At 63.0% G+C, this 56,931-nt stretch carries 51 protein-coding genes and 1 tRNA gene; 26 read left to right on the forward strand and 26 right to left on the reverse strand.

Annotated features, from left to right (window positions below):
* Positions 1-408 precede the first annotated feature (408 nt).
* The 4 genes from PJL15_RS18030 (at position 409) to PJL15_RS18045 (ending at position 5,283) form a co-directional block, all read left to right on the forward strand.
* Positions 409-1,974 (forward strand): NCS1 family nucleobase:cation symporter-1, encoded by a 1,566-nt coding sequence (locus PJL15_RS18030; RefSeq protein ID WP_281452511.1) that lies wholly within the window; start codon positions 409-411, stop codon positions 1,972-1,974.
* 29 nt (positions 1,975-2,003) lie between these two features.
* On the forward strand, positions 2,004-2,747 hold the full coding sequence (locus PJL15_RS18035) for an aspartate/glutamate racemase family protein (protein WP_281452512.1): 744 nt from the start codon (positions 2,004-2,006) through the stop codon (positions 2,745-2,747).
* A gap of 24 nt (positions 2,748-2,771) precedes the next feature.
* Complete coding sequence (locus tag PJL15_RS18040; RefSeq protein ID WP_281452513.1) at positions 2,772-3,539, forward strand: SDR family oxidoreductase; 768 nt, start codon at positions 2,772-2,774, stop codon at positions 3,537-3,539.
* A 256-nt stretch (positions 3,540-3,795) separates the two neighbouring features.
* Positions 3,796-5,283, forward strand: coding sequence for a cation:dicarboxylate symporter family transporter (locus tag PJL15_RS18045; protein WP_281452514.1), 1,488 nt, complete (start codon positions 3,796-3,798; stop codon positions 5,281-5,283).
* A gap of 81 nt (positions 5,284-5,364) precedes the next feature.
* On the opposite strand, the gene PJL15_RS18050 is transcribed toward PJL15_RS18045, so the two are convergent.
* Positions 5,365-5,775: a sterol carrier family protein gene (locus tag PJL15_RS18050; RefSeq protein WP_281452515.1), complete on the reverse strand. Its 411-nt coding sequence runs from the start codon at positions 5,773-5,775 to the stop codon at positions 5,365-5,367.
* Between the two features lie 38 nt (positions 5,776-5,813).
* Positions 5,814-6,830, reverse strand: a complete 1,017-nt coding sequence (locus PJL15_RS18055; RefSeq protein WP_281452516.1) for an asparaginase — start codon at positions 6,828-6,830, stop codon at positions 5,814-5,816.
* A gap of 113 nt (positions 6,831-6,943) precedes the next feature.
* Here PJL15_RS18055 and purD point away from each other — a divergent pair, with 113 nt between their 5' ends.
* Together purD and PJL15_RS18065 are read left to right on the forward strand one after the other, a co-directional pair.
* Positions 6,944-8,254 carry a phosphoribosylamine--glycine ligase gene (gene purD / locus PJL15_RS18060; RefSeq protein ID WP_281452561.1) on the forward strand — a complete coding sequence of 437 codons (1,311 nt, stop codon included), beginning with the start codon at positions 6,944-6,946 and terminating at the stop codon, positions 8,252-8,254.
* A gap of 3 nt (positions 8,255-8,257) precedes the next feature.
* Complete coding sequence (locus PJL15_RS18065) at positions 8,258-9,196, forward strand: phosphoribosylaminoimidazolesuccinocarboxamide synthase (protein WP_281452517.1); 939 nt, start codon at positions 8,258-8,260, stop codon at positions 9,194-9,196.
* Positions 9,197-9,272: 76 nt separating this feature from the next.
* Here PJL15_RS18065 and PJL15_RS18070 read toward each other — a convergent pair whose 3' ends face one another.
* On the reverse strand, positions 9,273-10,538 hold the full coding sequence (locus PJL15_RS18070) for a helix-turn-helix domain-containing protein (protein WP_281452518.1): 1,266 nt from the start codon (positions 10,536-10,538) through the stop codon (positions 9,273-9,275).
* A gap of 124 nt (positions 10,539-10,662) precedes the next feature.
* Between PJL15_RS18070 and PJL15_RS18075 the strand changes: the two genes are divergently transcribed.
* Entirely contained in the window at positions 10,663-10,878 is a 216-nt protein-coding gene (locus PJL15_RS18075; protein WP_281452519.1) for a hypothetical protein, read from the forward strand.
* Positions 10,879-10,971: 93 nt separating this feature from the next.
* Here the strand turns inward: PJL15_RS18075 and PJL15_RS18080 are convergent, their stop codons facing one another.
* The 8 genes from PJL15_RS18080 to PJL15_RS18115 all read right to left on the reverse strand — a co-directional run bounded on the left by PJL15_RS18080 (position 10,972) and on the right by PJL15_RS18115 (position 21,044).
* Entirely contained in the window at positions 10,972-11,325 is a 354-nt protein-coding gene (locus tag PJL15_RS18080) for an SdpI family protein (protein WP_281452520.1), read from the reverse strand.
* Between the two features lie 209 nt (positions 11,326-11,534).
* Positions 11,535-13,100: an MFS transporter gene (locus PJL15_RS18085; RefSeq protein WP_281452521.1), complete on the reverse strand. Its 1,566-nt coding sequence runs from the start codon at positions 13,098-13,100 to the stop codon at positions 11,535-11,537.
* Positions 13,101-13,250: 150 nt separating this feature from the next.
* The gene (locus tag PJL15_RS18090) at positions 13,251-13,703 is read right to left on the reverse strand and encodes a MarR family winged helix-turn-helix transcriptional regulator (RefSeq protein WP_281452522.1); all 453 of its coding nucleotides are present in this window, start codon (positions 13,701-13,703) and stop codon (positions 13,251-13,253) included.
* 153 nt (positions 13,704-13,856) lie between these two features.
* Positions 13,857-13,933: transfer RNA gene (locus PJL15_RS18095), tRNA-Pro, on the reverse strand.
* A 75-nt stretch (positions 13,934-14,008) separates the two neighbouring features.
* Positions 14,009-15,841 carry an ABC transporter ATP-binding protein gene (locus PJL15_RS18100; protein WP_281452523.1) on the reverse strand — a complete coding sequence of 611 codons (1,833 nt, stop codon included), beginning with the start codon at positions 15,839-15,841 and terminating at the stop codon, positions 14,009-14,011.
* Positions 15,838-17,637 (reverse strand): ABC transporter ATP-binding protein, encoded by a 1,800-nt coding sequence (locus PJL15_RS18105; protein WP_281452524.1) that lies wholly within the window; start codon positions 17,635-17,637, stop codon positions 15,838-15,840. The genes PJL15_RS18100 and PJL15_RS18105 overlap by 4 nt, the downstream gene beginning before the upstream one ends.
* 149 nt (positions 17,638-17,786) lie before the next feature.
* Positions 17,787-18,734: a metallophosphoesterase gene (locus PJL15_RS18110; RefSeq protein WP_281452525.1), complete on the reverse strand. Its 948-nt coding sequence runs from the start codon at positions 18,732-18,734 to the stop codon at positions 17,787-17,789.
* Positions 18,735-18,737: 3 nt separating this feature from the next.
* Positions 18,738-21,044, reverse strand: coding sequence for a transglycosylase domain-containing protein (locus PJL15_RS18115; RefSeq protein ID WP_281452526.1), 2,307 nt, complete (start codon positions 21,042-21,044; stop codon positions 18,738-18,740).
* 37 nt (positions 21,045-21,081) lie between these two features.
* Here PJL15_RS18115 and PJL15_RS18120 point away from each other — a divergent pair, with 37 nt between their 5' ends.
* The 3 genes from PJL15_RS18120 to PJL15_RS18130 are packed head-to-tail and all read left to right on the forward strand — an operon-like array spanning position 21,082 to position 22,705.
* A complete protein-coding gene (locus tag PJL15_RS18120) occupies positions 21,082-21,237 on the forward strand; it encodes a DUF4177 domain-containing protein (RefSeq protein WP_011775990.1) in 156 nt (51 codons plus the stop codon).
* A gap of 2 nt (positions 21,238-21,239) precedes the next feature.
* Complete coding sequence (locus PJL15_RS18125) at positions 21,240-21,776, forward strand: RidA family protein (RefSeq protein WP_281452527.1); 537 nt, start codon at positions 21,240-21,242, stop codon at positions 21,774-21,776.
* 17 nt (positions 21,777-21,793) lie between these two features.
* Entirely contained in the window at positions 21,794-22,705 is a 912-nt protein-coding gene (locus PJL15_RS18130; RefSeq protein ID WP_281452528.1) for an NUDIX hydrolase, read from the forward strand.
* 129 nt (positions 22,706-22,834) lie between these two features.
* Here PJL15_RS18130 and PJL15_RS18135 read toward each other — a convergent pair whose 3' ends face one another.
* The gene (locus tag PJL15_RS18135; RefSeq protein WP_011775987.1) at positions 22,835-23,512 is read right to left on the reverse strand and encodes a Crp/Fnr family transcriptional regulator; all 678 of its coding nucleotides are present in this window, start codon (positions 23,510-23,512) and stop codon (positions 22,835-22,837) included.
* Between the two features lie 235 nt (positions 23,513-23,747).
* Between PJL15_RS18135 and PJL15_RS18140 the strand changes: the two genes are divergently transcribed.
* Together PJL15_RS18140 and aroQ are read left to right on the forward strand one after the other, a co-directional pair.
* The gene (locus PJL15_RS18140; RefSeq protein ID WP_281452529.1) at positions 23,748-24,932 is read left to right on the forward strand and encodes a MarP family serine protease; all 1,185 of its coding nucleotides are present in this window, start codon (positions 23,748-23,750) and stop codon (positions 24,930-24,932) included.
* A 129-nt stretch (positions 24,933-25,061) separates the two neighbouring features.
* Positions 25,062-25,517, forward strand: coding sequence for a type II 3-dehydroquinate dehydratase (gene aroQ, locus PJL15_RS18145; RefSeq protein ID WP_281452530.1), 456 nt, complete (start codon positions 25,062-25,064; stop codon positions 25,515-25,517).
* 146 nt (positions 25,518-25,663) lie between these two features.
* On the opposite strand, the gene PJL15_RS18150 is transcribed toward aroQ, so the two are convergent.
* The 4 genes from PJL15_RS18150 to PJL15_RS18165 form a co-directional block, all read right to left on the reverse strand.
* The gene (locus PJL15_RS18150) at positions 25,664-27,835 is read right to left on the reverse strand and encodes an alpha-galactosidase (RefSeq protein WP_281452531.1); all 2,172 of its coding nucleotides are present in this window, start codon (positions 27,833-27,835) and stop codon (positions 25,664-25,666) included.
* Between the two features lie 106 nt (positions 27,836-27,941).
* Positions 27,942-29,282 carry an ABC transporter substrate-binding protein gene (locus tag PJL15_RS18155; RefSeq protein WP_281452532.1) on the reverse strand — a complete coding sequence of 447 codons (1,341 nt, stop codon included), beginning with the start codon at positions 29,280-29,282 and terminating at the stop codon, positions 27,942-27,944.
* A 62-nt stretch (positions 29,283-29,344) separates the two neighbouring features.
* Positions 29,345-30,247, reverse strand: coding sequence for a carbohydrate ABC transporter permease (locus PJL15_RS18160; RefSeq protein ID WP_281452533.1), 903 nt, complete (start codon positions 30,245-30,247; stop codon positions 29,345-29,347).
* 20 nt (positions 30,248-30,267) lie between these two features.
* The gene (locus PJL15_RS18165) at positions 30,268-31,230 is read right to left on the reverse strand and encodes a carbohydrate ABC transporter permease (protein ID WP_432443837.1); all 963 of its coding nucleotides are present in this window, start codon (positions 31,228-31,230) and stop codon (positions 30,268-30,270) included.
* A 204-nt stretch (positions 31,231-31,434) separates the two neighbouring features.
* Between PJL15_RS18165 and PJL15_RS18170 the strand changes: the two genes are divergently transcribed.
* Positions 31,435-32,634: a Gfo/Idh/MocA family protein gene (locus PJL15_RS18170; RefSeq protein ID WP_281452534.1), complete on the forward strand. Its 1,200-nt coding sequence runs from the start codon at positions 31,435-31,437 to the stop codon at positions 32,632-32,634.
* A gap of 14 nt (positions 32,635-32,648) precedes the next feature.
* On the forward strand, positions 32,649-33,668 hold the full coding sequence (locus PJL15_RS18175) for a LacI family DNA-binding transcriptional regulator (RefSeq protein WP_281452535.1): 1,020 nt from the start codon (positions 32,649-32,651) through the stop codon (positions 33,666-33,668).
* 325 nt (positions 33,669-33,993) lie between these two features.
* Here PJL15_RS18175 and PJL15_RS18180 read toward each other — a convergent pair whose 3' ends face one another.
* The 4 genes from PJL15_RS18180 to acs form a co-directional block, all read right to left on the reverse strand.
* Entirely contained in the window at positions 33,994-35,349 is a 1,356-nt protein-coding gene (locus tag PJL15_RS18180) for an FtsX-like permease family protein (RefSeq protein WP_432443840.1), read from the reverse strand.
* A gap of 7 nt (positions 35,350-35,356) precedes the next feature.
* Positions 35,357-36,106 carry an ABC transporter ATP-binding protein gene (locus PJL15_RS18185; protein ID WP_281452537.1) on the reverse strand — a complete coding sequence of 250 codons (750 nt, stop codon included), beginning with the start codon at positions 36,104-36,106 and terminating at the stop codon, positions 35,357-35,359.
* A 142-nt stretch (positions 36,107-36,248) separates the two neighbouring features.
* Positions 36,249-37,046, reverse strand: a complete 798-nt coding sequence (locus PJL15_RS18190) for a DeoR/GlpR family DNA-binding transcription regulator (RefSeq protein WP_281452538.1) — start codon at positions 37,044-37,046, stop codon at positions 36,249-36,251.
* A gap of 147 nt (positions 37,047-37,193) precedes the next feature.
* Positions 37,194-39,197, reverse strand: a complete 2,004-nt coding sequence (gene acs, locus PJL15_RS18195; protein WP_281452539.1) for an acetate--CoA ligase — start codon at positions 39,195-39,197, stop codon at positions 37,194-37,196.
* Positions 39,198-39,624: 427 nt separating this feature from the next.
* On the opposite strand from acs, the gene PJL15_RS18200 reads away from it, so the two are divergent.
* The 3 genes from PJL15_RS18200 to PJL15_RS18210 are packed head-to-tail and all read left to right on the forward strand — an operon-like array spanning position 39,625 to position 42,637.
* A complete protein-coding gene (locus tag PJL15_RS18200; RefSeq protein WP_281452540.1) occupies positions 39,625-41,157 on the forward strand; it encodes a hypothetical protein in 1,533 nt (510 codons plus the stop codon).
* Between the two features lie 11 nt (positions 41,158-41,168).
* A complete protein-coding gene (gene nth, locus PJL15_RS18205) occupies positions 41,169-41,963 on the forward strand; it encodes an endonuclease III (protein WP_281452541.1) in 795 nt (264 codons plus the stop codon).
* Complete coding sequence (locus PJL15_RS18210) at positions 41,960-42,637, forward strand: NUDIX hydrolase (protein ID WP_281452542.1); 678 nt, start codon at positions 41,960-41,962, stop codon at positions 42,635-42,637. Before nth ends, PJL15_RS18210 begins: the two co-directional genes overlap by 4 nt.
* 39 nt (positions 42,638-42,676) lie before the next feature.
* Here PJL15_RS18210 and PJL15_RS18215 read toward each other — a convergent pair whose 3' ends face one another.
* Together PJL15_RS18215 and PJL15_RS18220 are read right to left on the reverse strand one after the other, a co-directional pair.
* Positions 42,677-42,877, reverse strand: a complete 201-nt coding sequence (locus PJL15_RS18215) for a YegP family protein (protein ID WP_281452543.1) — start codon at positions 42,875-42,877, stop codon at positions 42,677-42,679.
* A 165-nt stretch (positions 42,878-43,042) separates the two neighbouring features.
* Positions 43,043-44,731 (reverse strand): bifunctional 3'-5' exonuclease/DNA polymerase, encoded by a 1,689-nt coding sequence (locus PJL15_RS18220; protein WP_281452563.1) that lies wholly within the window; start codon positions 44,729-44,731, stop codon positions 43,043-43,045.
* Positions 44,732-44,920: 189 nt separating this feature from the next.
* Between PJL15_RS18220 and ssd the strand changes: the two genes are divergently transcribed.
* The 7 genes from ssd to PJL15_RS18255 all read left to right on the forward strand — a co-directional run bounded on the left by ssd (position 44,921) and on the right by PJL15_RS18255 (position 49,940).
* Positions 44,921-46,039, forward strand: a complete 1,119-nt coding sequence (gene ssd, locus PJL15_RS18225; RefSeq protein ID WP_281452544.1) for a septum site-determining protein Ssd — start codon at positions 44,921-44,923, stop codon at positions 46,037-46,039.
* Entirely contained in the window at positions 46,036-47,226 is a 1,191-nt protein-coding gene (locus PJL15_RS18230; protein ID WP_281452545.1) for a TadA family conjugal transfer-associated ATPase, read from the forward strand. The genes ssd and PJL15_RS18230 overlap by 4 nt, the downstream gene beginning before the upstream one ends.
* Complete coding sequence (locus PJL15_RS18235) at positions 47,223-48,014, forward strand: type II secretion system F family protein (protein ID WP_281452546.1); 792 nt, start codon at positions 47,223-47,225, stop codon at positions 48,012-48,014. The genes PJL15_RS18230 and PJL15_RS18235 overlap by 4 nt, the downstream gene beginning before the upstream one ends.
* On the forward strand, positions 48,014-48,610 hold the full coding sequence (locus PJL15_RS18240; RefSeq protein WP_281452547.1) for a type II secretion system F family protein: 597 nt from the start codon (positions 48,014-48,016) through the stop codon (positions 48,608-48,610). Before PJL15_RS18235 ends, PJL15_RS18240 begins: the two co-directional genes overlap by 1 nt.
* A gap of 180 nt (positions 48,611-48,790) precedes the next feature.
* Positions 48,791-49,198, forward strand: coding sequence for a DUF4244 domain-containing protein (locus PJL15_RS18245; protein ID WP_432443838.1), 408 nt, complete (start codon positions 48,791-48,793; stop codon positions 49,196-49,198).
* Between the two features lie 56 nt (positions 49,199-49,254).
* Positions 49,255-49,581 (forward strand): TadE family type IV pilus minor pilin, encoded by a 327-nt coding sequence (locus PJL15_RS18250; RefSeq protein ID WP_432443839.1) that lies wholly within the window; start codon positions 49,255-49,257, stop codon positions 49,579-49,581.
* Positions 49,582-49,592: 11 nt separating this feature from the next.
* A complete protein-coding gene (locus PJL15_RS18255; protein ID WP_281452549.1) occupies positions 49,593-49,940 on the forward strand; it encodes an Rv3654c family TadE-like protein in 348 nt (115 codons plus the stop codon).
* A gap of 11 nt (positions 49,941-49,951) precedes the next feature.
* Here the strand turns inward: PJL15_RS18255 and PJL15_RS18260 are convergent, their stop codons facing one another.
* A complete protein-coding gene (locus PJL15_RS18260) occupies positions 49,952-52,294 on the reverse strand; it encodes a DEAD/DEAH box helicase (protein ID WP_281452550.1) in 2,343 nt (780 codons plus the stop codon).
* 84 nt (positions 52,295-52,378) lie between these two features.
* The gene (locus PJL15_RS18265) at positions 52,379-53,074 is read right to left on the reverse strand and encodes a GNAT family N-acetyltransferase (RefSeq protein ID WP_281452551.1); all 696 of its coding nucleotides are present in this window, start codon (positions 53,072-53,074) and stop codon (positions 52,379-52,381) included.
* A 126-nt stretch (positions 53,075-53,200) separates the two neighbouring features.
* Between PJL15_RS18265 and PJL15_RS18270 the strand changes: the two genes are divergently transcribed.
* Positions 53,201-54,097: a rhodanese-related sulfurtransferase gene (locus PJL15_RS18270; protein ID WP_281452552.1), complete on the forward strand. Its 897-nt coding sequence runs from the start codon at positions 53,201-53,203 to the stop codon at positions 54,095-54,097.
* 8 nt (positions 54,098-54,105) lie between these two features.
* Here the strand turns inward: PJL15_RS18270 and PJL15_RS18275 are convergent, their stop codons facing one another.
* A complete protein-coding gene (locus tag PJL15_RS18275; protein WP_281452553.1) occupies positions 54,106-54,633 on the reverse strand; it encodes a hypothetical protein in 528 nt (175 codons plus the stop codon).
* Between the two features lie 73 nt (positions 54,634-54,706).
* Positions 54,707-55,150 carry a hypothetical protein gene (locus PJL15_RS18280; protein WP_281452554.1) on the reverse strand — a complete coding sequence of 148 codons (444 nt, stop codon included), beginning with the start codon at positions 55,148-55,150 and terminating at the stop codon, positions 54,707-54,709.
* Between the two features lie 94 nt (positions 55,151-55,244).
* Here PJL15_RS18280 and PJL15_RS18285 point away from each other — a divergent pair, with 94 nt between their 5' ends.
* A complete protein-coding gene (locus tag PJL15_RS18285) occupies positions 55,245-56,894 on the forward strand; it encodes a DUF7059 domain-containing protein (protein WP_281452555.1) in 1,650 nt (549 codons plus the stop codon).
* The last annotated feature ends 37 nt before the right edge of the window (positions 56,895-56,931 follow it).

Here is a 56,931-nt window from a genome sequence, read left to right on the forward strand (position 1 = left end):
GCTCAGCGATCAACGCATCAAGGGACTCAATCCACTCCGCGGTCTCTTCCGGATCACGATCAGGCAGCTGGGCAGTCAACCCGCTGAGGATGTGTGAGGTCTCTTCTCCTGCAGCCACGTCCAACCTCTCTTCATTGAATGTATGGGCGCTTGCTCTGTGGGGGCGCTCAAGGAATTTCGTATTGTGAGAATAAAATTCTGCAATTCGAGATTACGTCTGCCGATGGGCAGCGTCAACATGGATTGCGTATCCGAAACAGTCAACCGGTAAACCTGGCCGCAAACAACCAAATGTGACCCTGCATACAGTCGCAAGCCTTGACCGGAGGTGACGTGCGTCATAGAGTTCTTTCACTATTCAATAACTCGATTCCGCAATGTGGAATCAGTACGAAGTGGAGATCCACGATGCAGACGACTTCATCAGTCGGCGTCAACGAGACTCCGGAAGACGCGGAGACGGGTGTCCCTAACCACCCGGTCGTGGGAAACACGGATCTTTGCGCGATTGCTTCCGAAGCCGCAGGCCAAACCATCAGTCCCAGTCTTTACAACATCGACCTCGCACCCACCAAGGCCAAGGGCCGCAAGTGGACCAGCTACAGCATCTTTACCCTCTGGGCCAACGACGTCCACAGCTTGGGTAACTATGCCTTTGCCATCGGGCTGTTCTCCCTGGGCTTGGGTGGATGGCAAATCCTGGTAGCCCTGGGTATAGGTGCCGTGCTCCTGTTCGCCCTCCTGAACTTCTCCGGATTCATGGGCCAGAAGACCGGCGTCCCGTTCCCGGTCATGAGCCGTATCAGCTTCGGTATCCGGGGCGCCCAGATTGCCAGCCTCGTCCGTGGCGCCGTCGCAGTCGCCTGGTTCGGCATCCAGACCTACCTCGCGTCAGTGGTTCTCCGCGTCATGCTGGTGGCCATGGCTCCCGGCTTGAAGGATCTGGACAGCAACTCCATCCTGGGCCTTTCAACCCTGGGATGGTTCTCCTTCGTGGCCCTGTGGATTGTGCAGCTGGTGATCGTGAGCTTCGGCATGGAGATGATCCGTAAATACGAAGCTTTCGCCGGCCCCATCATCCTCATCACCATGGCCGCGATCGCCGTCTGGGTCTTCATCGAAGCCGGCGGCGTCATCCAGTGGTCCGGCATCAAGGGCCTTGAGGGCACCGAGATGTGGCTGACGATCTTCGCAGGCGGCGCGCTCTGGGTTTCCATCTACGGAACCTTCGTGCTGAACTTCTGCGACTTCACCCGGTCCTCCACGTCCAGGAAGTCGATCGTCAAGGGCAACTTCTGGGGCATCCCCATCAACATGCTCGTGTTCGGTGCGATCGTCGTCGTCATGGCGGGCGGCCAATACAAGATCAACGGAACGGTCATCCAGAGCCCGTCGGACATTGTCCAGAGCATCCCCAATACGCTCCTGTTGGTCCTGGCCTGCCTTGCCTTGCTGATCCTGACCATCGCAGTGAATCTGATGGCCAACTTCGTGGCTCCCGTCTATGCGTTGACCAACCTGTTCCCGCGGCACCTGAACTTCCGCAAGGCGGCCTGGGTGAGCGGCACCATCGGACTGATCATCCTGCCGTGGAACCTCTACAACAATCCGATCGTCATCGTGTACTTCCTCGGCGGCCTGGGTGCCCTGCTCGGCCCGTTGTTCGGAGTGGTCATGGCCGACTACTGGCTGGTCCGCCGCGGCAAGGTCAACGTCCCGGAGCTTTACACGGACGACCCCAAGGGCGCCTACTTCTACAAGCGCGGCGTCAACCCGAAGGCCATCATCGCCATGGTTCCGGCTGCTGCCCTTGCCATCGCCATCGCCTTCATCCCGGGACTGGCCGCCGCGGCACCGTTCGCGTGGTTCATTGGAGCCGGCGTCGCAGCGCTGACCTACTTCGTGGTGGCGGATAAGAAGCAGGTCCACCAAGACGTCTCCGGCGAGCCGATCGCCGTCGCCAGTACGCACTGAGCGCCGCCCCAAGATACGAAGGAATTCCCATGCGCATCCTTGTCGCAAATGTGAACACCACCCAGTCCATGACGGACTCCATCGCTGCCCAGGCCCGCGCCGCCGCAGCTCCCGGAACCGAGATCATTGGCATCACTCCGCGCTTCGGTGCCGATTCCTGCGAGGGAAACTTCGAAAGCTACCTCGCTGCGATCGCCGTCATGGACGCCGTGGTCAACTATCCGGAACCCTTCGACGCCGTCATCCAGGCAGGTTACGGCGAGCACGGCCGGGAGGGCCTGCAGGAACTCCTGGACGTGCCGGTAGTCGACATCACGGAAGCAGCCGCAAGCACCGCCATGTTCCTGGGCCACAAGTATTCAGTGGTCACCACCCTTGACCGTGCCGTGCCGTTGATTGAGGACCGCCTCAAGCTGGCCGGGCTGGAAGCGCGCTGCGCCTCGGTCCGGGCCAGCGGCATGGCGGTGCTGGAGCTTGAGGAGTACCCGGAGCGGGCCGTCGAGGCGATCGTGGGCCAGGCGGAGCAGGCAGTCCGGAACGACAAGGCCGAAGTCATTGTCCTGGGTTGCGGTGGCATGGCCGGACTTGATGAGCAGATCCGCCAGCGCACAGGGGTTCCGGTGGTGGATGGCGTGGCTGCTGCGGTGACCATTGCCGAGTCGTTGGTCCGCCTGGGCCTGTCCACGTCCAAGGTGCGAACCTACGCGACGCCGCGCCCCAAGACTGTCATAGGCTGGCCGATAACTCCCGCAAACCAGCCCGCCGCACGCTAAGGCCACTCCCCGAAAGGCAACCACATGACTGACTCCAGCCTGCCCCCGGACCCCAGGGTCGCCGTCGTTACCGGGGCCGGCTCGGGTATTGGGCGGGCGGTCGCCCGGCTCATGCTCGCCGACGGTTATCGCGTGGCGCTGGCGGGACGACGGGAGGCGCAGCTGCTGGAGACGGCGGATGGTCACCCGGACGCCCTGGCGGTTCCTTGCGACGTAACAGCGCCCGACGACGTCGCGCGTCTTTTCGCGGAGGTTCGCCAACGCTGGGGCCGGGTGGATGTGTTGTTCAATAACGCCGGCGTCTTTGGACCTGCCGGTGACGTTGGCGAGATCAGCGTTGATGAGTGGGAAGCAACTCTGCGGGTCAACGTGACCGGGTCCATGTTGTGTGCTGCCGAAGCCGTGCGGGCCATGAAAGCCCAAATGCCGCAGGGTGGCCGGATCATCAACAATGGCTCTATTTCGGCGCATTCGCCCAGGCCCAGGTCCGTTGCGTACACCGTCACCAAGCATGCCATGACGGGCCTGACCAAGAGCATCGAGCTTGATGGCCGTGCGTTCGGCATCACCTGTGGTCAGATCGACATCGGCAACACCCGCACGGAGATCATGGACACCATCGGCGTTGGCTCCGGCGCGATGCAGGCCGATGGCAGCCGCAAGGTGGAGCCGATGTTTCCTGTTGACGACGCTGCCCGGGCCGTCCTGCTCATGGCCAACATGCCGGCGTCGGCCAGTGTTGGTTCCCTGGTGGTGACGGCTGCCGGCATGCCGTTCGTGGGTCGCGGCTAGCGAGTCCCAAGCGCGGCCCGTGCCGCCACCACCCACTTTGCTTTCCGAATGCCCGCGACACGCCCTGGATAGGGGCGTGTCGCGGGCATTTCCGTGCCAAAGGAGGTGGTGAAGGCCCGCGCCGAGCAGCTCCGCACCAATTGTGACTTCCGCATCATGGAAAAGGAATTTCCCCTTGCGGAATGGTGTGAGCGGGATTACATTTGAAAAACCCCCTCAAAACGTGGGGCTGTTCCCAACTGATTGGTTCAGATCAATGAAGATCCCAGACCCCGCGGCGCTGAAGGCGAGTTCGGCCCCGCAGAAGAAAAAGCGGCTGTACCAGTCGCTCTTTTTTCAAATCCTGATCGCCGTCGTCGCAGGTGTGCTCATCGGTCATTTCTGGCCGAACATCGGGTCCGCACTCCGGCCACTGGGTGATGGATTCATTCAACTCATCAAAATGATCATCGCCCCGCTGATTTTCCTCGTGATCGTCACGGGCATCTCCGCAGTGGGCGACGTCAAGGCGGTCGGACGGGTCGGGGTCAAAGCACTCCTGTACTTCACCGGCGCCACGCTCTTCGCCCTGGTTTTCGGGCTCATCGTCGCAAATGTCGTCCAGCCTGGTGCTGGCCTTAACATCGACCCCGCTACCCTTTCCCAGGAAGCGCTCGACGCGAAGACCGGCCACGCGGTCCCCAAGGACGCGGCGGCCTTCATCCTGGATGTCATTCCGTCCAGCGTGATCGGCGCTTTCGCCAGCAACAGCCTGCTTCAGGTGCTCTTCTTCTCGGTCTTCTTCGGTGCCGCAATCGTGGTCATCGGCCGGGAACGTTGCCTGCCGGTCATCAGCCTCATGGAAACGGTCCTGGAGCTCATCTTCAAGATCATGTCCTGGATCATGCGGGTGGCTCCCATCGGTGCTTTCGGTGCCATGGCATTCATCATCGGCCAGTACGGTGTGGGCACGCTGGGCACCTACGCCCTGTTGATCGCTTCCTGTTACGGCGCGGCCATCATCTTCATCGGCCTGCTGTTCCTGGTGGCCTGGGGCTTCGCCCGCGTTCCGCTCTGGCAGTTCCTGAAATACACCCGTGAAGAGTTCCTGCTGGCACTGGGCACGGCTTCAACCGAGGCAGTCATGCCGCGCATCATGACCAAGCTGACCAACGCTGGCTGCTCCCGTGCAACAACAGGTCTTGTGGTTCCCACCGGCTACTCCTTCAACCTCGACGGTGCCGCGATCTACCTGTCCATCTCACTGTTGTTCCTGGCGCAGGCGTTCGGCCACAACCTGGACCTCGGCCAGCAACTGGCTGCCCTGGGCGTGCTCCTCCTGACTTCCAAGGGCATGGCCGGAGTCCCCGGTTCGTCCTTCCTGGCACTCTCTGCCACAGCAGCCGCGCTGGGGATCTTCCCGGTGGCCGGTGTTGCACTCCTCCTCGGCGCAGACCGCCTGATGGACTCCATGCGTGTTGTGGTCAATCTGCTCGGCAACTGCGTGGCAACGTTCGTGGTGGCCAAGTGGGAAGGCCAGTTCGACCGCAGCGTCATGGTCCGCGCTTTCAATGGCGAGATCACCAACGAGGACACGGCCATCATGCTCGGCAAGGAAGACGTTTACGCACAGCAGGAACTGGAGCGCATCAGCGGCGGCCAGAATCCCTCACCGAAGTTCCGCGGCGGACCAACCGCAGACGAGATACCGCAGTTCGAGATGAGCAAGCCCGGCCAACCTTCCAACCCGGTTTGCCCTGACTAAGGCCCACTAAGCCATCGGGTTTTTGTACAGCTAATGCCCCCAAGGCCACGTCTTGGGGGCATTAGCTGTACAAAACTTCCTTTAGAGGGGAAGCAGTTCCGAGAGGTCGGCGCGTAACCCGGAGGCCGTCACCTTGTGGGCAGAGACGGCGTCCGCCCAGTTGAGGCGGCCCGTCACCAGCCCAAGCCAGGTGTCGGCGTCGGTCTCTATGACGTTTGGGGGAGTGCCACGCGTGTGCCGCGGCCCCTCCACGCACTGCGTGACCCCGAACGGCGGAACACGGACTTCCACCGAATTGCCGGGGGCGCGGGCGGTGACTTCCTCCAGTGAGTAGCGCACCGCCGTCGCGATTAAAGCGCGCGACGGCGTGGTCCCGGCAGCGGCGGCAGGCTGACCGGCGGCTTCGGCGCTGGAGGGTTCGACGGCGGCTAGCCAGGCCGCCAGCGCGGCCTTGCCTTCGGAGATGTCAACGCGGCGTCGTGCAACGGCCATGGTTTCTTTCCTTCTTAATTACTGGTCGGGCCCAACTACTAGTCGAGCAAGGCGGAGACCGCATGGCCCAGCCGGATCCTGCCAACCTCGTGGCCGCCACCCAGGACAGGCTCCACTACGCGCTCCAGGACGCTGGACACGGCAGGGATATCCACTGCACCGCTCACGGCCAGGAGTGTCAGACCCACCAGGGAGGTGGCGCGGAGGTTGCCGTCGAGCATCTTGACTGCCACGGTGGCGCCGGTGGGCGTGGCCAGGACCAGGACGCCCTCAGCGCCGATCTTGGCCAGGACCTCCAGCTCTTCCATGACTACGGTGTTCGATTCGCCGCGGCCTTGGACCGCCCACGGGTAATCCAGCATGGACGTGGCGATGGTGGCCGCACGTGCGTTGGAGGATTTATCGCCGGGGGATTTGGCCAGGCTTGAGTAGGCCCGGGCAAGGCCAGTCAGCGAGAGCGCGGCGACGGGAGCACCGCAACCGTCGATGCCCAAATGGGAAATGGGTTCGCCGCTATATTCCTCGATCACGGAGCGCACGCGCTGCTGGAGAGGGTGGTTCGGTTCGAGGTAGCTGCGAAGGTCCCAGCCGTTTTCGGTGCAGGCCCACAGGAACGCAGCGTGCTTGCCAGAGCAGTTGAACGCGAGCTTGGATTGTCCGCGCTCCGAACGGACCAGCCAGTTCCGGGCAGTCTCGTCCTGGGGCCAGGCGGTGGGGCACTGGAGGTTTTCTTCCTTTACGCCCGCCGCTTTGAGCATCCCTTCCACCACATCCATGTGATCCAAGGACCCTGTGTGGCTTCCACAAGCCACCGCAACCTGGGCACCGCGCAGCGGAACGCCGGACTGCATGGAAGCCAAGGCCTGGAAGGGCTTGAGGGTGGAGCGGGCGAAGACGGGAGCGTCGATGTCGCCGAGCCGTGTGACTACTGAACCGTCGCCCGCGAGGACCACAGCCGCACCAACGTGGCGGGACTCGATAAAGCCACTGCGTTCGATCACTGCCAGTTCGACGGCGGACTCAACGTTGAACGTTTCATGCGAACTCATGGGCATGAAGCAAGTCTAGGCTCTGGCGGCGTGGTTCCCTGGTCAGGGTTGGTGCGCGCCGGGTCCGGTGAATGACACAGCTTAGGCCGAGCGCGCTGCACAAAGTACCCTTGAAGACTGTGAAGGTACTCGTCATTGGCCCAGGCGGCCGCGAACACGCCATTGTCCGCTCTCTGCTTGAAGACCCCAACGTCTCCGAGGTCCACGCGGCCCCGGGCAACGCGGGCATCAGCAAACTCGTTCCCACGCACGCGATCGACGGGAACAACCCGGAAGCCGTGTCCGCCCTTGCCACCAAGCTGGGCGTTGACCTGGTGGTTGTCGGCCCCGAGGCCCCGCTCGCCGCTGGTGTCTCCGATGCCGTCCGCGACGCCGGAATCCCGGTCTTTGGTCCCAGCAAGGAAGCCGCCCAGTTGGAGGCTTCCAAGGCATTCGCCAAGCAGATCATGGCCGAAGCCGGCGTCCCCACGGCAATGGCCCGCGTTGCTGAGAACGCCGAGGAAGCAGCCGACGCACTTGATGCCTTCGGTGCTCCCTACGTTGTCAAGGACGATGGCCTTGCTGCCGGCAAGGGCGTTGTAGTCACGAAGGACCGTGCTGAAGCCTTGGCTCACGCGCAGACCTGCTTCGACGCCGGCGGAACCGTTGTGATCGAGGAATTCCTTGACGGCCCCGAGGTTTCCCTGTTCGTCCTCTGCGACGGCCGCACCACGGTCCCGTTGTCCCCGGCGCAGGACTTCAAGCGCATCTTCGACAACGATGAAGGCCCCAACACCGGCGGCATGGGTGCCTACACCCCGCTTGAGTGGGCTCCCGAGGGACTGGTCCAGGAAGTCATCGACCGCGTGGCCCAGCCCACCGTGGACGAGATGGCCCGCCGCGGCACTCCTTTCGTCGGCGTGCTGTACTGCGGTTTGGCCCTCACCTCGCGTGGCACGCGCGTCATCGAGTTCAACGTCCGTTTCGGCGATCCCGAGACCCAGGCTGTCCTCGCCCGCCTCAAGACGCCGCTCGGTGCGCTGCTGCTGGCAGCTGCCAAGGGCGAACTGGACACCGCCGAAGAGCTGCGCTGGTCCAAGGACACCGCAGTCGCCGTCGTCGTTGCCGCCGAAAACTACCCCGACGCTCCCCGCACGGGCGACCGCATCCGAGGCCTGAAGAAGGTTGACGAGCTCGACGGCGTCCACGTGGTCCACGCCGGCACCAAGCTGGACGATGAGGGCAAGGTGGTCTCCGCAGGTGGCCGCGTCCTCGCCGTAGTGGCGCTCGGTTCGGATCTGGTTGAGGCCCGCGAAAAGGCGTACGACGGCGTGGAGCTGGTTCAGCTTGAAGGCTCGCAGTTCCGTACGGACATCGGAGGCAAGGCCGCCCGCGGCGAAATCCGGGTGCCGTACGCGGCTACCGGCACCATCCCGAAAGTGCAGGCCTAAGTCATGACTGAATCCCTTCCCTCGGGCGGTTTCGAGACCGAAACCCTGGACCTTCCGGGCTGGACCCACGTCTATTCCGGCAAAGTCCGCGACCTCTACGTTCCGGCTGACGAAGCCATCACGGAGAAGATCGGTCAGGATTGCGTCCTGGTTGTGGCCAGCGACCGCATCAGCGCCTACGATCACGTCCTCAGCAGCGAGATCCCGGACAAGGGTCGCGTCCTCACCCAGCTCAGCCTGTGGTGGTTCGAGCAGCTGGAGGTGGAGCACCACGTCCTGGCCTCCACAGTGGAAGGCGGCGTGCCTGCAGAAGTTGACGGCCGGGCCATGATCTGCAAGAAGCTGGAGATGTTCCCGGTGGAATGCATCGCCCGCGGCTACCTCACTGGCTCAGGCCTGGTGGAGTACAAGGAATCAGGCACCGTCTGCGAGATCCCGCTGCCTGAGGGCCTGGTTGATGGTTCCCGCTTGGACAAGGCGCTTTTCACCCCCTCTGCGAAGGCCGAGGTTGGCGAGCACGACGTCAACATCACCTACGACGACGTTGTAGCGATGGTGGGCGATGACATCGCTGCCCGCCTGAGCGAGCTCACGCTGAAGATCTACACCCGCGCCGAGGAGATCGCCCGCGAACGTGGCATCATCCTGGCGGACACCAAGGTGGAGTTCGGCATCGACGCTGCTACTGGCGTGATCACCCTTGGCGATGAGGTCCTTACCCCGGATTCCTCGCGGTTCTGGGATGCGTCCACCTACGCCCCGGGCCAGTCGCAGCCCTCGTACGACAAGCAGTATGTCCGTGACTGGCTGACCTCGGCAGAGTCGGGCTGGGACAAGTCCTCGGACACCCCGCCGCCGGCGCTTCCTGCCGACGTCGTGGAGCGCACCCGTGCCCGTTACGTCGAGGCGTACGAAAAGCTCACGGGCCGCACCTTCGCGTAGCCCCACCCAACTGGGTGACAGCACATGCACCACTGAGCGCTCAGTGGAACATTTGCTGTCACCCAGTTTGGTTTAATCAGGCTTCTGAATGCTCTTTCGCGGCGCGGCGCTCGGCCAAGCGAATCTCCAGCACGGCATCCATGGCCTGCTGGACACGGTCCGAGGCACCCGCAGCGCTGAAGTCGTGCTGGGCTTCTTCCAGGAACTTCAGTGCTTCTGAAGCTTCTCCTGCAGCCTTCAACGACTTGCCGAGCAGCAGCGACACCTCACCGGCTGTGTGCCGGGCCAGGACCTTGCGATCGGCGTGGATTTCGCGCAGCTTCTCGACGGCGGCGGGAATGTCGCCTGTCAGGTACAGCCAGCGGGCGCGGATGAAAGCGACTTCCAGCTGGTCTGTCTTGTTGCCGCCCACAATCGAGAGTGCGAGTTCGGCACGTTCGATGGCGGACAACGTTTCCGGTTCCACAATTCCCGAGGACAGCCGGACCGCTGCGGATGCCTTGTTGAAGCGGGCCCAAAGTTCGATGTCGTTGGCAGGGGAGAGCAGTTTGGCGGCGCGTTCGTGGTGCTTGATGCCCTCCACGTAGTCGTGGCGCATGAACGCTACGTTCCCAACAACCCAGGCAACCTCGCCGGCCAGCTGCGACATGGAGTGTTCGTCCATGTGCTCAATCATTGCCAGACAGTATTCCCACGCCTCGTCGAGCTTGCCGCTCTCCGCCAGGGCTCCAATGAGTGCGCGGTGCGCGCCGATGATGAGGGTGGATCCCTTGGGCAGTTGCTCGCTCAGCTTCACTGCCTGCTTGGCATGCTCGACGGCGGTGGCCAGCTGACCTTGTCCGTGGCACACAGCGGCAAGCATCTGCCACGCGCGAACTCCGAGGCCGGCTGACTCGGTGGCCATGGGGTGTTCCAACAGGTGTTCGACGATCTGCTGGCACTCCTTGAGCTGGCCTTGTTTCATCACGCATTCGGCCTGCATGTAGGTCATGTTCCACCAGGCGCTGTTGTTCTTGGCCTCAAGGGCAATCTGTGCGGCGGTGGCGGCGTGGCTGGCCGCGAGCTGGTAGTCGCGCAAGTCCCATGCCTGCCGGGCGTACAGACCTGCCAGGACGTACTCGGCGTCGCTCACCGAAACGGGCTGACTCCACGCTTCGAGGGCCTTCGGCGCGAGCTCGAGGCGGCGGGCGAGCTCTTCGATGACCTCTGCCGTGGGCTCACGACGACCGGTCTCCAGCAGCGAAATGTAGCTGGGCGAGTAGAGGTTCTTGCCGAGCTCCGCCTGCGTTAACCCGCGTTCGAGCCGTTCGGCACGTAGTTTCTCGCCGAATCCGTTTCCCACGGGTCCCTCCTACAGGTGTCTTTTGACCAAAACCTTGACAGTCTCTGTGGAAAACATTTTACAATGTATGTCAACAGGGACCGCGCAATTTCCGTAACGAATCCGAATCGCATTGGGGTACAACATGTTCAAGAAAATCGCCGCGTCAGTGGCCTTGGTAGGCGCACTGACCTTGTCGGTTGCGGCTCCCGCAGTCGTCTCTGCCGCTTCGGCAGCAGACTCCTCCACCGTAAGCGCCATTGGCAACTGGCCGGATCCGATGCGCGTTGCGGCTCCGACCAAGTCCACGGACACCACCTACACGCCGATGTCCATTGGCAACTGGCCGGATCCAATGTAAATCAACAGTAGTTAGTAAAACCCCGGGGCGTGACGAGCGATGCCCCGGGGTTTTTCTTTTGCCCTTTTGTAGGTGTAATGCCGATACCCACATTCATTTAGACAACGATCCACGCTTGGCGGCACCCGAAGCCACACCGGCCGCGATGATGATGCACAACACCACCGCGGCTACGGCTATCAAGGCCAAAGTTGGTGGTTCGACTGCCGGAAACAGAGGGATGGCCGCCGCGCCGGCAGCTGAGCAGATGCCTGCCGTGATCACACACGGACCGGCTGCCTTATGGCCTGCTTTCCACGCTTCTTGAGAGACCATGGTTGCGGGGAGCCGGATGCCGACCAGGGAGTTCATGGGGAGCTTTCCCACGATGCTGATCGCACCCAGAACGATGAGGAGCAATCCCAAGCCGCCCAGGATAACGATTAGCTGGATCACTTCTGCCGGCATTTGCTGGGCCCGCCCTATTCCGAGATGTGGATGAGTGCCAGGAACCTGCTCCGGCCATAGAAATCGTACTTAAGGCGGACAGCGGCGCCAACAGGTGGGAGGGGGCCTGTGGATAACTTTCCCGTGATCGGATGGACCACTTGGCTTCCACCCTGCTGTGGCACCAGTCGACGCTCACCTGACGCTTTGCGAAATTGTGCTGTCAAAGTTCATGTTGTCTTCGTGTTCCCGGCCTGTAGCCTCCCCGGGACCCAGATAGCAGCAATGAGGGATCCCAGCAGTAGGACGACGATACCGACGACGAACGTTGTGTGCATGGCATCGACAAAGGCTGTCTGAGCCTGGATGAGTGCTTTTTGAAATGCTTCCGCGTCGCCCGCAAAAGACCCGCTGGCCTGCTCTAAAACGAACATGGTTGCACCGAGGGAGTCCTCTCCCTTGGCCTGCAGCTCTGGAGGGAGAAAAGCTAGCGCCGCCCCGAGCTGACTTTTATAGGCCGTGGAGAGGACGGAGCCCAGGGCTGCCACCCCGAGGGCTGCCCCCAACTGTCTAAGCGTGTTGTTCACGGCGCTCCCTACCCCAGCCTTTTCCGCGTCTACCGCTGACATGACCAGGGTGGTCGTGGATCCCATAACGCTGCCCATGCCCAGTCCGGCTACAAAGAGCCCAGACTCAAGCAGGAAAATTGAGGTGTGTGCATCCATCAGAAGGAATGCCGCCAACGCTGCGGCGAGTGCAAGCAATCCGAAGGTGATTGTCAGCTTGAACCCCATGAACCGAACCAGGGCTGCACTCCCCAACGCCGATGCAACCGACCCCGCGGCTACCGGAAGAAGCAAGAGCCCAAGTTCCAGTGGGGTTTTACCTAAAACGAGTTGGACGAAGAACACGAGAAGGAAGGTTCCTCCTGTTAGAGCAAAGAACGCCAGTGAGATAGCAAGTGTTCCTGCCGAGAAGGCCGCGCGTCGAAAGAGTGCTACATCCAAGGCCGGTGCTTTGGTTTTGCGTTCCACGGCTACCAGGACCGGGATCAACGCCAGTCCAAGAGCGATGAAGCCTCCGGAGTTCACCTCCACCCATTTTCCGCTTGAACCGGCTTCGATAACGCCGTAAACCAGAGCGGTAGTGGCGGCGGCTGCGAGAACCAGGCCGGGGATGTCCAAGGCCCGCTTCGTCGGTCCCTTGGATTCGGGGGCCACGACATACAGCAGAACGAGGCAGGCGGCCGCTATGGGAAGGTTGATCAGAAACACCGATCCCCACCAGAAAGAGGTCAGCAGCAGACCCCCGAGTATCGGGCCGAAAGCAACAGAGAGTCCCCCTAACGCGGCCCAAATGCCCAGAGCCTTGGCTTGGTCCTCTTCAGTAATGCCGTCCTTGATGATTGCCAGGGTCGCGGGTGGGACCACTGCCCCTCCCAGTCCCATAACGGCTCGCCAGAAGATCAGCTGTTCCGGTGTCGCCGCCCACGCGGAGAACGCCGAGGCGACGGCAAAGATTAACAGGCCGATGGCCAACAGTCGACGACGTCCGAAGCGATCCGCCAGGACGCCAGCGGTGAACATCATTGCGGCGTAAACCAGTATGTAGGAGTCGACGGCCCATTGAAGCTGCGCTGTCGAGGCCGATAGATCGAGCTGAATGTCACGAAGGGCCACATTCAGGATCGTGTTGTCCATCATGACCATGAGAAAACACGCGCCCATCGCGAGCAGCAGTAAGCCTGTTGGCCGCTTGGTGGAGCTTCTCTGGGTTATGCCAACGGCGAATGCCACGTTACCAACTCCTGGATTTTTAGCATGTAAGGCTTCTTATTCATATAAGTTGCCTTACATACTAAACACTGGAGTACCGGAGGCGTCAAGTTCTAATTGTCACCTGTGGACAAGCAGCAGCGACCGGCAAGCCGTTGGTTGAAACCACCCCTACACGGTTTCGGTATCGCCTATCCTGCGCAGCAGCGCTTTGAACAATTCGATCTCAGCTTGCGAGAAGGAGCCGGTGATGCGCCGCTCGATAATCCGGACGGCGTCATCTGCGGCTTGCATGAGTTTGAAGCCTTGCTTGGTCAGCGTGAGGGTCATTACGCGCGAGTGAATCTCGGCTGGCTGCCTGGTTACCAGCGCCCGCTCTTCAAACTTACTGACGATTGTGCCCATCGACTGTGGGGTTACGTTCACTAGCCGGGCAAGTTTGGCGCTTGATATACCCTGATTGCATCCCAGCATAGCCAGGGATGCATATTGCGTGGGCGTGAGTTCAAAGTCCTGCAGTGCTTCGTTTACGCTTTCGATAATCAAGCTGTTGGCGCGGTTCACAAGGGTTGTCAGTCTGCCATTGATCTCGGCTTGGAGGTTTGACTTGATAGCGTCGGGCACGGAGCATCTCCTTCGGAACCGGTGATCCCAGAGTAGGCCATTGTCGGGTCAACGGCTGATTCTCGTCTTGTGTTTGCACGGCCTGGTTCGGGTGTTGAATCCGCGTCCCTTAAAACAAAAATGGCGCCGATTTCTCGACGCCATTTTCGTTGTTGGTCGGGATGACAGGATTTGAACCTGCGACCTCTTCGTCCCGAACGAAGCGCGCTACCAAGCTGCGCTACATCCCGATCCGCTGCGAAAGCAACTGTTCAAGAATAGCCGAAACGTCCCGTGATGCGAAATCGAGAACCCGGTGTCCCTCATCACACCAGCGAATCCCGCCAGGCCCCGTGCAGCTGGGCAAACCGTCCACCGCCGCTGATCAACTCTGCCGGCGTCCCGTCCTCCACGATGCGTCCGTCGTGGACCACCAGCACCCTGTCGGCCGTCTCCACCGTGGAGAGCCGGTGGGCGATGATGATGGCTGTGCGGGCATCGTTCCCGCCGGCGACACCCTCCAGGAGATGGGCCAGTCCTTGCTGAACCATGCGTTCGGAAGGGATGTCCAGGGAGGACGTCGCTTCATCCAGAATCAAAACGGCAGGTGCGGCAAGGAATGCCCGCGCGAAGCCGATGAGCTGCCGCTGCCCGGAGGACACCCGGCCACCGCGCTTGTTGACGTCCGTGTCGTAGCCCTCGGGCAGGCTCGTGATGAAGTCGTGCGCACCAACCGCTGCGGCAGCAGCTTCAATTTCAGCGCGGCTGGCTTCCGGTCGACCCAGTGCGATGTTGTCAGCAACCGACCCGCTGAAAAGGAAGGCCTCCTGGGTCACCATCACCACGGCACGCCGAAGGTCGGTGGTGGCCAAATCCCGCAAATCCACCCCATCAAGCGTGATGGAACCGGAGGTCACGTCGTAGAAACGGGCCACCAGCTTGGCCAGCGTGGACTTGCCGGCACCCGTCTGTCCCACCAGGGCAACTGTCTGCCCGGCAGGGATGTGCAAGTCCAGGGTGGGAACAACCAACTGGCCGTCGCTGTAGCCGAACTCCACGTTCTTGAAGTCGATCTCGCCCCGTGAGCTCTTCAGTGGAACCGGGTTCTTGGGCGGACGGACCGTCGGAACTTCTTCGAGGAGCCCGGACACCTTCTCCAGCGCAGCCTGGGCGCTCTGGAACGAGTTGTAGAACATGGCCATCTGGTCCACCGGCTGGAAGAAGCGCTTGGTGGACAGGATGAGTGCCAACAGGACACCCACGGCCAGGTCGCCGCCGAGCACCCGGAAGCCGCCAAACAGCAGGACCACGGCCACACAGACGTTGCCGATCAGCACCAGGCCGGGCTGGAAAATACCGTTCAGGTTGATCGAGCGGACTGTGTTCTTGCGGTAGTCCTCAGCCAGCTCGCCGTACCTGTCAGCGTTCTCGCGTTCCTTGCGGAAAGCCTTCACGGCGCGGATACCGGTCATGGTTTCCACGAAGTGGACGATCAGCCGTGCGGACACCACGCGGGACTCACGGAACGCGATTTGTGAATGCTTCTGGTACCAGCGCGCCAGGAAGAACATCGGCACGCCGGCGGCCAGCATGATCAGGCCGCTGCGCCAATCCAACGCAAACACCGTAAACGCTGTGAACAGCATGAACAGCATGCCGGACGCGAGCGAGCTTACGCCGGAATCCAGGAGCTCGCGCAAAGCCTCGAGGTCAGAAGTTTGCCGCGCGATGATCCGGCCCGAGGTGTACCTTTCGTGGAATTCCAAGCTCAAACGCTGCGTGTGCCGGAAAACGCGGAGACGCAGGTCCAGAAGCATTGCCTGGCTCAGCCGGGCAGTGGACGTCACGTACAGCGCAGTCATTCCCGCAGTAGCTATCGCGGCCGCCAGATACAGGGAACCAGCCAACACCAAGGGCCCGTTGTTCCCAGCCTGAAGTGCCGGCAAGGCGTTGTCGATCCCAAAGGCAATCAGAGCCGGCCCGGCAACGCGGGTGAGTTGCGAGACCACCACCATCGCGATAGTCAGCCAGAAACGCAAGCGAACCGGGCGGATCAGCGAGGCAAGCAAGGCGAGCGACCGGCGTCGTACGGCTTTGCTGTCTGCTTTGCTGAGGAGTGTGTTGTCCTCGTTGGCGGTACCAAAAGTTGTGGCGCTCACCGGCGGGCCTCCTCAGCTTCTTCAAGTTCGTCCAGTTCCGTATCCAGGTCCTTCGGACCGGCGTCCAGGCTGGCGATGACGTAACGGTAGTGGTCGTTTTCGGCCAGCAGTTCCGTATGGGTTCCGACGGCGGTGATGGTCCCGTTTTCCAGCAACGCCACCCGGTCCGCCAAAGCCACTGTGGAGGGACGGTGCGCGACGATCAAGGTAGTTGTTTCACGCAGGACCTCCCGCAGGCGGGCCTCCACGCGTTCCTCGGTGTTCACGTCCAAAGCGGAGAGGGGATCATCCAGGACCAGGACTTTCGGTTTGGCGGCGATTGCGCGGGCCAACGCGATGCGTTGCCTCTGGCCACCGGACAGGCTCAGCCCTTCCTCGCCGATCAGGGTGTCCACGCCGTCGGGCAAAGAGTAGGCAAACTGCGCTTGGGCCACGTCCAGCGCCTCATCCAAGGCGGCGTCGTTGGGCTCCGGGGCGCCCAGGAGGACGTTGTCCCGCACTGAGCTGGAGAACAAGGTGGTGTCCTCGAACGCGACTGCAACCACCCTGCGGAGTTCGTCGATGTCGTAGTCGCGGACGTCCACGCCGTCGATGGTCACTGCCCCGGAAGTGACGTCGTACAGGCGGGGGACCAGCTGAAGCAGGGCACTCTTGCCGCTGCCGGTGATGCCCACCAGGGCCATGGTTTCGCCGGGACGGATGTCCAGGGTGACATCGTGCAGGAGGGTGCCGCCGTCGTCGAATCCGAAACCCGCGTGTTCAAAGCGCAAGGCGCCTTTCACGGTTTCCGGCACCACCGCCTGGTCCGGTGAGGTGATGGTGTTTTCGGTGTCCATGACTTCGAAGTGGCGATCCAGTGCAGTCTTGGCTGTGAGGGCCATGGCCATGAGCATGCCCGAGAATTCAACGGGCGTAGCAACCACGGCAGCGGTTGCGAAAAAGGCCACCAAGGCTCCGATGCTCAGTTGTCCGCTCGCGGCCAGCATGATGCCAACCACCAGTCCAACGCCCAACGCGAGCTCCGGCAGAAGGGTGACCACCAGCGTGAAACCGGCCTGCTGCTTTGCCTTGGCGATCTCGGTCTGGCGCAGCTCCTCGGCTTGGCCGTTGAAATTCTCCAGCGCCTCGCGGCTCCGGCCGAAAGCCTTCAGGACGCGGATGCCGTGGACGGACTCCTCCACGGTGGTAGCGAGGTCGCCTGCCTGGTCCTGGCTAAGTCTGGTAACAAGGCTGAAACGCCGACGGAACCGGAAGGAGTTGATCATGATCGGTACTGCGGCGGCAAGGAAAATGAGCGCCAGCTGCCAGCTCATGGAGAACATCACTCCGACGCCGATAATCACCGTCAATGTGGTGACCACCAGCATGATCGCGCCAAACGCCATCCAACGGCGGAGGAAGCTCAAGTCCGTCATGGCGCGGGAGAGCAATTGGCCCGAACCCCAGCGATCGTGGAACGCGACAGTCAGCTCCTGCAAGTGCCCGTAAAGGGTCACGCGCATCCGGGTCTCCACGGTGGTGGCCGGGTTGATGACGAACTGGCGGCGCAAGGCCACCAGTCCGGCTTCGGCGATACCCAGCGCAAGAATCACGACGGCGGCAATCCAGACGGCGTCCGTGGAACCGCCGGGCTGCAACGAGTTGTTGACCAGTACCCGCAGGACCTGCGGGATGGTGAGCGCAACAATGCTGGCGAGCAATGCGCAGATCAGGCCCATGAACAGGCGGGGGAGGATGGGCCGCACATGGGGGTACAGGCGGCCGACGGAGGTAAAAAATGACGTTTGCTTGGACATGCCCGCTTCTCAACAGCTGGATCTTCAGATGGTGCGGAGGTAGTTTCCCGTAGCAACTACCCTATGCCATGGCGTGATTCGTTTCACAGGACCGCGCAGTCCTGGTGAAATGTTGCCCAGTTATTGGGATTCGTAATGCAAGCCGCGATTCAGTTGCGTGGCGTGAGAGTCAGCAGCACAGCTTCCGGGCGGCAGGCGATGCGGACCGGGGCGAAGCGGGAGGTGCCGATGCCGCCCGAGACGTTCACCGGCGTCGTGAATCCATCGCTTTCCCAATCATGGAGGCCCTTGGCGCGCCACGTGGGAAGGTCGCAATTGGAGACCAAGGCGCCGTAGCCGGGGATGCAGATCTGGCCGCCGTGGGTGTGACCGGCGATGATCAGGTCTGCGCCCGCCTCGGTGAAGTGGTCCAGCACGCGCTGGTAGGGAGCGTGGATCACAGCGACCTTCAAGTGCGGCCGGGCGTCCTGATTCACGGTGCCGCGAGGCCAACCGGCGTACCGTTCGCGTCCCAGGTGTGGATCGTCGACGCCCGAGAAATCGAACCGCAGGCCGTTAAGCACCACAGACTGGGCGCGGTTGGTGAGGTCGATCCAGCCACTCATGCCGAAGGCTGAGCGGAGCTTGGGCCAATCGAGCTGCAACGGCTCGGTTTTGGGTTTCGAAGGACCACGGAAGTAGCCCGCCGGGTTCTTGATACGCGGCGCGTAGTAGTCGTTTGAGCCTGGAACGAAGACGCCCGGGAACTCCATAAGGGGCCTCAACGCCTGGATGAGGGGGTCGATGGCCTTGGCGTGGCTCAGGTTGTCGCCCGTGTTGACCACGAGGTCGGGCTTGAAATCAGCGAGGGACTCCAGCCACTGCGTCTTCTTGACCTGCCCGGGGACGAAGTGAATGTCACTCAGGTGCAGAACGCGAATCGGCGCAGAACCCTCGGGGAGGATCGGCAACGTTTCATGGCGGACCTCGAACTGGTCCTTCTCCCACCATCCGTAGGCGGCTGCTGCTGTGCCTGTTGCTGCGCCGACGGCAGCAGTGACGGCAAAACCGCGCCCGAAGGAACGGACGCGGTTTGCCAGCGAATCACGGAATGTCACTCTTTAGTCCTTGCCAGGGGTGTCGCCGCTGTTTCCGTTTCCGTTGCCGTTGTTGCCGGTTCCGGTGGACGGCGTCTGCTTGGGCGTTGTAGACGGCGTGGTGTTCGACGGCGTGTTGTTGCGTTGCGGGGCAGGCGCACCCGTCAGGTTGGACGGCGGCTGCTGGAACGGGTTGGTCCCGTAGGCCGGAGCGACTGCCAACATGTAGTTCGTGAACTGCGGGCCGGCGATCATGTAACCATCGATCGAGGGGTAGAACTTACCGTTGACGGTGAGGTTGCGTCCGTAGCGAGACTGATTACCCAAAGGATCACCGAACCAGGAAGCAGTTGCAAGACCGGTGGTGTAGCCAACAACCCAGGTGGAGCCGTTTGAGTCGTTCGTGCCTGTTTTGGCAGCTACCGGGAAGTTGTTTTTTGTAGAAAGTGATGGCCTGATCAGCGAACCGGAACCTGAATTCAGCACTTCCTGCATCGCATAGGCCACACCCCGTGCCACCTCGGGCTTCACGGCGTCCTTGCAGCTGGAGGACTGCGCGGGCAGGTCAGCGCCCGACTGGTCCTTCACCGAGGTGATGGCGATGGGTGCACAGTACTTTCCATCGGCTGCGAACGTCGCGAAGGCGGTAGCCATGGTCAAAGGAGCTGTCTGGGTTGAACCGATCAGGTTGGCCAGAGTTGTCATGGGGACCTTGGGATTGGGGTCCGTGATTTTGCCGGTGTTGTCGCGGGCAGGGAGGCCGCCATGAATGCCCGTGGCGTCAACGATACCTTGGATTCCACACAGATCAACTTGGGCCGCTGAGGCAAAGGTGGCCGTGTTAATCGAGTTTTTGAGGCCGTACAGGACGGTCATGTTCCTGTAATAGCCCTCGTCTGAGTTCTGTAGGTCGAAGGTCCCGTTAGCCGAGTCGTACCAGCCCACGGTTGGCGCGGGGCAAGTGTTCTTCCAGGGAAAGTTCTGCGGATACTTGCGAACTGCAGCGTTGATGGTCGTTTCCATCGACTTCCCCTCATTCAGCCACTGGGCGAACGTAAAGGGCTTCATCGTCGAACCAGGCTGGAAACCACCGATGCCGTTGAGGTCATTGCCGTTGGCATCGAGCACATCGACGTTGAAGTTCTGGGTCTGATCGAACTTGCCCTCTTGAGGCAGCCAGACCGTGTTCTGGGCCATGCTGACGATCTGGCCCGTGCCCGGCTGGACAGAGACGATCGACGCACCCCACTTGTCCGGGTTGGCACCGGCCGTGGCGTCAACCTGCTGCTGTGCGACGTTCTGGGCCGTCGGGTCAAGGGTGGTCTGAATGGTGAGGCCGCCGCGCATAACGCGCTTTTCCCGGTCCTCTTGCGTGTCACCGTAGGCCGGGTTGTTCAGCAGGAGGTGGAGAACGTAGTCACAGAAGTACGGAGCCATGGTGGCGTAGGCACAACCCTGGCGGGCCGGGGTCACCTTCGTTGTAACAGGCGTGGCGACAGCTTCGTCGTACTGGGCCTGCGTGATCTTCTTCTGGGCAAGCATGGCGTTCAAGACCAAGTCACGCCGTACTTTCGAGTTATCCGGGTTGGTGATCGGATCGAAAGCGGACGGGCTGTTGACCAGGCCGGCAAGCAAGGCTGCCTGGGGAAGCGTGAGGTCCTTGGCGGTGGTGCTGAAGAAGAACTTCGATGCGGCTTCAATGCCGTAGGCGTCGCGGTTGAAGAAGACGATGTTGAGGTAGCCCTCAAGTATCTGCTCTTTGGAGAATTTCTTCTCCAGGGCGATCGCGAGCTTCATTTCGCGGAGCTTGTCGCCCACGCCCTTGTTAACACCGTTGAGGAGGACGTCGTCGCCCTTACCGGATGCCACCAGTGACTCGTTGATGACGTTGTTAACGTACTGCTGGGTGATGGTGGAAGCGCCCTGCTTGTTGCCGCGGGCGGTGCTCACCAGTGCTCGCATGATGCCGGTGGTGTCGATTCCGCCGTGCTCATAAAAACGGCTGTCCTCGATAGCGATGACAGCGTCCTTGATGAACGGGCTCATGGAATCCAGCGGAACCTTTGTCCGGTTCTCCGCATAGATCGAGGCGATCGGCGAACCGTCCTTCGCCAGGATCGTGGTGTTCTGGCTGGGCGGATCCACCTGAAGCTCCGCCGGCAGAGTGTCAAAGAACTGTATGGAACCACTTGCGGCACTGCCCGAGACGGCAGCGGCGGGGACCAGAAGTCCCGCCACCAGGACGCCACAGATCGCACTCACGCCAAGGAAACCTAAAATCTTTCCGAGGGTGGTGGCAGTATCGAATATGGGGTTCTTGCGAGTCACCATGTTTTCCAGTTTACCGGCAAGGGCTAGGCTTTCTGTCATGACCAAATGGGAGTACGCCACGATTCCGCTCATTATTCACGCCACCAAGCAGATCCTGGACCAGTGGGGCGAGGACGGCTGGGAGCTTGTCCAGGTTGTCGGTGGCCCCGATGGCAAAGGCCTTGTCGCATACCTCAAGAGGGAGAAGCAGTAACCATGACCACCCCCGCAGAAACCACCTCTCCCGCGGAATCCGGCGCCCCGACGTCGGCCGTTGAGCAGCGTCTCGCTGAACTCGGACTGACCCTCCCCGAGGTCGCCGCTCCCGTCGCTGCCTACGTCCCCGCAGTCGTGTCCGGCAACTACGTTTACACGTCCGGACAACTGCCCTTTATTAACGGGAAACTCGAAGCTACGGGCAAGGTCTCGTTGGGCGAGTTGGGTGCCTCGGACGAGCCAACCGTTGATCCCGAGGACGCCAAGCGCTACGCCGCCGTCTGCGCCATCAACGCCCTGGCTGCCGTCAAGAGCGTCATCGGCGATCTCGACCGCGTTACCCGCATCGTCAAGGTAGTTGGATTCGTATCTTCCGAGCCGACTTTCACCGGCCAGCCCGGCGTCATCAACGGTGCGTCCGAACTTCTCGGCCAGGTGTTTGGCGACGCCGGCGTCCACGCACGTTCCGCCGTCGGCGTTTCTGTCCTGCCCCTCGACTCTCCCGTAGAAGTCGAGCTCATCGCTGAATTCAGCTAAGGAACCGGTTCACCCAAGTGCCGCAGCTTGCCCGTCGCCTGTTTGTACTGCCTCCCGAACTCGAGGGGGCAGCACAAAACTGGCTTGAGCTCGGCGAGCGGACCCCCAGGGCCGCCCGCTACGCATCATCCGTTGTCCTCTTGCGCGATTCGCCCTCCGGCTTGGAAACCTGGCTCGGATACCGGCCAGGTTCCTCGCCGTTGGGCGTCGTCGCGTTCCCAGGAGGTTCGCTGGACCCTTCCGACGACGACCCCGTAGGTTGGTTGGGTCCCTCACCCCAGCAGTGGGCTGAGCACATGGGAACGGACGACGTCGGACTCGCCCGCCGCCACGTGGTGGGCGCCATCCGCGAGCTGTTCGAAGAGACGGGCGTCCTGCTGGCCGGTCCCGACGCTTCCTCAACAGTGGAGGCCAATTCAACTGTGGACTGGATGCGTGCCCGCGAAGCCGTGGCCTCCCAGGAGAAGTCCTTCACCGAAATGCTCACCAAGCGTGGGTTGTCGCTGCGCACTGACCTGTTGAAGCCGTTGGTTAACTGGCTCAGCCCGGACTTTGCGCACACCCGTTTCAACACCCGTTACTTTGCCGCTACCGTTCCGGTGAACCAGCAGCCCAGCATCCTTGGCAGCAAGGGTGTGTGGGGTCGTTGGGTGTCTGCAGCCGAGGCCATTGCGCTCCGGGAGACGCCCGCGCTCGGCGATGAAATCGGGCAGCCAAACACCGTGGGCCTCACTTTGGGCCAGCTTTTGGTGCCGGGTTCCGAGATCATGCTCGAGAAGATGGCCCACGCCAATGGCTGCATCGCGTACCTGAGCTACAAACGCAAGGCTCACGTCTACCAGCCCAAACTGGTGGATGAGGGCGGGATCCTCATGCTCGAAGTCGAAGCCGCCCGCACTGTCGCAGGAGAGCCCCAGCGCGAACGCTGACGCTCGCTCACATCCGCCCCGCTTGAGCCGGACGCTCGCTCACATCCGCCCCGCTTGAGCCGGACGCTCGCTCACCAAGACAACAAAAAGCCGCCCCGGTTCCAAACCGGGGCGGCTTTTTTGAACGCTCTAGCGGGACCGCTGGCGGAGACGCTGCATGTCCAGAATGACGACGGCGCGGGCTTCCAACCGCAGCCAACCGCGCTGAACGAATTCGGCCAGTGCCTTGTTGACAGTTTCGCGCGAAGCGCCAACCAGCTGCGCCAGCTCTTCCTGCGTGAGCTCGTGGGCAACCAGGACGCCGTCAGTAGCCGGACGACCGAAGCGGTCGGCGAGGTCCAGGAGCGCCTTGGCAACGCGGCCCGGCACGTCGGAGAAGACGAGGTCGGACAGGGAATCGTTGGTCCGGCGCAGGCGGCGGGCCAGTGCCTGCAGCAACTGGGCGGAAACCTCGGGACGCGTGCGGAGCAGGGCGTTGAGGCTCTCGTTCTTCAGGCCGGCAAGGCGCGTTTCGGAAACGGCGGTGGCCGTGGCGGTACGCGGGCTGGGGTCGAACAACGCCATTTCGCCGAAGAGTTCGCCCGGGCCGAGGATGGCCAGCAGGGACTCGCGGCCATCGGGGGAGGTGCGGCCGAGCTTTACCTTGCCGGAAACGATGAAGTAGAGCTGGTCACCCTGGTCGCCTTCGCGGAACACGGAAGCCCCGCGTGAAAGGTCCACCTCGGTGAGTTCGTCCGTCAGCAGGCGGAATGCGTCGTCGTCAAGGGTGGCGAAGAGGGGTGCGCGGCGCAATACCTCGATGTCCATGAAATCTCCTGAATATAAGTTTCGGTCGTGGCGCTCCAGCCATTGTTTCAGAATTTTTGAGCTTCTGTGACGTACTTGGCACGTGAAACGCTGAAATGGCGCGGGTTGGCGGTGTCCCAAGCCCGAAGGACCGCCCTAAAGAGGCCCTTGTCCGTGACCGCATGGTGATGTGACTAACGGTTCGCTGTCAGGCTCCACAACTACAATTGGCGCTACCCGGCTATGAGGAGCATTGGTGTTTGGCTTGACGATATTGGATTTGGCATTGATTTTGATGCTCCTGTCCTACCTGATCTATGGCCTGCGCAACGGCTTCATGGTCACCTTGGGCGGTATTGCCGGATTCATCGCCGGTGCCATCGCTGCATTCGTGGCCGTCCCGCTCGTCAGCAACTGGGTGACCGACAGCGGCTGGAGGCTGGCCGCCACGGTGGGGGCCGCCGTCGTGCTTATTGCTTTGGGGCACGGGCTCGGAACCATGATTGGCCGGAAAATCCGCCACGCAGTGCGGATCAAGCCCTTGCATGCGGCGGACCGCCTGATCGGCGGCGTGGTGAGCGTGGTGGTGGCCGCGCTGGTGATGTCCATGCTGGCGTTCAGCATCAGTTCCCTTGGCGTGCCGTTTGTGTCGCAGCAATTGGCCGAGTCCCGGGTGATCCGCTACATCGACAACATGACTCCCACGCCCGTCAAGAGCACCATGGCGCAGCTGCGGTCCACGGTGATCGGCGACGGCATTCCTAAGCTGATTGAGGGCATCGGGCCAGGGACGCCGGTGCCGGTTCCCAACGAGTCCACCGATACTCCGGCTTTGAACAAGGCTGCTGAATCCGTGCTGAAGATTGCCGGAACGGCGTTTGAGTGCGGCCAGAACCAGACCGGTTCCGGATTCGTCGTGTCGCCCGGGCGCGTCGTCACCAATGCGCACGTCGTGGCGGGCGTGTCGCAGCCCGTTGTTGAAATTCCCGACGGCGGCGCGTTGCCGGGTCGCGTCGTCTACTTCGACCCCCAGCGGGACATCGCAGTGCTGGCCGTGGATGGCCTGAAATCCAGCCCGCTTCCGCTGAGCGCGGACCTGCCCGGTGGAAGCCCGGCAGCGTTTGCCGGCTACCCGCACGGCGGTCCGTTCCAGTCCAAACCCGCAACAGTGCAGGGTATTTCACCCATTCTGGTTCCGGATATCTATGGCAGCAATCCTTCGCCCGAGCTGGTTTACAAGCTGGCTGGCGACGTTCAGCCCGGCAACTCTGGCGGTCCGTTGCTGACGACGCAGGGCCAGGTGGCCGGCCTGATATTCGCCAAGACAACCACGGACGCGGCACTTGGGTTCGCGCTCACCATGGCGGACGTGGAACCGGTGGCCGCGCAGGCACCGGGCCTGAGCGATCCCGTCTCCGCCGGCCAGTGCACTCGTAAGTAGCGGACGCTCTCTCACAAAACATCCCCTTCACGCGATCCATCTCTCACATCATGGGTGTTTTTCCGGATCGCTCTCTCACCTAATGGGCGCGATTCCCGCACGCTCTCTCACCGCTATAGATTGGGTGCCATGACTGAAGCCACTGAAGCCGGACGCGGGACCATTCTTGTTGTCAACGGACCCAACCTTAACCTTCTGGGGACCCGCGAACCCGAGAAATACGGGACCTCCACCCTGGCCGATATTGAACAGCTGGCCTTGTCCGCAGCTGAATCGCACGGACTTACTGTGGATTGCGTCCAGTCGAACCACGAGGGTGACCTCCTGGACGCAATCCACGCAGCGCGGGGCAACGCCGTCGGAATCGTGATCAATGCCGGTGCCTTCACGCACACGTCAGTGGCACTTCGTGATGCCCTCGCTGCGGTCAAGCTGCCCGCGGTCGAGGTCCACATCACCAACGTGCACCAGCGCGAAGAGTTCCGACACCACTCGTACCTTTCAGGTGTGTGTCAGGCCATCATCGTTGGTGCGGGCGTGTTGGGTTACAAATTGGCCATCGACTACCTCGCGGACACGGTTTGACGCTCAAGTGAGAGAGGGTGCTGCTGAAGCGGGTGTTTGGTGGGAGAGGGTGCTGCTGAAGCGGGTGTTTGGTGGGAGAGGGTGCTGCTGAAGCGGGTGTTTGGTGGGAGAGGGTGCTGCTGAAGCGGGTGTTTGGTGAGAGAGGGTTAGAGGGCGGTGAGCCGCAGGAGGACAGCGTGCTCCGGGTTCAGGACGGGCGTGGGGAGTCCGACTTCACCCAGGAACCGCCCGGTCGCCTCCGCTCCCGACGCCAGCCAGGGAGCCGGCTTGGCCTCCATGAAGGTGTGCCCGTAGTCGGCGTCACCCGGAGAAGGGAAGAGCAGCTCCACCCGGTAGGAACGCAAAGGATCCAGTCCCGGCAGCGCCACCCGTCCCACATGCTCGGCGAAGCCTGTCCGGGTCTTGACCACGGCGAAAAGCGCCGCCGCGGCACCGGCGGGAATGCCGCCGTCGTGGGCTGAAGCGACTACGCCATGCACCATCAGTGACTCGTCCGGAACGTCGGCGCGCACCATCCCTCCACTGTGGATCAGTCCGCGGTGCTCCTTGTACAAGCCGATGAACCGCTTGAGTTCCTCGCGTTCGGCACCTGTGACCGAGCGGACGTCCCACTCCATCCCGAAATGGCCGAACAGGGCCGTGATGGCGCGGAAGGAGAGGTCGTGCGTGCGGGCCGTGGTGTGGGACGTGGCCGGTCCAATATGCGAGCCCACCAGCTCAGGGGGAACCACCAGGCCGGTCCAGCGCTGGATGGTCTGCCGCTCCAAGGCGTCGTTGCAGTCCGAAGCCCAGATCCGGTCCGTCCGCTCCAGGATCCCCAGGTCAACGCGGGCGCCACCCGAAGAGCAGCTCTCGATCTCCACGTCCGGGTGCACGGCGCGTAAAGCATCGAAGAGCCGGTAGGCGGCCAACGTTTGCCCATGCACCGAAGCCCGGCCGGCATGACCGTGCTCCACGAGGTCGCGGTTCTGGTCCCACTTGAGGTAGCTGATGTTGTTCTCGCGCAGGAGGGCATCGATCCGATCGAAAACGTACTGCCACGCTTCCGGATTCACGAGGTCGATCACATGCTGCTGCCGCCACTCGAGCGGGAGCCGCCCGCCGTCTTTGTGGGACAAAGTGGAAGGACCCACGATCCACTCCGGATGTTCCCTGGCGATATCCGAGTCCAGGTTGACCATTTCCGGCTCCACCCACAGCCCGAACTCCATGCCGCGACTGGTCACGGCATCGATCAATGGGGTCAATCCGTCCGGCCAGAGGGCTTGGTCGACGTACCAATCGCCCAGGCCGGCGTTGTCGGATCTGCGTCCACGGAACCAGCCATCGTCCAGGACGAAACGCTCAACGCCCAGGTCCGCAGCGGAGGCCGCCAATTCGATCAGGGTGTCCAGGTTGTGATCGAAATACACCGCTTCCCAGGTGTTGAGGACGACTGGGCGCGGCTTGTCCACATGGTGGGGGCGAGAGCGGAACCAGCTGTAGAACGCCTCGCTGATGCCGTCCAGCCCACGATCTGAATACGCAGCAAACAGCGCAGGCGTGGTGTAGCTTTCGCCGGGTTCCAGCACCATTTCAGCCGGTCCGAGGAGTTCTGAACCGCCCACCATGGTCCGGCCATCGGCAACGCTGTCCGCAAATTGCTCGTGATTTCCACTCCACGCCAGATGCGTAGCCCACACTTTTCCATGGCGGTTGCCGAACCCGGCCGTGCCAGCGGCGAGCAACAGCGACGAATCATGTCCTGTGCGTCCATGCCGCCCGGTGCGAACCCAGGTTCCCTGCTGGATTGCCCGCCGCTGTGGGTGGCGTTCGCGGCACCAGCGTCCGGTCAGGTCCAAAAGTTCGACGGCGTCAGGCGCCACCGGGAGCATCGTCGCCAGCTCATCCACCTGGAAAGGCGACGTACCGTCGTTGGTCACGGTGTGCCGTAGTTCCAGAAGCCCGCCCGGGTGCAAGGTGAGGTTGCTCCGCACGGTGATACCGGCGTCGGGATCCGACTGAAGCACGACGGCGGCAGTACTGTCCGTCGTCGCACTCACCGCGCGGAGGTGTACCGAGAAATCGAAGCCGGGTGCGCCATCAATCACGCGGTGCCCCCTCAGCCCCGGACGCCCCTGCCAGGACGACGAAGCCTGGGGGAGGAGCCCGGCGGGAACATTGGCGTCGATGGACGACGGCGGGATGGGCTCGTTGAGGATGACCAGGTCCGGCAGCGTGTCGCCCAGGTCTGCTCCCCAGTGGATTATCTCAGCCTCTCCACGGTGGGTGCTGATCACCAGGCTGGTACCTGCGGAACGGAGGTGGAGCGGTTGCATGTGTTCAGTCGCTTTCAAAAGTCAGGGGCGGATGGCTGTTGTGAGGCCCGTTCAGCGCGCTATATCGAAGAGAACACGCGCAGAGCGGGCCCCACAACGGGTGGTTCTACTTGAACAGGTTGTTGACTTGATCGTTGGCTTCGGTCAGGGACGAGGCCGGCTTTTTCCCGGACAGAACAGCGTCCATGGCCGGCTTCATGATGCCGTCAACCTTGGCGGCTTTGTCCGCGATCGGGAACAGGAAGGTAGTGCCGTCCTTCACGTGGGTGGTGAAGGCTGAGACGTCGGTTCCCTTGTCGGCGAAGGCCTTGGCTGCGATGTCCGAGGAGCTGGTGATGGCCGGGAACACCACGGCCTTGCTGGCTACAACGTCCTGGCATGCAGTTGAGCCGAGGTATTCCACCCATTTGATGCTGGCTGCCGGGTTCTTGGTTCCTGCCCAGATGGAGTCGGCCAAACCGTTGAACATGGACGCACGCTGGCCGTTGGGACCCTTGGGGGTGGGGGCAAATGCGGTCTCGATGCCCTTGTATGTCTTGTACTGGCCGATCAGCCAGTCACCGGTGGTGTTAATGGCTGCCTTGCCGGCGCCGAAGCTGTCCGCCATGCTGGCGCCCACGGTGGTTTCGAGCTTGGGCATGTAGCCCTTGTCCACCAGTCCGGCCCACCAATCGATGGTTTCCTGGAAACGGGGGTCGTCGTAGTTGAACTTGGAGCCCCAGGGGTTCTTGTCCGTGGCGGTCCAACCGGTGGTGGCGGTGAGGAAGCTCCACTCGGTCTGGCCTTGGCCGGACCCGCTGCCCGTCAGCCCAAGGCCGTAGGTGGCCACGTTGTTCTTGTCGAAGCCGGCCTCGTCGCCTCGTTTGCCGTTCTTGTCTACGGTCAGGTGCCCGATGGTCTTCTCGTAGCTGCCGCCGTCTTTGGGGTTCCAGTCCAGGTTGGCCATCTGCTCCGCGGTGATCCCGGCGGCATCGGTCATGGCCTTGTTGTAGAACAGGCCCACGGTGTCCCAGTCCTTGGGAAGCCCGTAGCGTTTGCCGTCCTGGCCCACCCACAGCTCCGGGAGTCCCTTGGTGTAGGCATCGAGCTTGATGCCGTCCTTTTCCACGGCCTCGTCCAGCGGCAGGAGTTGCTTCTTGGCTGCGTACTCGGGGTATTTGGAGAGGTGGTCGGTGAAGACGTCCGGGGCGGTTCCGGCGACAAAGCCGTTGGTGAGCGTGGTCCAGTAGTCATCCCAGCCGCGCTGGGTGATTTTGACCTTGATGTCAGGGTTGGCCTTGGTGAAATCGTCGGCGCATTGCTGGTAGGCGGGGAGCTGGTTGGCGTCCCAGAGCCAGTAGTTGATCTCGCCCTTCGCTTCGGAGGAAGCAGGTGCGGACCCACCGCAGGCGGACAGGGACAGGGTGATGGCGGCGGCAGCAGCGGCGACACCGAGGATCTTCTTCATAAGGGACCTTTCAGGGCTTTCAGAGGGTGCGGGGTCTTTGTGCGGGGTGTTTCAAGTGCGGGCTATTTGATTCCGGAGAAGCCGATGGAGTTGACCACCTTCTTGCCGAAGGCGATGAACAGCAGGAAGATCGGCAGGGCTGCCACGAGCGTTCCGGCCATGAGCCCGGTCCAATCGATGGCGCCTTGCGGGGACTGGGACTTGAAGACGCTGAGCCCAACGGTGAGGACCCGGACGTTCTCGTCCTGACCCACCAGCAGCGGCCAGAAGTATTCGTTCCACTGACCGATGAAGGTCAGCAGCGCCAGCGTGGCGATGGGGGCGGCGGCGTTGGGAAGCACAATCTGGAAGAAGATGCGAAGGTGCTTGGCGCCGTCGAGCATTGCCGCTTCCTCAACCTCGCGGGACATGCTGAGGAAGAACTGGCGGAGGAAGAAGATGGCGAACGGGGTCATGAACAGGAAGGGCAGGGACATCCCGGCCATGGTGTTGAGCAGGCCCAGGTTCTTGATCATGAGGAAGTTCGGCAGTGCGGTGAAGATCGGCGGGACCATCATGGTGGTCAGGAACACTGCGAAGACCTTGTTCCTGCCGGGCCAGCGCAACCGGGCGAAGGCGTACGCGGCCATGGCGCTGAAGAACACCTGGCCGGTGGTGGTGATGGTGGCGAACAGGATGGAGTTGCGCAGGTACAACCAGAAGTTGATGGCCGCACCGGAACCGCCGTCGGCGATCGCCTCTTCGGTGCTTTGCAGGCCCAGGACGCGCTTGAAGGCGTTCCAGCTGAAATCGGCGGGCAGGAGGTTGCCGGCATTGGAGGCCAGGGCGCTGTTGCTGGACAGGGCCGTGCGCAGCATCCACAGGAACGGGGCAATGGTCACGGCGAGGGCGACGGCGACCAGCGCCCAGGCGCCGATGCGTCGCCAGTTGAGGGGCTTCTTGGTGGTGATGGTTGACGTAGTCATGGCGGTTTCCTTATCCCGGCTTAGTCCAGGTCCGATTCGTTGCCCTTGAGGAACTTCATTTGCAGGAAGGCCACCAGGGCGAGGATGACGAACAGGATCACGGCCAGTGCTGAGGCGTAACCGAAGTCGGATTCGCCGAAGGCTTTTTGGTAGATGTACATCTGGATCACGCGGGAGGCGTTGACGGGGCCGCCGTTGGTGGTGACGGCAACCGTGTCGAACACCTGGAACGAACCGATCACGGTGACCACCAGGACAAGGACCAGCACAGGGCGGAGCAGCGGCATGGTGACGCTCCAGAACGTGCGCGTGGGGGACGCGCCGTCGAGGTTTGCTACCTCATAGAGGTGGTTCGGGATGGACTGGAGGCCCGCGAAGATCAACAGGGCCGTGTAGCCCATGTGTCGCCACACGTTCACGAACGCGATGGTGGGGATGGCCCACTGTTCGCTGCCGAAGAAGGCCACGCGGGGAAGGCCCATCCAGCTGATGATTTCGTTGACGATGCCAAGCTGGTAATCGAGCATCCAGAACCAGAGCAGTGCCACGATGACGTTGGCCACCAGGAAGGGCAGCAGCAGTGCGCCGCGGATGAACGTGGACTTCGCCACCCGGTGCATCAGCAAAGCCAGGCCCAGGGCGATGACCGTCTGGAAGCCGATGTTCAATGCAACGTACTGAAGCGTCACACCCATCGCATTCCAGAACAGCTCGTCGGCGAAGATCGCGGTGTAGTTCTTGATCCCGATCCACGTAGGCTCGCCCAGGATGCTGTATTCCGTGAAGCTCAAGTAGACGCCGCGGATGGTGGGGATCAGGAAGAACGCCACGAAGCCGATAACGGCCGGAAAGATGAAGAAGAGGGCGATCTTCAGGTCACCCATTCGGCTGGTGAGGCTGCGTTTGCTTTGCCTGCCTTGGTGGCCGTTGGTTTTTCGTGAGCGTTCTGATGCGCTCCCCACTGGCTTGGTTAGCGTGGTCATCGTCGACCCTTTCTTGGGAGTGATGCGGGTAACAGCTGGATGCGAATCTACACGAGTAGATTTTGACTTGGCAATAGTTTACGCAAAGTTTTGGCGGTAATTGTTCAAAAATGTTGTTTCTGTTGACTCGAGTAGATGGCGATGCAAGACTCGTCCGTACGTGACAATACGAACGGCCGCTTCCGTGGCCAAGAAAGGTAAACAATGACGTTTTCGATTGGCGTAGTGGGGGCCGGCCAGTTCGGCAGCCAGTTCGCCCACCTCTTCAAGCTCCACCCGGGGGTCAGCGCGGTCTACGCGGTGGACGAGCTCCCTGAACGGGCCGCTGCAGCGCAAGAGCGCTGGGGCCTGGACGGCACCATGGCTTCCTTCGAAGCGCTGCTGGAGTCCGACGTCGATGCTGTCGCCATCTTCACGCAGCGCTGGACCCACGGGCCCCTGGTTGAGCGGGCGTTGCGGGCCGGGAAGCATGTCTACTCGGCGGTGCCAATGGCCATCTCAGAAGAGGAGATTGAACGGATCATCGAGGCTGTCCGCGAAACCAAACTGGTCTACGCGATGGGTGAGACCAGCTACTACAACCCCGCCACGGTCTTTGCCAGGCAGCAGCACAAAGCCGGTAAGTTCGGACGCATCTTCTACACAGAAGGCGACTACGTGCACGACATGGACCTCGGTTTCTACGAGGCTTACCAGTACAGCGGAGGGGACCGGTGGAAGGAAACCGCCAGCTACCCGCCCATGCTCTACCCCACGCACGCCATCGGCGGAGTCCTCGGCGCCGTGCCCGGCCACGCGGTCAGCGTGAGCTGCATCGGAGTCAAGGACCAGCGTGGCGACGGCGTCTTCGATAAGGACGTCAGCATGTTCGCGAATGACTTCTCGAACGCTTCAGCCCTCTTCGAAATGAACGACGGCGGTGCGATGCGCACCAATGAGATGCGACGCGTGGGCTACCCGTCGCACATAAGGGAATCCCGTTTCCGCTTCTTCGGCACAGACGCCAGCTTCGAGCAGCTCGCAACCACCACCGTGTGGCAGGACAAGTCCTCGGTGCTGGACGTTTCCGGGCAAGTGGAGACGAAGCCCACCATGTCCGCCGACGACCCCTCACTGGCGGATGTGGCTCCCGAACTCCGGGATGCCTTCATTTCGGGACTGGCTCCAGTGCACGACCGATCCCGGCTCCCCGAGGAGTTCCTCGGAGCGCCCAATGGGCACGAGGGCAGCCATCAATTCCTGGTGGACGACTTCGTGACAGCCGTGAACAACCGGAGCCTACCCCCGGTGAACGCCTGGGTGGCCGCGAGGTTTACGCTTCCCGGCATCGTTGCCCACCAGTCCGCACTGCGCGGCGGAGAGCGGCTCCCAATACGTGACTTCGGTGATGCTCCCGTGGAGTAGCTAGCATTTACCCCATGACAACAGCAGCAGTACAAACCCCGCGCGGCCCGGTTACACGCAAAGACGTGGCCCGGTACGCCGGGGTGAGTACCGCCGTCGTTAGTTATGTGGTGAACGGTGGGCCCAAGAACGTGGCCCCGGCGACGGAAGCGAAAGTCCGCGACGCCATCCGCATCCTCGGCTACCGGCCCAACGCGGCGGCACGTGCGTTGAAGCTGGGTTCCAGTGAGACCATCGGCGTGGTGGTGCCGGACAATACCAACCCGTTCTTCACGCAGCTTGCCCATGCTGTGGAGGACGCCGCGGCGGAACTGGGCTTCGGCATGGTGCTCACCAACTCCGACGGAAGCCTGACGCGGGAGCGCAAGAACATCCGTACCCTCGCCGCCCGGCAGGTGGATGGGGTGTTCCTGGCCAGTTGCGTGTTCGACCCCGATGTCACTGAGCTCGAAGCCTCCGAAATCCCGGCGGTTTTGCTGAACAACGCCGGATCTCCGCCCGGGTTCAACAGCGTGGGCGTGGACCTCGAGGCCGGAGCGCGGGCTGCCGTGGAGCACCTGATCGGCCACGGGCACAGCAGCATCGGCCTGGCGATCGGAACCAATACGGGTAACCAACTGGACGGGCGCGAAGTGGGCTGGCTCGCCGCCCTTCGGGACGCAGGTTTGCCGGACGGCCCAATGCTGCACGGCCCGTTCAGCCGGCCGGGCGGGTACGAGGTAGGCAAGCGGTTCCTGTCCATGGCGAACCGACCCACCGCAATCTTTGCCAGCAACGACATGCAAGCCATCGGCATTCTCCGCGCCCTCCACGAAGCCGGTGTCCGGGTTCCTGACGAGTTGGCCCTGGTTTCCTTCGACGGATCCCTGGATGCCGAGTACAGCTGGCCTGCGCTCACTACGGTTGCGCAGCCGGTGAAAGCCATGGCCCAGGCGGCTGTCCGGGCCCTGGTGGGCAAGGGACGTGGTGAAGAACTGCAACACCAGATCCTGCCCACTGAGCTCATCATCCGCCAGTCCTGCGGCTGCCCCTAGCACCCTCTCTCACGTACGCGCCTGTTGGTGGGTGTCGCTCTCTCAGGTATGCGCCTGTTGGTGGGTGTCGCTCTCTCAGGTATGCGCCTGTTGGGGGGTGTCGCTCTCTCAGGTATGCGCCTGTTGGGGGGTGTCGCTCTCGCACGTACGCGCCTGTCCCGGACTCTTGGTGATTGAGGGTTGGTGGGAAGGGGTGGTTTGGTGATAGAGGGTCGGTGGGAAGGGGTGGTTTGGTGATAGAGGGTCGGTGGGAAGGGGTGGTTTGGTGATAGAGGGTCGGTGGGAAGGGGTGGTTTGGTGATAGAGGGTCGGTGGGAAGGCCGCCCTACGAGTCCACGCTCGCGTAGCGCTCCGGACGGGCCAACACCTGGGCGATCTGGGCGGTCCCCGCGGCTACGGCCAAGCGCACCAGCAGGAACCCGGCCCCGAACACCCCGCCGATGGTCAGTAGCACCACAGGCTGGGTCAAAAGCACCGCGCCCGTCAATGGCAGGACCAACACTGCCGCAGCTGCCGCCGAGATCCCTGCCACCAGGAACAGCGGCGACATGACAGCCTTGACCCGCGCCGCCACCATGAGCTTGCGCGGCATTCCCACCCGGTCCAGGGCCACCAGCGTTGAGGCACGGTCCAGCACCGCGGCGGCCTGGTTTACTCCGGCCGAACACGCCACCATCAGGAACGAGCCCAGCAAGGTGATCATCACGCCTGTGTTGATGTCGCGCACCAACAGGTTGGCTTCGGAATCGCCGCCGGTGCCCATGGTGTCCGCCACAGCCATTCCCACGCCCACAAAAACTCCCACAAAACTGGTCATCGCGACGCCCCCAACTTGCCGCCACGATTCCTTGGGATTTTCCAGCACGGTACGTGCCGCCAGCAACTGTTCCGGCTTTTTGGCGCGTTTGAGCTGCGATGACGCCGTCAGCCGCAGGATCCATGGACCCATGAGGTTCAGTGCCAACAGGGCCAGGCCAAAGCATCCACCCATGACAGCGATGATCACAATAAAGGTCCCAAAGCTGCTCAGCATCCCCATCGCCACCACTCCGGTCACCACAACTACAGCCGCGATGAGCCCCCGAACCCAATGGGCGCCGTCGGCCGTTTGCCTGGTCCGGACGCCCAACGGCGTCACCACAACCTTGCGCAACCCAAGAGCGGCGCTCGCTGCCGCGAGGACGCAGACGGCCAGGATGCAGCCCGCAATGGACGGCACGGACAACCAGGCATGGCTGCCGATTGCCTGCCCACGGAACTGGATCAAGCCCAGGAACGGAGCCGCGCACGCATAGAGTCCGGCACCCGCCAGCGCTCCCACAGCGGCGAGGACCGTCGATTCGATGACCGTCATCCAGACGACCGTCGCGCTGTTGGCGCCCAACAGGCGCAAGGAAGCCAATCGGTCATCACGACGCCGGGCCGCCAGTCGGGCGGCTGAGGCGCCGAGCGCCAGCAGCGGGATGATGAGCAGGACCATTGCGACGACGGCCAACGCTTGGTAAGTGCCCGCGATGCTGTCCGTCCAGGACCAGAAGACCTGCGAGCCGCCCGCGACCGTGAGCAACAGCGCAGTGACCGTTCCGAAGGCCAGGATCGGCAACCCGGCGTCGCGCAGTCCTGTTTCCCGGAGGCTGCTGCCGCTGCTCCGTGCGAGGTAGGGCGTAAGCCGAAGGGCCATGGTGAGGCTAGACATTGAAGGCACCCTTGAAGTTGGTGGTGGCGGGAACTGGCTGTTGGGGATCGGCAACCGCGCTGCCGCTATCCGCCACGATCCCGCCGTCCCGAAGCTCCACAACCCGCTGACAGCGCGTGGCCACCTGCGGATCATGGGTGACCACGAGGAGCGTTCGCCCGTTGGCAGCAACGGAGTGCAGCAGCACGTCCAGGACTTCGGTGGAGGTAGCCGAATCCAGTGCTCCGGTTGGCTCGTCCGCAAACACCACGCGGGCGCCGGTTACCTGGGCCCGGGCGATGGCCACACGTTGGACCTGGCCACCGGAAAGTTCGCCCAGCCTGCGCTGTTCCATACCGGCCAACCCTAGGGCCGCGAGCCATTCCGCGGCGCGGGCTTCGGACGTCGAACGGTCGGTACCGTTCAACATCAGGGCCAGGGCGACGTTTTCCACGGCAGTGAGCTCCGGCAGCAGCATGCCTTGCTGGAACACGAAGCCAAACTCCTCACGGCGCAGGCGGGAGAGCGCTGCGTCCCCCAAGCTGTCCAGGCGCAGCGGCGCCGAAGGGGTGTTCAAGGTGACTGAGCCGGCGTCGGGCATTAATATCCCGGCGAGGCAATGCAGAAGCGTCGTCTTGCCGGAGCCCGACGGACCGATGATTGCGATTGACTCGCCCGCATTGGCAGTGAAGTCGACGTGGTCCAAGGCAATGCTGCCGGGGTAGTGCTTGGTGAGCTGCTGGGCGTGGAGGATGGCGTTCATATAACCAGCATCCCTGCGGGCCGTGCACTGCGGCGTCCGTCTACCGGCTGAACTCTGCGGGCCGGCCTCCACCCGCGGTATGAGACCCAACTGGGTAACAGATAACGTCGTTCCCAGCGCTGGGAACGACGTTATCTGTCACCTACTTGGGCTCGGCAGGAGCGATCCTGAGCTTCGCCACATTCTCTGCCAGCACCCTGCGCGCGTCCTCGCCCAGCAAGGAATCCGTAATGAGTTCGTCGGCCTCTTCCAACTGGGCGATCGAGGCGATGCCCACAACACCCCACTTGCTGTGGTCGGCGAGGACTACCGTGCTGCGCGCGGACGACATGAACGCGCGATCGGTCTCCGCCTCCAGCAGGTTTGGGGTGGTAAAACCGGCCTGCGCATCCATTCCGTGGACACCAAGGAAGAGGACATCAAGGTGCAATTGTTTCAGGGAAGCCGTGGCGATCGGCCCTACCAGGGCGTCAGAGGGCGTGCGCTCGCCGCCGATCAGAATCACCGTGGAGCCAAACCGTGCAGGGCCTGACGATGCCCCGTGGTGGAAGAGGTCCGCGATCCGCACCGAGTTGGTCACAACTGTGATTCGGGGCCCATTGACGAGTTCCTTGGCCAGCGCCCACGTGGTGGTGCCGGCACTCAGACCAATGGCCATGCCCTCCTGGACCATCGAGGCGGCTTCGACGGCAATCGCATGCTTCTCTGCTGTGAGCTGCGTGGACTTCAGCTCGAATCCGGGCTCATGCGTGCTGGCGTCACCGGGCAGCTTGGCTCCGCCGTGGATGCGCTCCACCCGGCCGGTTTCCTCGAGGGCCTCGATGTCGCGACGGACGGTCATGGGGGAGACGCCCAGCAATTGGGCAAGGTCCGAGACCCGAACCACGCGTTCTCGCTGGACTGCATCGATGATGGCGGAGTGGCGTGCTGCCTGAAGCATCAGGGCCTTTCTGGGTACCTCGTCAAACACGGGCTGGGTCTGGCTCCAGTCTAGGACGCATACCCGTCCGGCGACGGTATAAACGCACGACGGCGCCGCTCACCCCGTGAGGTGAGCGGCGCCGTCGTGCGTTTGGGCCGGGGGACGCTACTTGCGGAGCGACTCCGCGATCTGCTGCATGATTGCGGGATCGGCCAGGGTGGTGGCGTCGCCGGTGTCGCGGCCTTCTGCAATGTCCTTCAGCAGACGGCGGACGATCTTGCCGGAGCGGGTCTTGGGCAGTTCCGGAACGATCAGGAGCTGTTTGGGCTTGGCGATCGGACCGATTTCCTTGCCCACGTGGTTGCGCAGTTCCAGGACGGTTTCGTCGCCGCTGTTGACGGCGTCCCCGCGGAGGATGACGAACGCGACGACGGCCTGCCCGGTGGTCTCATCAGCGGCACCAACAACGGCCGCTTCAGCGACGGATGGGTGCGAAACCAGCGCGGACTCGATCTCCGTGGTGGAGAGGCGGTGGCCGGAAACGTTCATGACGTCGTCCACGCGGCCCAGGAGCCAGACGTCGCCGTCTTCGTCCTTTTTGGCACCGTCGCCTGCAAAGTACATGGCCTCGAACCGGGACCAGTAGGTGTCCTTGAAGCGCTCGGGGTCGCCCCAGATGCCGCGGAGCATGGAGGGCCACGGTTCGCGGACCACCAGGTAGCCGCCTTCGCCGTTGGCCACCGAGGCGCCGTTCTCGTCCACTACGTCCACAGCGATACCGGGCAGCGGAACCTGGGCCGAGCCCGGCTTCGTGGCCGTAACGCCGGGCAGCGGGGCAATCATTTGGGCGCCCGTTTCGGTCTGCCACCACGTGTCCACGATCGGCGCGGGGTGTTCCTTCTTCTCACCGTTCTTGCCCGCGTTCGCGCCGATGACATCGCGGTACCACATCCAGGCCTCGGGGTTGATGGATTCGCCCACGGAGCCCAGCACCCTGATAGAGGAGAGATCGTACTTGTCCGGGATCTCGCGGCCCCACTTCATGAACGTACGGATCGCGGTGGGCGCGGTGTAGAGGATGGAGACCTTGTACTTCTCCACGATCTCCCACCAGCGGCCCTGGTGCGGGGAGTCCGGGGTGCCTTCGTACATGACCTGGGTGGCGCCGTTCACCAGCGGCGCGTAGGTGACGTAGGAGTGGCCGGTGACCCATCCGACGTCGGCGGTGCACCAGTACACATCGGTTTCCGGGTGGAGGTCGAACACGGACTTGTGCGTGTACGCGGTCTGGGTGAGGTAGCCGCCGGTGGTGTGCAGGATGCCCTTGGGCTTGCCGGTGGTCCCGGAGGTGTAGAGGATGAACAGCGGGTGTTCGGCGTCATGTCCGACGGCGGTGTGCTCCGTATCTGCCTTGTCTACCGTCTCGCTCCACCAGAGGTCGCGGCCTTCAACCCAGTTGACGTCCTCGCCGTTGCGCTTGACCACCACCACGTTCTGGACAGTGTGTCCTTCTTTGGACAGGGCTTCGTCCACGGCCGGCTTCAACGCGCTGGGCTTGCCGCGCCGGTAGGTGCCATCGGCGGTGACCACGAGCTTGGCTTCGGCGTCCTCGATCCGGGAGCGCAAGGCGTCCGCGGAGAAGCCACCGAAGACCACCGAGTGCACGGCGCCGATCCTGGCACAGGCGAGCAGGGTGATGACGGCTTCGGGGATCATGGGCAAGTACACGGCCACCCGGTCGCCCTTGGCCACGCCGAGCGACTCGAACGCGTTGGCGGCCTTCTTGACCTCTTCGGTCAGCTCGGCGTAGGTGTACGTGCGGGTATCGCCGGGTTCGCCCTCGAAGTAGATCGCGACGCGGTCGCCGAGGCCGTTTTCCACGTGGCGGTCCAACGCGTTGTAGGCAGCGTTGACCTCACCGCCGACGAACCACTTGGCGAACGGCGGGTTGGACCAATCAAGGGCCTCGGTGAAGTCCTTATCCCAGGTCAGCAGCTCGCGGGCTTGCTTTGCCCAAAACGCCGGACGGTCAGCGTCAGCCTCTGCATAGGCGTCCGCCGTCGCGATGGCGGACGCCGCAAACTCTGCCGATGGCGCGAACCTGCGGTTCTCGTGGAGGAGGTTTTCAAGGGCCTCGACGTGTGTGGATCCGGTGGTGTCCTGGGACATGGTGAACCTCATTATTCATCGATCTTTGCTGCCAAGCCCGCCGTGCGGCCCGCAGAGTATTGTCCGCCTTCCACACTATCGCTTCCGAAAGGTCCTACGTGTGCGTGGTCACAAACGCGACAGCGAGCGGCATATTTTTAGCGCCGAATGGCACCTTGACCTGCAAGGAAACGGTTACATGACGTACGACGTCGATTCCCGCCGGCCGCTGGTAGTCGCCGAAGTCTCGGCTTCTTTTTGTAAGTAACCTTGGAGTTCCCTGTGGGCCGCACCGCATAACCGTTTTCGGCTGGAAGGCTGTCAGTGGGGTGGCATAGGCTGAAGAAGTCTTGGGACGCATCTTCAGGCGTGTCCGGTGATGCTGCGGAATCCCGCGGAATTCATTGGACCGGACTGCCCAAGGCGCCGCCGTACGAAGGAGAAATACATGAACCAGCTGAGCCCAGGACCGCACGACTCACAGCCGACGGGACCGGACACCACGGCTGGAACGGCCACTGGACCAGGTGGCAACGCCGCCGGCAACCCCGCGCCGGGAACCTCTGGCGTACCCGGAAAAAGTGACAGCACAAGCAACGGTGCGTCCAAGTTCGACGCCGTTGCGGGCCCTTTCACCATCCGGGACCTCACCGTCTTCGGCTCCACGCTCCTGATGTTTGTGGCCTCGCTTTTGCCCATGTTTGGCTCGCGCTACAACCTGTGGAACCTCGGAAACCTGTTCTTCCTCCTGCTGGGCATCATCCTGCCGTTGGTGGTGGTTGCGCTCTTCGTTGCCCGCCGTTTGCAGCCGGGAACCATCGTCCGGGTTGGTTCGCTTTCCGTTGACCAGTTCGCCTCCGTCACTGCGTCCTTTGCATTCCCCTTGTTCTTCCTGACCATTGCCAATTCATTCAACGGCAGCGTGCTCTTGGGCTTGGTCGGTTCCGTGGGCCTTCTGGCTGCGACCGTGCTGGCGCCACACCTTCCCTTCCTCTCCGCGGACTTCAAGGGCCGCGCTGAAACTCCGGCCCATGTTGTTGCCCGCGAAGCCGCAGTCCCCAGCCGCAAGCCGGCGGCCCCCAAAGCCCCGAAGGAACCCAAAGCGCCCAAGCCGGCTCCGACGACTTCCGCCTCCGCTCCGGGCGCTTCCAACGGCGGTTACTCGAACGCAGGCGCTTCCAACACCGGAGCTTCCAACGCAGGTACGGGATTCCAAGGCGCCTCCAACGCATACACGGCGCCCGGAGCCGGAGCCGGAGCCGGGGCCGGGGCCGCAGCCGCCGCCGCATCGTCAGGTGTCCCAGGCGCAGGTGCCCCAAGCGCTGGTGCGCCCAGCGCAGGTGCGGCTGCCAGCCCCTTCGCCCCGCCAGCCACCTACGGAAGCACGCCGTCGCAGGCAACGGAAGCTCCCGCCGTCGTGCACGCTGCCGACAGCAAGCCACTTGCGGACCCAGCCGAAGAACCGGAATCCGGGATCTCGGGTGCCGGCGCCTCAGCGGCCGTACCGGCAGCTGAGCGCGAGGATGCCGCCAAGGATGCACCGGCCGCGGACGCTCTTTCGGAATCACAAACCCCGGTTTCCGAACCGGCAACCACGCAGCATGCACAGCAGCAGCCAGCCCCGCAGGCTGCAAACCCGCAGGCTGCAACCCAGCAGCCAGCACCCCAACAGCCGTGGGCTGCCACCATGGCAACCCCGATCGTCTCCGGAGACACCCGGAGGGTCAGCGACACGATCGGCGCCACAGTGGACCCCGCGAGCCGTCCGGAAGAGTCGGATACCCCGCAGTATGAGGCGTTTTGGTTCGCCGTGGCCCAGCCCCGCACCGCGTACGACGAACGCACGGGCGCTCCGTCCTTCACTATCGAACCCGGGGGATGGGTGCTTGCGCTCGAAGACCGTGGCCACGAGTTCCTGGTCCAGGACACCGACGGCAAGGTTGGGATTCTTCGGGAGCTCAGCAACATCGAACGCGGCTAGGGAGGGACGCCGTGGCCATCGCCGAAGCTGGTTCGCTGCTCGCCCTCAAGCGCCGGGCACGCAAGATCAACAGGGTTCTCGCGGACAAGTATCCGTACGCGCATGCGGAGCTGGACTTCAGGAATCCTTTCGAGCTGGTGGTGGCCACCGTCCTCTCAGCCCAAACCACGGACGTGCTGGTCAACCAGGTCACTAAAATCCTGTTTGCCCGCTATCCCGATGCCCGGGCCATGGCCGAGGCCGACCCCGCCGAACTGGAGGCGATCCTTCAGCCGACGGGCTTTTTCAGGGCCAAGGCCCGGAACGTCCTGGCGCTCAGTACACGGCTGGTGGATGAGTACGACGGCGAGGTCCCCGGGAAGCTCGAAGACCTGGTGACCCTGCCCGGCGTCGGACGCAAAACTGCCAACGTGGTGCTGGGCAATGCCTTCGGCGTTCCCGGCATCACCGTGGACACGCACTTTGGACGCCTGGCCCGAAGGTTCGGCTGGACTACGTCGGACGATCCCGTCAAGATCGAATTCGATGTGGCAGAACTGTTCGAACCGCGCGACTGGACCATGCTTTCGCATCGGGTGGTGTTCCACGGCCGCCGCGTTTGCCACTCGAGGAAGCCGGCCTGTGGCGCCTGCCCGGTGGCCAGCCTGTGCCCAAGTTACGGGGAAGGCGAGACCGATCCCGTCAAGGCCGCCAAGCTCCTGAAATACGAGCTCGCCCCGGGCAATGAGGAACTGTTGGAAAAGCTTCTGGCTGAGACACACCGCGCCGCGGAGATCCGGATGGAATCGCAAAGGAGGCCCGGGTGACCGCGCTGGAGGAACTGACCGCCCTGGTGACCCGGTTCGAGGCTGGCCAGCAGGAACACTCTGCCCTCTGGGACATGCTGCCAGTCACGGACGAGACCAATCGGGCAGCGGCGGTCCTCATGCTTTTTGGTGTCCTCGATGATATTCCGGCTGAGTCGGGACGCCCGATCGCACCGGCGGACCTCGACGTTTTGCTGCTGGAACGGGCGAACACTTTGGACGACCACCCAGGGCAGGTGGCCTTCCCGGGTGGCAGCGTGGACCCCGACGACGAGTCCGTGGTGGCCGCCGCACTGCGTGAGGCCGTGGAAGAGACAGGGCTGGATGCAGGCGGTGTTCAGGTTTTGGGCGTGATCCCTGAACTGGGGCTCATCCGCAGCAACTTCCGGGTCACACCGGTCCTGGCTTGGTGGGACGCCCCTTCACCGGTCCGCGTGGTGGATTACGCCGAATCAGCGCAGGTTTTCAGGGTGCCGGTCCGGGACCTGCTGGACCCTGAAAACCGGGTCACGGCCACGATTTCGCGTTTTGGCCGTACCTTTACGAGCCCCGGATTTACCGTCAATGGTGTTCTGGTGTGGGGTTTCACGGGAATGGTCCTCAGCGGCCTTTTCGATGAACTGGGTTGGACCGTTCCGTGGGACCGGGCCAAACTCCACGACATCGATCTCTGACCGCGCCGCCGGTTCAGCCGATGCAGCCTTTGCAGCCGTTCAGGCGGCCTTGCGTTCCGGCGTCGAACGGTCCACGATCAGGCCGGTAGCGGCGTTCTCCCGAACAGCCTTGATGCCGGCCACCACACCGTCAAGGTGTGGAAACGTCGGAGACTCCGCTACGACGGTCCCGTCGGCTGCCGTGAGCCGGAACCGGTACGCCTGGTCGTTTTCCTTGAGAATTTCAAACCTGCCTGCCATGCTTTCCCCCTTGTAATGCTTCCTTGCACGCCACGTGGAACGTGTCCACATAGTGAAAGTATCGGGAAGCTGCGGCGAACCAAAGTTGCCTGTCATTCGCTGGTCACCGCAGCTCATATGGCGAGATGTGACTGGATAGTCGCGCGGCATGACGCTAGCCTGCGGCTACTTCGCCTTGTCGTAGGATTCGACGACGGCCACACTCACCGGAAATTCCACCGGGATACGGCCGAACATCAGCTCTTTCGCTGCAGCGGCGGACTCTTCAATGGCACGGATGCAGGCGTCCACGGCGTGATCGGGGGCGTGGATCATCACCTCGTCGTGGAGGAAGAAGACGAGCTCCCCGGAGGGTGAACCTTCGGCGCGCAAGCCGCGCAACCGCCGTCGTAATTCTGCCAACCAGCATGCCGCCCACTCCGCTGCCGAGCCTTGGACGACGAAGTTCCGCGTGAAACGGCCGCGGGAGCGGGCCAGGTTGTCGGCCCTGCGTTGTTCCTCGGCGGTGGTTGATTGCTGGCTCCGCCACCAAGCAGCCGACGGCGGCGGGCTGCTGCGCCCGAGGCGTGTGGTGACAGTCCGGCCGGCTTCGCCCTCCCGGGCTGCTTGTTCCACGAAGCCCACGGCTCGCGGATATGTGCGTGCCAACTGGGGCATGAGCCTGCCTGATTCGCCTGTGGTAGCGCCATAAATCGCTCCCAGGAGCGCAACTTTCGCCTTCGCCCTGTCGCCACCAAAGCCTTGTGCCGCGATGCCTGCATAGAGGTCTTTGTCCCGCGCGGCCTCGGCCATTTTTGTGTCCTGGGCAAGGGCCACCAGAACGCGGGGCTCCAACTGTGATGCGTCGGCCACGATCAGTTTGTGCCCCGGATCAGCGTGCACCGCCGCGCGAATGTTGCGTGGGATTTGCAGGGCGCCACCGCCGCGCGAAGCCCAGCGGCCTGACACCACGCCGCCCACCACGTACTCGGGGTGGAATCGCCCGTCCCGAACCCACGCGTCCAGCCAGGCCCAGCCATTGGCGGTGTGGAGGCGGGAGAGCTTTTTGTAGGTGAGCAGGGGCTGGATGGCAGGATGCTTGGACTCCTGGAGTTCCCACTGCCGCGTGCTTTTGACCTCGATCCCGTTGCGGTGCAGTGCCCGCATGAGGTCCTGCGGGGAATCCGGGTTCAGGCCGGGGGAGTTGAGGATTGTCCGGAGTTCGGCGCAGAGGGCTTCCAGGACAGGAGGCCTGTGTCCGGGCGCCGGGCGGGGACCCAGGACATCGGCCAGGATCTGTTGGTGCAATTCTTCACGCCAGGGGACACCGGCGTGTTGCATTTCGACTGCGATGATCGCGCACGCCGACTCGGCTGCCAGCAGCAATTGCAGGCGCTGCCTTCGCTGGTGGTCCGTGGCTACATGCGCCACCGCCTCCTGTTGAGCCGCGAACTCCGCTTTCAGTTCAGCGAGCCCCGCTTTGGGATCCGACGGCGGGAGGTCCTCGAAGAGCGCACCCTGATCCGCAGGGGGCGGTGGCGGCTGGAGGAGGCGGGGAGGGGTGTCGTCGTCCTGGGTGAGTTGGACGGCGTTTTTGGCATAGTCCGTGTGGGCGGTGAATTCCGAGTGGGCCAGGATTGCACCGCACAGCGCCAGGTCATGGCACCGCTCCAGCTCGATGTCCTGGGCCAGGAGTTCCGGGTACCAGTCCTGCGCGCGGTGCCACACCCAGCGGGGGCGCTGGGCTTCGAATTCACGCACGACGCCGGGCAGCTCACCTCGGGTGAGGACGCGCGCGTCGGCCGTGGCTTTCCCGCTTGGTGAGATCCTCTGTATGGCTGCGCCATCCGGGTGGGCGGCGAGCAGCAAATACATGCGTTCCATTCTGCCTTGTTGGACGTGCGGCGTGGGGCTGACACCGCCGCGTGGCCCTGCCACGTGCGGGGGGCTTCTCCCGGACGACTTGTCCTCCACATATTCGGTGGGCATTCGATTCCAAGCCGGTTTTCCACATAGCCGTCCTGGCACCTTATCCGCGTCCAGGGATTCGGCCAGTGTGGGTCCATGAGCACGCGAAATCGTCGGCATCGGCAACCCATTAGCCACGCAACGGAAGGGGACCCGGATGCGTACTGGCTGCCCCGGGATTCGTCGGGGGTACTCCTCCTATCGTCCGATCCCTACATCCAGGAGGAAGCAAAGCGAATAGTTGCAGCTGCGGGTGGAAGCCTAAGAACGGCCGCTGACGTCACCGAGGCCGTTCATGGCTGGGACAGCGCCGACATTGTGCTGGTGGGAAGCGATATTCGTGAGTTGCCGCCCAGACGGAGGGCACCGTCGGTGCTGCTGGGCAGGGCCGGCGAAGGAGACGGACTCTGGCGGTTGGCTGCCGCGCTGGGAGCAGAGCGGGTGGCGGTCCTTCCCGAGGCAGCCGCCTGGTTGGCGGAGCACCTGAGTATGTCCGGTTCGCCCGACTACGGTGGGACGGTCCTGGGGATCGTCGGCGGCTGTGGGGGCGTTGGCGCGACAACTGCTGCCATCTGGCTTGCCCAAGCCGCCGCTTCCGAGGGCGTCAGCACCCTGCTCATCGACGGCGATCCATGGGGAGGCGGACTGGAACTTGCCCTCACTGATGAACCGGTCCCCGGTCTCCGATGGCCGGACTTCCAGGAAAGCAGGGGAAGCATAGATCCTGCCCAGTTCCGGGAATCCCTGCCAGCCACGGGTGGGTTCACGTACCTGTCCTGGCCCGGTACCCGTGAACCAGTGCGAAGTCCGGATGCGGGAGCTGTTGCCGCCATCATGGACGCTGCGCGGCGGGGGTTCGAGCTCATCATCGTGGACCTCGGACGCAACAACGAGGGCGTGGGAAGACTCGCGTGGGACTGCGACAAACTCCTGCTGCTGACACCCGCCCACCTGAGACCGGCCGTAGCGTCTTCCCGGGTCCTGGACGGGCTCCCGCCCGTGGAGACCGGGCTTCTGGTGCGCGGGAACCACGCATCCACGGTGGACCCGTCGTTCCTCGCCGAATCGCTCGGACTCCGCCTGGCTGGCGTGGTCCCCGAGGTTCGCGGAGTCCTGGCCGGCACGGAACAGGGCCGGTTGCTTGAACTGGGCCGGCGCAAGGAAGTCGGCCGCTTCGCAGCGGGTGTGCTGGAACTGAACGGCGCTGTCCAGTGAGCCGTTTCGTAGAGGGCTCGCGTCGCCGGCAGGCACCAAAGCTGGACTCGCTGCTTCTTGAGACAGTGCGCGAGTCAGTACTTGCCGCGAGCGCTCCAGTCACGCCATCAACGGTCGCGGCAGCTGTACAAGCCAGTGGTAGGTTGCTCGGCACCGCCGGAGCCCTGGAGGCTGCGGAATCGATCAATGCCGAATTGAACGGACTGGGACCGCTTCAACAGCTCGCCCGGGATCCATCGGTCACTGACATCTTTGTCAACGGACCGGAATCGGTGTGGGTGGACCGCGGGCGGGGCTTGGAACGCAGTTCGGTACGGTTTAGAGCCGAGCATCACGTCAGATCGCTCGCCACCCGGCTGGTGGCTGCTGGCGGACGCCGACTCGATGATGGCTCCCCGTGCGTTGACGTCCGGCTCACCGGAGGCTACCGTGTCCATGCCGTGCTTGCGCCCATCTCCACAGCAGGAACCCTCCTGTCCATCCGCATACGCCGCGAGGAAGTCTTCACCCTCAAGGAGCTGCAAGCGGGTGGCATGTTCTCCGAACCGGTTGAGGCCGTTCTTCGGGCCATCATGGCTCGAAGGCTGAGCTTCCTGATCAGCGGCGCCACGGGTTCCGGAAAGACCACCCTCCTCTCCACCATGCTGGGTCTCAGCGATCCGGACGAACGATTGGTGCTGATTGAGGACGCCGCGGAACTGAACCCTGTCCATCCCCACGTGGTCAGCCTTGAATCGCGCCACGGGAACCTTGAAGGCGGTGGCACCCTTGATTTGGGCGAACTGGTCCGCCAGGCACTGCGCATGCGCCCAGACCGGCTGATCGTCGGGGAATGCCGGGGTGCCGAGGTCCGCGAACTGCTGACGGCGCTGAACACAGGGCACACGGGTGGAGGTGGCACCATTCACGCCAACACAGCTGAAGCGGTGCCTGCACGTCTTGTGGCCCTCGGTGCCCTCGCAGGGCTGAATGCCGAGGCCGTGCAGTTGCAGGTTTCTTCGGCCCTGGACGTGGTGATCCATGTGGCCAGGACGCAGGTGGGGCGGAGAGTGGCATCGATCGGTGTGATGGCCCAGACCCTCAAAGGACCCGAAGTGGTTTCCGCCCTTAGCCTGGGCCCAGCCGGGATGGTGCGCGGCCCTGCGTGGCCGGAACTGTCAGGGCGGCTTGCCATGGATCCCACGTGATAAGCGTCTTCGTCCTTGTCCTGGCGTCTGCTGCGTGGCTGCATGTCCAGGGCCAACAGGCCAACGGTCAACGCGTCGCAAGAAGCCTGGACAGAAACCGGGGCACCCGCAGCAGGCCAACAGGCGGATTCCCGCCCTTTCGCTTCCGGCAGCGACGATCTCCCGATTCGTTGTCCTTGGTGGTCCTGATCCAGCAGCTTGCAGCACTCCTGCGCGGGGGCCGCGGGACGTCACGGCTGTGGGAAGAGCTCTGGCTTGTCCATGCCCTGCCGGCACCCAAAGAAGCCGCCGCGCCCTCGCCAGCAGGAACGCCCGCAGCTTCACTTTCCACCAGCTCACTAAAAGTGCTCGCGGCTGCTCGGGCCGCCACAGGCGTTGGCAATTCTCCCGCCGAGGCCATCCGCGGAACGGCGGAGCAGACTTACCCGCAACACGGGAGTTCCGAGCACAGGGTCTGGATGGAACTGGCCGCCTGCCTGGAGGTGGCCGAAAGCAGCGGATGCCCCCTGGCAGAACTCCTGACCCGGTTCGCGGCACAACTCGAGGCCGAAGAAGATGCCGAGGCCGCACGCCAAACAGCGCTCGCAGGACCCAAGGCCACCGTTCGCCTGTTGTCATGGCTTCCGGTGTTCGGCTTGGTGCTGGGCATGGCGCTCGGAGTGGACCCGCTGGGTATCCTGCTGAACAACCCATGGGGTGTGGCCACCTTTGCGGCTGGGCTGCTGCTCACCGTTGCCGGGCGCATCTGGTCTTCCAGATTGGTCGCAGCCGCGGCTGGAGGCCTCTGATGCCCGGCGGTTCGATCCTTTTGATGATGGGTCTCCTGGTCCTCGCGTCGTTCATTTCCTTCGCCGTCCCCAACCGAGACAGCTTGCTGCTCGCACGTGTTTCGGGCTTGTCGGCGGGCGGGGAGGCTGGCGAGATTGCGGATCACGGCCGGTCTGGGGCGGATGGACTTCGCGATACGGCCATGATGCTGGAATTGGTGGCCTCAATGCTGGATGCCGGAGCGGGCCTCGGGAGGGCGCTGGAACTGCTCGCCAGAGCGGCTTCACCTCCCATCGCCCGGTCATTAAGGCCAGTCGTAGCCGCTTTGGCCATTGGCGCGGACTGGGAAACCGCTTGGCGGACGCCTGCGCAGCACGCACCTGAGGTCCTGCGACTGAAGGATGCACTGGCCTTCGCGGCCGTCACCGGAGCTCCCTCGGCGTCGATCCTCTATGCGCAAGCCGCACGAGAGCGGCGCGAGCAGTTCAGGTCCGCGGAAAAACGCGCGGCGGCTTTGGGCGTGAAGCTAGTGGTGCCCTTGGGTCTTTGTTCCCTCCCGGCCTTTATCTGCCTGGGCATCGTTCCTGTACTGATCGCCATGATTCCATCTGGATGAAACTTGGCGCTCCCGTTGTCCTTGATGTCCCCGTTGTCCCTGCGACCTCAACTGCTCCTCCACATCCGGTCTTTCGGAGGGGTTATCCACTTGCCTCAATCCTGTTCTTCCGGGCCTCATCGGATCGCGGGAGAGTCGAATCAGCCAGTGAGTGCTGGCACTTCCCGAAAGGACCTCACCGTGAAAACACCATCCACCATGCTTCCTGATATTCCGGCTCCCCTTGAATACCCGAAGGTTCCTTCCGGAGAACCGGTCGCAACCCGGGAGCACCAGCTCACCGAGTACGAGCGCGTACACAACGATCTCGAACGATTCGATCTTGAGGACGAACTGTGGGAATTTGGTTTTGGCCTTGAGGAACCCGCGGAGTACGAGGACCGGCGTCTCGAGGACGACGGCTTCTGGGACAAGGTAAGTACACGGACAAGGCTCATGGGTTCGGAGCTGGGCATGGCAACCGCCGAATACGCCATCACCACGCTGGCAGCTGTTGGTTTGGCCGGTTTGCTGGTGGTGATCCTTCGCAGCGAGGAAGTCCGGGGCTTCCTGCTCAACGTGATCCGGACGGCCTTGTCCTTGCCATGACCAAGGTGCTGCTTGCTCGCCGGAGACGCGTTCCGGCAGTGCCCGAGGACGGCGCTGTGACCGCTGAGTTCGCTGTCGCATTGCCGGCCGTGGTGCTGCTTTTGGCTTTCCTGCTGGCAGGTGGCGCTGCCGGTATCACCCAATTGCGGCTGGAGGAGGCGGTAAGAGCCGGTGCCCGGGCTTCGGCCCGGGGTGAAACCACTGTCTCGGTTCAGGGCACTGTCCGGCGGCTTGCGGGGGAGGGGGCCACTTCTTCGCTGACAGACGACGGCGGGTGGCTGACAGTCACCGCTTCATCACCCGTCGGTGGAGCCCTGGGTCCCTTGATTCCATGGCAGCTGACGGCCTCAGCCTCCGCCCGCGCGGAGACAGGAACATCGTGAGGAAGCGAACCATGGCTCTCGCCGCCGAGCGCGGATCAGGGTCGGTGCTTGCCCTGGCTTTGGGAGCTGTGGTGATGGCCCTCCTGCTTGCTCTGCTCCTACTTGCGCAGGCAGGGGTTTTGGCCTCCCGGGCCGCCTCTGCTGCCGACTTGGCAGCCCTTGCAGGAGCCGATGCGGCGCGCGGCCTGACCTCGGGAGAGCCGTGTGCCGTGGCCGCGGATGTGGTTGGGCATCACAACGCAACCCTGACCTCCTGCATGGTGATCAGGGGCGAGGTGGTGGAGGTTGCCACCGAGCTGCCTTATCCCTTCAACTGGGGAGTCGCCACAGGGCATGCCCGGGCGGGACCACCTCCGTAACCGACAGGCGCCTAGACGGCGTCCTTCAGCAAGACGCCAAGGAGTGTGATGGCGGCTGCCTTGTCCAAGGGATTGTTCTTGTTGCCGCATTTGGGGGACTGGACACAGGACGGGCAGCCGGCTTCGCACTCACAGGCCTTGATGGCCTCCCGAGTGGCGGTCAGCCAGGTTTTGGCTTTCTCGAAGCCCCGCTCGGCGAACCCGGCACCTCCGGGATGTCCGTCATATACAAAGATCGTAGGGACCCCGGTATCGGCGTGCAGGGCAGTGGAAACACCGCCAATATCCCAGCGGTCACTTGATGCCACCAAGGGGAGGAGCCCGATTGCGGCATGCTCTGCTGCGTGGAGGGCACCGGGGAACTCTGCTTCCACCAACCCCGCTCCATGCAGTGATCTGTTGTCCACCACGAACCAGACGGCTTTGGTGAACAGGTCACGGGCGCCCAGATCCAACGGCTCTTCGCCGAGGATCTCATTCGAAATCAAGGCTTTGCGTTGGAAGGAAACAACTTGGGTGGTCACTTTGACGTCGCCAAAGTGCACGGTGATGTCTCCCCATTGAACAGTGCGCGTCGTTTCAAGAACCTCGATCTGCGTCACGTCCCGGGCCGTGGTGTAGAAATCGGGGTTCACGCGGCGAACCATGACGCAATGGTCGGTCTCGTTGAGATCCTCCACCAGGTAGCTTTCGCCCTGATGGACATAGATGGCGCCCGTATGCGCCTGGTAATGCGTTTGCGGCGAGTCCATGGTTCCCAGGAGGGATCCGGTCTCGGCATCCACGATGCTGACAGGTCCGCCGCCGTCGGCCCGCAAATTCACCATCCCGGCCGCGCTTTCAGGATGGGTCCAGAACCATCCTGCGGGCCTCTTGCGCAGGTACCCCTGGGTTACCAGCCGGTCAAGAAGTCCCTCGGCCGTGGGGCCGAAAAGATCGAGCTCAGCCGGACCAATGGGCAACTCGGCAGCGGCCGCGCACAGGTGCGGACCCAGGACATAGGGGTTGCCCGGATCAAAGACCGTGGCTTCCACCGAGACGTCGAAGATGGCCTCCGGGTGGTTCACCAAGTAAGTGTCCAAGGGGTCGTCGCTGGCAACAAAGGCAGCAATCGCGTCCTGTCCTGCCCGCCCCGCCCGGCCGATCTGTTGGAAGAGGGATGCGCGGGTACCGGGCCACCCTGCCACCAGTACAGCATCCAGTCCAGAGATATCGATACCGAGTTCCAAGGCGGACGTGCTGGAGACTCCGAGCAATTGGCCGGACCTCAGGGCCTGCTCCAGGGCGCGCCGTTCTTCGGGCAAGTATCCGGATCTGTAGGCGGCCACCCGACCGGGCAGGCTCGGGTCCACCTCGTCCAAAAGCCTTTTGGTGATGGAGGCAATGGACTCCGCCCCTCGCCTGGACTTGATGAACGCGATGGTGCGGATCCGGGAAGAAACCAGGTTGGCCAGGATGTCGGCCGTTTCGGCGACTGCCGTCCGCCGTTGCTTGGCGCCATTCTCTCCCTTGACGTCGGTCAGCGCAGGCTCCCAGAACGCCACTGTGGTGGATCCGTGCGGAGAACAATCTTCGGACACTTCACGCACGGGAGCACCGATAAGCCTCCCAAAGGAAACGGCGGGGTCGGATGCGGTGGCGGAGGCCGCGATGAATACGGGTTCCGGAAAGGAAGTGCCCGCACCGTAGTATGCGCAAATCCGGCGCAGCCGCCTCATGAGATTTGCTACATGCGAGCCAAAGACCCCTCGGTAGCTGTGTGCTTCGTCAACGATCACGTAGCGCAACCTGCGGAAGAACCGTGCCCACCACGTGTGGTTGGGCAGGATTCCGAAGTGCAGCATGTCCGGGTTGGCCAGGATGAAATTGGCGTGGTCACGGATCCAGCGGCGGGACGAGACGTCAGTGTCGCCGTCGTATGTTTCTGCCCGGACGGTGGGCAGCTTCAGCGCCCGGATCGCAGCGAGCTGGTCCGCAGCGAGTGCCTTGGTGGGAGAGAGATAAAGCGTGACGGCACCGTCGTCGTGAATTTTCCCCGGATCCGACAGGACCCGCAATTCGGAACGGTGTATCGCATCCAACGCCGGCAGCTGGTAGGCAAGAGACTTCCCGGAAGCTGTCCCGGTGGCGATGACCACGTGCTGGCCGCCATGGGCGATCTCAGCGGCCTGGATCTGGTGACGGTACGGTTCGTGGATGCCCAATGTTCCGTAGGCGGACACGACATCAGGATGCACCCACCCCGGCCAAGGCTCATTGACCGCTTTGCGGGCAGGGATGGTGTGGACATGGCGAAGCTGCTCGGGGTCCTGGGTCCGGCCCAACAGGGAGATCAGCGAATTCGGTGCAGCCACCGAATCATTCTGTCACTGTGCGGGGACGTCGACGGCGCCAGGCCTGGAGGGCCGCCGTCGAACGCGCCCGCAAAGCGGCAACCTTCAGGCGCCGGAGAGGTCCGAGCCTTCGGCACCGCTGACCGACATCATGATCACGTGGCAAACCACGTCCCAGCCCAGATGGGAGTAAAGCTTTTGGCCGTCCAAGGATGCAAGGAGGAGGCCGTTTTCGACGTCGTGCGAGAAAGCCTGGGCAGCGAGAGCCTTCATGATGAAGCTGCCCAATCCGCGCCGTTGGAACTGTGGTTCAGTGACGATTTTGTCGAAGACGGCGGTACCGTCCACCACGTACACCCTGCCACTGGCGGCCACTTGTTCGCCGGAATGCACCACTGCGTGATGGACGCCGTTCGATTCGGAAGTGGCAAGTTCAAGGTCGTCGTCGGGGAGCCAGGGATCCTCGGCATCCTGGGTTTCCATGTCAACGATCATCATCGTTTGGGAAGCGGACGTCACAGTCAGGCCGTGTTGACCAGCCAGGTATTTGTACCGTTGGACGTCGTTGGTGAGGATCGTCAGGATTCGGCTCGGGGATTCCGCGGTCTTGCCCGCCAGGGCAATGAACTCATCGTCGGAGGGATCGTGGGCGAAGTACTCCCAGTCACCGGTTTTGTCGGCGCGAAGTGCGGCAGGGAAGCGTCCCTCTTGGCGTGACTCATAGCCCCGGCAGCCGGACCAGCCGGCCACCCAGACTTCCAAGAGGTGCGCAATGTCTTCAACCAAGGCGTCTGGACTCATGTAGAGAGACTATGCCAGCGCCCCCTGAAGGAACAGAGCGATGTCAGCGGAAGGAACGTTGCTTATGGAATTGTGACTTGGCCGTCCGCCGCGCCCCGGTTTTACAGCACCAAGTACCCTTTAATAGTGGCTTTAAACCGAATCGTTCTCTTCTATGGCTTTACCCCGATCGCCGACCCCGACGCCGTGCGTCTGTGGCAGCGCGCCCTCTGCGAAAAACTGGGCCTCACCGGCCGGATCCTCATTTCCAAGGATGGCATCAACGCCACCGTGGGCGGCGAACTGAACAACATGAAGCAGTACGTCAAGACCACCCGGGAGTACAAGGGGTTCCACGGGATCGACTTCAAATGGTCGGACGGTGGCGCGGACGACTTCCCCCGCCTCAGCGTCAAGGTCCGCGACGAAATAGTCTCCTTTGGTGCGCCCGGCGAACTCAAGGTCGACGACAACGGTGTTGTGGGCGGCGGGAAGCACCTTCAGCCCGAGGAACTGCACGCCTTGGTGGACGCGAAAAAAGCCGGCGGTGACGACGTCGTGTTCTTTGATGGCCGCAATGCCTTCGAAGCCAAAATCGGCAAATTCAAGGACGCAATTGTTCCGGACGTGGACACCACCCACGACTTCATCAAGGAACTCGACTCCGGAAAATATGATGACCTCAAAGACAAACCGGTGGTCACATATTGCACGGGCGGAATCCGCTGTGAAGTGCTGTCCAGCCTGATGGTCAACCGGGGCTTCAAAGAGGTCTACCAGCTCGATGGCGGCATCGTCCGGTACGGCGAAACGTTCAAGGACAAGGGCCTGTGGGAGGGCTCCCTTTATGTGTTCGACAAGCGCATGCACGTCGAATTCAGCGAGGAAGCCAAGACCATCGGCGAGTGCGTGAGGTGCGCATCGCCCACCAACAAGTTCGAGAACTGCTCCAACCCCAGTTGCCGCACGCTGACCCTTTACTGTGCCCAGTGTGCTTCGAGTCCGGAAACACTCCGCTGCCCTGGTGGCTGCGACGCTGCCTGAGGGAAAGTTCAGAGCCTGCTCACGCGGTAGGCGAAGTTGGCATTCGCTCCCGTACCCACAGTGATGGAGAGCACTGCGTCCTTTTCCAGCTGGACCACGCTGACCCGCGCATTTGCGCATCCCAGGGTGAGGTCAACCAGTTCAGCCTCGCCAAGTTTGACCGCAAACGCCACCCGGCGTGCACCGCGGCAGGCCAGCGTCACCGCATACGTGCCTCCCGGCAACTGGACAGTTTGCTCGGTCCGCGACTCGCCGGCGGCCAGGTAGCCAAGGCTCGAATAGAACGACTGCCCTTGGGATTGGGGCAGGGCAGCTGTGGCCCACTCATCCAGGGCCTTTCCCGTGACGGTCTCCTCCAGGGCCGGGTCCGGCGGGAGAACCACGTTGGTCGCCGTTGAACTGGCACTGGCCTCGGGCCTGCCGCCGTCCTCGTAGGTATATTCGCAGGCACTCACGCTTCCGCACAGCACAAGGAGTCCGACGGCGGCCCTCGCCAGCCGCTGTACCGTTGCGAAGGGAGCTGCCCTGCTGCCCATGAGCTGACTTTACGCCCGTGCAGCCTCTTGCTGAAGGCCCGCCAGAGGAGGCGGGAGGGGGCCACGGGGCGGCTCAGTTGCCTGCGGGAACCAAGTGGTAGGCGAAGATCAGCGGGGCGTCCACACTGCTTGTCGAAATGCTGATGGGACCGCTACCGGGCACCTTGATCTTCACCACGTCGAGGCTGCCGTTGCAGGCTGCAGCGGCGTCGGTGATCTTCTTTCCGCCGGAAGAGACGGCGAAATAGGCCTTGCCGCCGCCATCGCACGCCATGGTCAGCGTGTAATTTCCAACCGGGACGCCGGCGGATTCCTTAACCAGCGGATCCCGGTTGAGAATCTTGCCCGAATCCTCCAGCACTGCGGTGCTGGCTGCGGGGAGGACCTTTTCCTTCCATGCAGGGACATCCGCGTCCTGGATATTGACCGGAGCCTGGCAGGCGGAGACTCCCAGCAGCGCCGCCGCGGTGATGGCAACAAGGCCGGCAAGGCGCCCTGTGGAGGAGAAGTTGAGCATGGTTCCAACGCTACCGGGTTCGGGAGCCCTGATTTGTCCACATAGGGCGAACAGCCAAGCCGCACCGCAGGTGTGCCGCCCCTACACTTGCAAGGTGACTGACACAGCTTCCTTGTTTACTGCCGGCAACACTGACGATGCTCCCCGCAGCGACCAGCCGGATCTCCTTTTGGCCCTCGCCGCAGATCTTCGCGGCGTTTCCTACACTGTGGACGGAGTGGCCGAACTCCTGGGAGAGTCCGCCTCGGAAGCGTTGTCCAGTGACCAGCTTGTTCCGGCCCTGTTGGCAAGTGAGCGTCGGATGGTCTCCGAAGACCCGGCTCTGCGTGCGCTGGCGGTTGTTGTCCGCCTGTGGCTGCTGGCTGTGCCGCAGACCATCGCCGATGTCGATGCAGCCCTGCCGGGAACAGGATCCCAAGGACTCGAAATTCTGGGTTTGGTCATCATTGATGCCGGGATGGTTCGCGCCAAGGCGGACCTTCGTCCCTATGGCTGGGACGCCAACGCCGATGGCACCGGGGGAGCGGAACTTTGGGTGGCCAGCGATCTCGCAGCCCATCAGCAACCGGGAGTCTTGAGGCACGACCACGTGCTGGGGATTGGCCGTGCGTCCACGACACTCGTTCAGACCACGTCCAGGCAGCACACGGGACGTGCGCTGGATCTCGGGACCGGCTGCGGAATCCAGACCTTCCACCTCCTGCACCACTGCGAGCACGTCACGGCCACGGACATCTCCGCGCGGGCGCTTGCGTTCACCCGTTTTAACCTGCTGCTCAACGCTGCCGCGCTGGGCCTGGACCCGAGCAACCTGGAGAGCCGTGTGAGCTTGAGGCTGGGTTCATTGCTCGAGCCCGTGTCCGGGGAGGAGTTCGGCCTGGTGGTGTCCAACCCGCCGTTCGTGATTACTCCCCGTACCGGCGGTGAATTGTCGTCCGACCAGTTCACCTATCGGGACGGCGGATTACCGGGGGACGAGATTGTGGCATCACTGGTGCGGTCCCTGGGCACGGTCCTTGAACCGGGCGGGACTGCGCAGATGCTGGGAAACTGGGAAGTTGCTGCGGGAACTGACTGGAAGGACCGCCCGAAGGCCTGGCTGAAGGACTCCGGGTTGGATGTTTGGTTCATCCAGCGCGAGCAGGTCGGCCCTGAGCAGTACGCGGAAACCTGGTTGCAGGATGCTTCGCAGAACCGGGAAGGTGGGCAGTACAAGGACGCCTACTCCGCCTACCTCAGCGACTTCGGCTCCAGGAATGTTGAGGGAATCGGTTTTGGCATGATCTGGCTTCGCCGCCCCGGGGCCGGTAGCGGGACAGCAATCAACCGTTTCGAGGAGATCACTTACCCCATAGAGCAGCCGATCGGACCGCATCTGGGTGCCGCAGTCGAGCGTGCTGACTGGGTGTCCGCCAATCCCATCCCTGATGCCCACCTGGTAGTTGCCGAGGACGTCACCGAAGAGCGGCACCAGCGTCCCGGTGCCGCCCATCCCGGTGTCATTCTCCTGCGCCAGGGTGCCGGCCTTCGCCGGACCAACTTGCTGAGCACTGAGCTGGCCGGCTTCGTTTCGGCCTGCGACGGACAATTGTCTGTCCGCCAGATAGTTTCGGCATTGGTGGCTCTCCTGGGCGGCGAAGACACCTTCGACGAGGAAGCGTTCCGGGAGGGGCTTTTCCGCGAAGTCACCAATCTGGTCCTTGACGGTTTCCTGCTTCCTGATCCGGATCGGTACAGCTCTTGAACGGCCCTGCCGCGCCTCGTTCCCCCGGGTCCGGCCC

This window comes from Paenarthrobacter nitroguajacolicus, from assembly GCF_029952445.1.
GTDB classification, from domain to species: Bacteria; Actinomycetota; Actinomycetes; order Actinomycetales; family Micrococcaceae; genus Arthrobacter; species Arthrobacter nitroguajacolicus_B.

What these genes read in the sequence shown, in the direction of transcription:
- PJL15_RS18030 (WP_281452511.1), top strand. Translation starts at nt 409, where the DNA reads ATGCAGACGACTTCATCAGTCGGCGTCAACGAGACTCCGGAAGACGCG.
- PJL15_RS18035 (WP_281452512.1), top strand. Translation starts at nt 2,004, where the DNA reads ATGCGCATCCTTGTCGCAAATGTGAACACCACCCAGTCCATGACGGAC.
- PJL15_RS18040 (WP_281452513.1), top strand. Translation starts at nt 2,772, where the DNA reads ATGACTGACTCCAGCCTGCCCCCGGACCCCAGGGTCGCCGTCGTTACC.
- PJL15_RS18045 (WP_281452514.1), top strand. Translation starts at nt 3,796, where the DNA reads ATGAAGATCCCAGACCCCGCGGCGCTGAAGGCGAGTTCGGCCCCGCAG.
- PJL15_RS18050 (WP_281452515.1), bottom strand. Translation starts at nt 5,775, where the DNA reads ATGGCCGTTGCACGACGCCGCGTTGACATCTCCGAAGGCAAGGCCGCG.
- PJL15_RS18055 (WP_281452516.1), bottom strand. Translation starts at nt 6,830, where the DNA reads ATGCCCATGAGTTCGCATGAAACGTTCAACGTTGAGTCCGCCGTCGAA.
- PJL15_RS18065 (WP_281452517.1), top strand. Translation starts at nt 8,258, where the DNA reads ATGACTGAATCCCTTCCCTCGGGCGGTTTCGAGACCGAAACCCTGGAC.
- PJL15_RS18075 (WP_281452519.1), top strand. Translation starts at nt 10,663, where the DNA reads ATGTTCAAGAAAATCGCCGCGTCAGTGGCCTTGGTAGGCGCACTGACC.
- PJL15_RS18080 (WP_281452520.1), bottom strand. Translation starts at nt 11,325, where the DNA reads ATGCCGGCAGAAGTGATCCAGCTAATCGTTATCCTGGGCGGCTTGGGA.
- PJL15_RS18105 (WP_281452524.1), bottom strand. Translation starts at nt 17,637, where the DNA reads ATGTCCAAGCAAACGTCATTTTTTACCTCCGTCGGCCGCCTGTACCCC.
- PJL15_RS18115 (WP_281452526.1), bottom strand. Translation starts at nt 21,044, where the DNA reads ATGGTGACTCGCAAGAACCCCATATTCGATACTGCCACCACCCTCGGA.
- PJL15_RS18120 (WP_011775990.1), top strand. Translation starts at nt 21,082, where the DNA reads ATGACCAAATGGGAGTACGCCACGATTCCGCTCATTATTCACGCCACC.
- PJL15_RS18125 (WP_281452527.1), top strand. Translation starts at nt 21,240, where the DNA reads ATGACCACCCCCGCAGAAACCACCTCTCCCGCGGAATCCGGCGCCCCG.
- PJL15_RS18135 (WP_011775987.1), bottom strand. Translation starts at nt 23,512, where the DNA reads ATGGACATCGAGGTATTGCGCCGCGCACCCCTCTTCGCCACCCTTGAC.
- aroQ (WP_281452530.1), top strand. Translation starts at nt 25,062, where the DNA reads ATGACTGAAGCCACTGAAGCCGGACGCGGGACCATTCTTGTTGTCAAC.
- PJL15_RS18150 (WP_281452531.1), bottom strand. Translation starts at nt 27,835, where the DNA reads ATGCAACCGCTCCACCTCCGTTCCGCAGGTACCAGCCTGGTGATCAGC.
- PJL15_RS18155 (WP_281452532.1), bottom strand. Translation starts at nt 29,282, where the DNA reads ATGAAGAAGATCCTCGGTGTCGCCGCTGCTGCCGCCGCCATCACCCTG.
- PJL15_RS18160 (WP_281452533.1), bottom strand. Translation starts at nt 30,247, where the DNA reads ATGACTACGTCAACCATCACCACCAAGAAGCCCCTCAACTGGCGACGC.
- PJL15_RS18165 (WP_432443837.1), bottom strand. Translation starts at nt 31,230, where the DNA reads ATGACCACGCTAACCAAGCCAGTGGGGAGCGCATCAGAACGCTCACGA.
- PJL15_RS18170 (WP_281452534.1), top strand. Translation starts at nt 31,435, where the DNA reads ATGACGTTTTCGATTGGCGTAGTGGGGGCCGGCCAGTTCGGCAGCCAG.
- PJL15_RS18175 (WP_281452535.1), top strand. Translation starts at nt 32,649, where the DNA reads ATGACAACAGCAGCAGTACAAACCCCGCGCGGCCCGGTTACACGCAAA.
- PJL15_RS18180 (WP_432443840.1), bottom strand. Translation starts at nt 35,349, where the DNA reads ATGGCCCTTCGGCTTACGCCCTACCTCGCACGGAGCAGCGGCAGCAGC.
- PJL15_RS18185 (WP_281452537.1), bottom strand. Translation starts at nt 36,106, where the DNA reads ATGAACGCCATCCTCCACGCCCAGCAGCTCACCAAGCACTACCCCGGC.
- PJL15_RS18190 (WP_281452538.1), bottom strand. Translation starts at nt 37,046, where the DNA reads ATGCTTCAGGCAGCACGCCACTCCGCCATCATCGATGCAGTCCAGCGA.
- acs (WP_281452539.1), bottom strand. Translation starts at nt 39,197, where the DNA reads ATGTCCCAGGACACCACCGGATCCACACACGTCGAGGCCCTTGAAAAC.
- PJL15_RS18200 (WP_281452540.1), top strand. Translation starts at nt 39,625, where the DNA reads ATGAACCAGCTGAGCCCAGGACCGCACGACTCACAGCCGACGGGACCG.
- PJL15_RS18215 (WP_281452543.1), bottom strand. Translation starts at nt 42,877, where the DNA reads ATGGCAGGCAGGTTTGAAATTCTCAAGGAAAACGACCAGGCGTACCGG.
- PJL15_RS18220 (WP_281452563.1), bottom strand. Translation starts at nt 44,731, where the DNA reads ATGTATTTGCTGCTCGCCGCCCACCCGGATGGCGCAGCCATACAGAGG.
- ssd (WP_281452544.1), top strand. Translation starts at nt 44,921, where the DNA reads ATGAGCACGCGAAATCGTCGGCATCGGCAACCCATTAGCCACGCAACG.
- PJL15_RS18240 (WP_281452547.1), top strand. Translation starts at nt 48,014, where the DNA reads ATGCCCGGCGGTTCGATCCTTTTGATGATGGGTCTCCTGGTCCTCGCG.
- PJL15_RS18255 (WP_281452549.1), top strand. Translation starts at nt 49,593, where the DNA reads ATGGCTCTCGCCGCCGAGCGCGGATCAGGGTCGGTGCTTGCCCTGGCT.
- PJL15_RS18265 (WP_281452551.1), bottom strand. Translation starts at nt 53,074, where the DNA reads ATGAGTCCAGACGCCTTGGTTGAAGACATTGCGCACCTCTTGGAAGTC.
- PJL15_RS18275 (WP_281452553.1), bottom strand. Translation starts at nt 54,633, where the DNA reads ATGGGCAGCAGGGCAGCTCCCTTCGCAACGGTACAGCGGCTGGCGAGG.
- PJL15_RS18280 (WP_281452554.1), bottom strand. Translation starts at nt 55,150, where the DNA reads ATGCTCAACTTCTCCTCCACAGGGCGCCTTGCCGGCCTTGTTGCCATC.